This window comes from Nonomuraea sp. NPDC050328, assembly GCF_044459405.1.
GTDB lineage: Bacteria > Actinomycetota > Actinomycetes > Streptosporangiales > Streptosporangiaceae > Nonomuraea.
The window spans coordinates 396,888-451,178 of the sequence record NZ_JBITIW010000008.1; the positions used below are offsets into that span (position 1 = coordinate 396,888).

The 54,291-nt window shown below is 72.4% G+C and carries 56 protein-coding genes and 3 tRNA genes (2 of these 59 running past the window's edge); 20 read left to right on the plus strand and 39 right to left on the minus strand.

Going from position 1 to position 54,291, the window contains the following annotated elements; genetic code table 11:
- Nucleotides 1–876, plus strand: the 3' portion of a protein-coding gene (locus ACIBG7_RS29350) for a BTAD domain-containing putative transcriptional regulator (protein WP_397338321.1). It extends 2,304 nt beyond the left edge of the window; the window shows 876 of its 3,180 coding nt (coding positions 2,305–3,180); its start codon lies beyond the left edge, outside the window; the stop codon is at nt 874–876.
- Nucleotides 877–1,334: 458 nt separating this feature from the next.
- Nucleotides 1,335–2,861, plus strand: coding sequence for an ATP-dependent DNA ligase (locus ACIBG7_RS29355; protein WP_397338322.1), 1,527 nt, complete (start codon nt 1,335–1,337; stop codon nt 2,859–2,861).
- Between the two features lie 52 nt (nt 2,862–2,913).
- Here the strand turns inward: ACIBG7_RS29355 and ACIBG7_RS29360 are convergent, their stop codons facing one another.
- Nucleotides 2,914–3,786: an LLM class flavin-dependent oxidoreductase gene (locus ACIBG7_RS29360; protein WP_397338323.1), complete on the minus strand. Its 873-nt coding sequence runs from the start codon at nt 3,784–3,786 to the stop codon at nt 2,914–2,916.
- Nucleotides 3,787–3,995: 209 nt separating this feature from the next.
- Between ACIBG7_RS29360 and ACIBG7_RS29365 the strand changes: the two genes are divergently transcribed.
- Nucleotides 3,996–4,205, plus strand: a complete 210-nt coding sequence (locus ACIBG7_RS29365) for a hypothetical protein (RefSeq protein ID WP_397338324.1) — start codon at nt 3,996–3,998, stop codon at nt 4,203–4,205.
- Between the two features lie 37 nt (nt 4,206–4,242).
- Here ACIBG7_RS29365 and ACIBG7_RS29370 read toward each other — a convergent pair whose 3' ends face one another.
- Nucleotides 4,243–4,710 (minus strand): MarR family winged helix-turn-helix transcriptional regulator, encoded by a 468-nt coding sequence (locus ACIBG7_RS29370; protein ID WP_397338325.1) that lies wholly within the window; start codon nt 4,708–4,710, stop codon nt 4,243–4,245.
- Nucleotides 4,711–5,367: 657 nt separating this feature from the next.
- Here ACIBG7_RS29370 and ACIBG7_RS29375 point away from each other — a divergent pair.
- On the plus strand, nt 5,368–6,159 hold the full coding sequence (locus ACIBG7_RS29375) for a septal ring lytic transglycosylase RlpA family protein (protein ID WP_397338326.1): 792 nt from the start codon (nt 5,368–5,370) through the stop codon (nt 6,157–6,159).
- Nucleotides 6,160–6,628: 469 nt separating this feature from the next.
- Here ACIBG7_RS29375 and ACIBG7_RS29380 read toward each other — a convergent pair whose 3' ends face one another.
- A complete protein-coding gene (locus tag ACIBG7_RS29380; RefSeq protein WP_397338327.1) occupies nt 6,629–7,231 on the minus strand; it encodes a DUF1707 and DUF4870 domain-containing protein in 603 nt (200 codons plus the stop codon).
- A 133-nt stretch (nt 7,232–7,364) separates the two neighbouring features.
- On the opposite strand from ACIBG7_RS29380, the gene ACIBG7_RS29385 reads away from it, so the two are divergent.
- Nucleotides 7,365–7,703: a hypothetical protein gene (locus ACIBG7_RS29385; protein ID WP_397338328.1), complete on the plus strand. Its 339-nt coding sequence runs from the start codon at nt 7,365–7,367 to the stop codon at nt 7,701–7,703.
- Between the two features lie 323 nt (nt 7,704–8,026).
- Here ACIBG7_RS29385 and ACIBG7_RS29390 read toward each other — a convergent pair whose 3' ends face one another.
- The 6 genes from ACIBG7_RS29390 to ACIBG7_RS29415 form a co-directional block, all read right to left on the minus strand.
- On the minus strand, nt 8,027–9,217 hold the full coding sequence (locus ACIBG7_RS29390) for a DUF4192 domain-containing protein (protein WP_397338329.1): 1,191 nt from the start codon (nt 9,215–9,217) through the stop codon (nt 8,027–8,029).
- 952 nt (nt 9,218–10,169) lie between these two features.
- Nucleotides 10,170–11,021: an EI24 domain-containing protein gene (locus ACIBG7_RS29395; RefSeq protein ID WP_397338330.1), complete on the minus strand. Its 852-nt coding sequence runs from the start codon at nt 11,019–11,021 to the stop codon at nt 10,170–10,172.
- 10 nt (nt 11,022–11,031) lie between these two features.
- Complete coding sequence (locus ACIBG7_RS29400; RefSeq protein ID WP_357934217.1) at nt 11,032–11,613, minus strand: nucleoside triphosphate pyrophosphatase; 582 nt, start codon at nt 11,611–11,613, stop codon at nt 11,032–11,034.
- Nucleotides 11,614–11,660: 47 nt separating this feature from the next.
- Complete coding sequence (locus ACIBG7_RS29405) at nt 11,661–12,326, minus strand: DUF937 domain-containing protein (protein WP_397338331.1); 666 nt, start codon at nt 12,324–12,326, stop codon at nt 11,661–11,663.
- 53 nt (nt 12,327–12,379) lie between these two features.
- Entirely contained in the window at nt 12,380–14,329 is a 1,950-nt protein-coding gene (gene ftsH, locus ACIBG7_RS29410; RefSeq protein ID WP_357934212.1) for an ATP-dependent zinc metalloprotease FtsH, read from the minus strand.
- A gap of 25 nt (nt 14,330–14,354) precedes the next feature.
- Complete coding sequence (locus tag ACIBG7_RS29415; RefSeq protein ID WP_397338332.1) at nt 14,355–15,176, minus strand: hypothetical protein; 822 nt, start codon at nt 15,174–15,176, stop codon at nt 14,355–14,357.
- Nucleotides 15,177–15,266: 90 nt separating this feature from the next.
- On the opposite strand from ACIBG7_RS29415, the gene ACIBG7_RS29420 reads away from it, so the two are divergent.
- Nucleotides 15,267–16,226, plus strand: coding sequence for a DUF3616 domain-containing protein (locus ACIBG7_RS29420; RefSeq protein ID WP_357934206.1), 960 nt, complete (start codon nt 15,267–15,269; stop codon nt 16,224–16,226).
- 58 nt (nt 16,227–16,284) lie between these two features.
- Here ACIBG7_RS29420 and ACIBG7_RS29425 read toward each other — a convergent pair whose 3' ends face one another.
- Nucleotides 16,285–16,911, minus strand: a complete 627-nt coding sequence (locus ACIBG7_RS29425; RefSeq protein ID WP_357934291.1) for a peptidyl-tRNA hydrolase — start codon at nt 16,909–16,911, stop codon at nt 16,285–16,287.
- Nucleotides 16,856–18,154 carry an MFS transporter gene (locus ACIBG7_RS29430; protein ID WP_397338333.1) on the minus strand — a complete coding sequence of 433 codons (1,299 nt, stop codon included), beginning with the start codon at nt 18,152–18,154 and terminating at the stop codon, nt 16,856–16,858. Before ACIBG7_RS29430 ends, ACIBG7_RS29425 begins: the two co-directional genes overlap by 56 nt.
- Before the next feature lie 63 nt (nt 18,155–18,217).
- Here ACIBG7_RS29430 and ACIBG7_RS29435 point away from each other — a divergent pair, with 63 nt between their 5' ends.
- Nucleotides 18,218–19,168: a helix-turn-helix domain-containing protein gene (locus ACIBG7_RS29435; RefSeq protein WP_357934200.1), complete on the plus strand. Its 951-nt coding sequence runs from the start codon at nt 18,218–18,220 to the stop codon at nt 19,166–19,168.
- 34 nt (nt 19,169–19,202) lie between these two features.
- Here the strand turns inward: ACIBG7_RS29435 and ACIBG7_RS29440 are convergent, their stop codons facing one another.
- Nucleotides 19,203–20,525: a serine hydrolase domain-containing protein gene (locus ACIBG7_RS29440; protein ID WP_357934197.1), complete on the minus strand. Its 1,323-nt coding sequence runs from the start codon at nt 20,523–20,525 to the stop codon at nt 19,203–19,205.
- 155 nt (nt 20,526–20,680) lie between these two features.
- Nucleotides 20,681–20,753: transfer RNA gene (locus tag ACIBG7_RS29445), tRNA-Ala, on the minus strand.
- A gap of 85 nt (nt 20,754–20,838) precedes the next feature.
- Between ACIBG7_RS29445 and ACIBG7_RS29450 the strand changes: the two genes are divergently transcribed.
- Entirely contained in the window at nt 20,839–21,531 is a 693-nt protein-coding gene (locus ACIBG7_RS29450; protein ID WP_397338334.1) for a tRNA-dependent cyclodipeptide synthase, read from the plus strand.
- 1 nt (nt 21,532) lies between these two features.
- The gene (locus ACIBG7_RS29455) at nt 21,533–22,060 is read left to right on the plus strand and encodes an EF-hand domain-containing protein (RefSeq protein ID WP_357934192.1); all 528 of its coding nucleotides are present in this window, start codon (nt 21,533–21,535) and stop codon (nt 22,058–22,060) included.
- A 1-nt stretch (nt 22,061) separates the two neighbouring features.
- Here ACIBG7_RS29455 and ACIBG7_RS29460 read toward each other — a convergent pair whose 3' ends face one another.
- Nucleotides 22,062–23,546, minus strand: a complete 1,485-nt coding sequence (locus ACIBG7_RS29460) for a von Willebrand factor type A domain-containing protein (RefSeq protein WP_357934189.1) — start codon at nt 23,544–23,546, stop codon at nt 22,062–22,064.
- A gap of 131 nt (nt 23,547–23,677) precedes the next feature.
- On the opposite strand from ACIBG7_RS29460, the gene ACIBG7_RS29465 reads away from it, so the two are divergent.
- On the plus strand, nt 23,678–25,426 hold the full coding sequence (locus ACIBG7_RS29465) for an asparagine synthase-related protein (RefSeq protein ID WP_397338335.1): 1,749 nt from the start codon (nt 23,678–23,680) through the stop codon (nt 25,424–25,426).
- Nucleotides 25,427–25,451: 25 nt separating this feature from the next.
- Nucleotides 25,452–26,420, plus strand: coding sequence for a helix-turn-helix domain-containing protein (locus tag ACIBG7_RS29470; RefSeq protein WP_397338336.1), 969 nt, complete (start codon nt 25,452–25,454; stop codon nt 26,418–26,420).
- 9 nt (nt 26,421–26,429) lie between these two features.
- On the opposite strand, the gene ACIBG7_RS29475 is transcribed toward ACIBG7_RS29470, so the two are convergent.
- The 14 genes from ACIBG7_RS29475 to ACIBG7_RS29540 all read right to left on the minus strand — a co-directional run bounded on the left by ACIBG7_RS29475 (nt 26,430) and on the right by ACIBG7_RS29540 (nt 36,920).
- Entirely contained in the window at nt 26,430–27,902 is a 1,473-nt protein-coding gene (locus ACIBG7_RS29475; RefSeq protein ID WP_357934180.1) for an FAD-binding oxidoreductase, read from the minus strand.
- 55 nt (nt 27,903–27,957) lie between these two features.
- On the minus strand, nt 27,958–28,353 hold the full coding sequence (locus tag ACIBG7_RS29480) for a DUF3224 domain-containing protein (RefSeq protein WP_397338337.1): 396 nt from the start codon (nt 28,351–28,353) through the stop codon (nt 27,958–27,960).
- A gap of 36 nt (nt 28,354–28,389) precedes the next feature.
- Nucleotides 28,390–29,160 (minus strand): LLM class flavin-dependent oxidoreductase, encoded by a 771-nt coding sequence (locus ACIBG7_RS29485; RefSeq protein WP_397338338.1) that lies wholly within the window; start codon nt 29,158–29,160, stop codon nt 28,390–28,392.
- Between the two features lie 121 nt (nt 29,161–29,281).
- Complete coding sequence (locus ACIBG7_RS29490; RefSeq protein WP_357934173.1) at nt 29,282–30,148, minus strand: exodeoxyribonuclease III; 867 nt, start codon at nt 30,146–30,148, stop codon at nt 29,282–29,284.
- Between the two features lie 10 nt (nt 30,149–30,158).
- The gene (locus ACIBG7_RS29495; RefSeq protein WP_397338339.1) at nt 30,159–30,497 is read right to left on the minus strand and encodes a carboxylesterase family protein; all 339 of its coding nucleotides are present in this window, start codon (nt 30,495–30,497) and stop codon (nt 30,159–30,161) included.
- Nucleotides 30,498–30,955: 458 nt separating this feature from the next.
- The gene (locus ACIBG7_RS29500) at nt 30,956–32,290 is read right to left on the minus strand and encodes a WD40 repeat domain-containing protein (protein ID WP_397338340.1); all 1,335 of its coding nucleotides are present in this window, start codon (nt 32,288–32,290) and stop codon (nt 30,956–30,958) included.
- Nucleotides 32,291–32,391: 101 nt separating this feature from the next.
- A tRNA-Ala gene (locus tag ACIBG7_RS29505) sits at nt 32,392–32,464 on the minus strand.
- A 72-nt stretch (nt 32,465–32,536) separates the two neighbouring features.
- Entirely contained in the window at nt 32,537–33,064 is a 528-nt protein-coding gene (locus tag ACIBG7_RS29510; RefSeq protein ID WP_397338341.1) for a Clp protease N-terminal domain-containing protein, read from the minus strand.
- Between the two features lie 4 nt (nt 33,065–33,068).
- Nucleotides 33,069–33,275 (minus strand): helix-turn-helix domain-containing protein, encoded by a 207-nt coding sequence (locus ACIBG7_RS29515; protein WP_397338342.1) that lies wholly within the window; start codon nt 33,273–33,275, stop codon nt 33,069–33,071.
- 100 nt (nt 33,276–33,375) lie between these two features.
- Nucleotides 33,376–34,209, minus strand: coding sequence for a metal-dependent hydrolase (locus ACIBG7_RS29520; protein WP_397338343.1), 834 nt, complete (start codon nt 34,207–34,209; stop codon nt 33,376–33,378).
- Nucleotides 34,206–35,414, minus strand: a complete 1,209-nt coding sequence (locus ACIBG7_RS29525) for a CynX/NimT family MFS transporter (protein ID WP_397338344.1) — start codon at nt 35,412–35,414, stop codon at nt 34,206–34,208. Before ACIBG7_RS29525 ends, ACIBG7_RS29520 begins: the two co-directional genes overlap by 4 nt.
- A 133-nt stretch (nt 35,415–35,547) precedes the next feature.
- Nucleotides 35,548–36,156, minus strand: a complete 609-nt coding sequence (locus ACIBG7_RS29530; protein WP_357934156.1) for an SRPBCC family protein — start codon at nt 36,154–36,156, stop codon at nt 35,548–35,550.
- A 30-nt stretch (nt 36,157–36,186) separates the two neighbouring features.
- Complete coding sequence (locus tag ACIBG7_RS29535; RefSeq protein ID WP_357934154.1) at nt 36,187–36,564, minus strand: hypothetical protein; 378 nt, start codon at nt 36,562–36,564, stop codon at nt 36,187–36,189.
- Nucleotides 36,561–36,920, minus strand: a complete 360-nt coding sequence (locus ACIBG7_RS29540; RefSeq protein ID WP_357934151.1) for a hypothetical protein — start codon at nt 36,918–36,920, stop codon at nt 36,561–36,563. The genes ACIBG7_RS29535 and ACIBG7_RS29540 overlap by 4 nt, the downstream gene beginning before the upstream one ends.
- A gap of 33 nt (nt 36,921–36,953) precedes the next feature.
- Between ACIBG7_RS29540 and ACIBG7_RS29545 the strand changes: the two genes are divergently transcribed.
- The gene (locus ACIBG7_RS29545; RefSeq protein WP_397338345.1) at nt 36,954–37,442 is read left to right on the plus strand and encodes a DUF523 domain-containing protein; all 489 of its coding nucleotides are present in this window, start codon (nt 36,954–36,956) and stop codon (nt 37,440–37,442) included.
- Here the strand turns inward: ACIBG7_RS29545 and ACIBG7_RS29550 are convergent.
- A complete protein-coding gene (locus tag ACIBG7_RS29550; protein WP_397338346.1) occupies nt 37,424–37,804 on the minus strand; it encodes a hypothetical protein in 381 nt (126 codons plus the stop codon). The two genes, ACIBG7_RS29545 and ACIBG7_RS29550, sit on opposite strands and share 19 nt — an antisense overlap.
- A gap of 155 nt (nt 37,805–37,959) precedes the next feature.
- On the opposite strand from ACIBG7_RS29550, the gene ACIBG7_RS29555 reads away from it, so the two are divergent.
- Both ACIBG7_RS29555 and ACIBG7_RS29560 read left to right on the plus strand, forming a co-directional pair.
- A complete protein-coding gene (locus tag ACIBG7_RS29555; protein WP_357934142.1) occupies nt 37,960–39,351 on the plus strand; it encodes a hypothetical protein in 1,392 nt (463 codons plus the stop codon).
- A 62-nt stretch (nt 39,352–39,413) separates the two neighbouring features.
- A complete protein-coding gene (locus ACIBG7_RS29560; protein WP_357934139.1) occupies nt 39,414–39,671 on the plus strand; it encodes a hypothetical protein in 258 nt (85 codons plus the stop codon).
- Nucleotides 39,672–39,686: 15 nt separating this feature from the next.
- On the opposite strand, the gene ACIBG7_RS29565 is transcribed toward ACIBG7_RS29560, so the two are convergent.
- Nucleotides 39,687–40,139 (minus strand): hypothetical protein, encoded by a 453-nt coding sequence (locus ACIBG7_RS29565; RefSeq protein ID WP_357934137.1) that lies wholly within the window; start codon nt 40,137–40,139, stop codon nt 39,687–39,689.
- 44 nt (nt 40,140–40,183) lie between these two features.
- Here ACIBG7_RS29565 and ACIBG7_RS29570 point away from each other — a divergent pair, with 44 nt between their 5' ends.
- Nucleotides 40,184–41,203 (plus strand): helix-turn-helix transcriptional regulator, encoded by a 1,020-nt coding sequence (locus ACIBG7_RS29570; protein WP_397338347.1) that lies wholly within the window; start codon nt 40,184–40,186, stop codon nt 41,201–41,203.
- Here the strand turns inward: ACIBG7_RS29570 and ACIBG7_RS29575 are convergent.
- Nucleotides 41,163–42,131 (minus strand): GNAT family N-acetyltransferase, encoded by a 969-nt coding sequence (locus ACIBG7_RS29575; RefSeq protein WP_357934131.1) that lies wholly within the window; start codon nt 42,129–42,131, stop codon nt 41,163–41,165. The two genes, ACIBG7_RS29570 and ACIBG7_RS29575, sit on opposite strands and share 41 nt — an antisense overlap.
- A gap of 81 nt (nt 42,132–42,212) precedes the next feature.
- Between ACIBG7_RS29575 and ACIBG7_RS29580 the strand changes: the two genes are divergently transcribed.
- Complete coding sequence (locus ACIBG7_RS29580; RefSeq protein WP_357934127.1) at nt 42,213–43,076, plus strand: bile acid:sodium symporter family protein; 864 nt, start codon at nt 42,213–42,215, stop codon at nt 43,074–43,076.
- On the opposite strand, the gene ACIBG7_RS29585 is transcribed toward ACIBG7_RS29580, so the two are convergent.
- Together ACIBG7_RS29585 and ACIBG7_RS29590 are read right to left on the minus strand one after the other, a co-directional pair.
- Complete coding sequence (locus ACIBG7_RS29585) at nt 43,055–44,173, minus strand: ARPP-2 domain-containing protein (RefSeq protein WP_357934124.1); 1,119 nt, start codon at nt 44,171–44,173, stop codon at nt 43,055–43,057. The genes ACIBG7_RS29580 and ACIBG7_RS29585 overlap by 22 nt on opposite strands.
- The gene (locus ACIBG7_RS29590; RefSeq protein ID WP_357934121.1) at nt 44,170–45,519 is read right to left on the minus strand and encodes a hypothetical protein; all 1,350 of its coding nucleotides are present in this window, start codon (nt 45,517–45,519) and stop codon (nt 44,170–44,172) included. Before ACIBG7_RS29590 ends, ACIBG7_RS29585 begins: the two co-directional genes overlap by 4 nt.
- A gap of 213 nt (nt 45,520–45,732) precedes the next feature.
- On the opposite strand from ACIBG7_RS29590, the gene ACIBG7_RS29595 reads away from it, so the two are divergent.
- Complete coding sequence (locus tag ACIBG7_RS29595; RefSeq protein WP_397338348.1) at nt 45,733–47,073, plus strand: hypothetical protein; 1,341 nt, start codon at nt 45,733–45,735, stop codon at nt 47,071–47,073.
- 16 nt (nt 47,074–47,089) lie between these two features.
- Here ACIBG7_RS29595 and ACIBG7_RS29600 read toward each other — a convergent pair whose 3' ends face one another.
- Complete coding sequence (locus ACIBG7_RS29600; protein ID WP_357934117.1) at nt 47,090–48,313, minus strand: oxygenase MpaB family protein; 1,224 nt, start codon at nt 48,311–48,313, stop codon at nt 47,090–47,092.
- A 161-nt stretch (nt 48,314–48,474) separates the two neighbouring features.
- Here ACIBG7_RS29600 and ACIBG7_RS29605 point away from each other — a divergent pair, with 161 nt between their 5' ends.
- On the plus strand, nt 48,475–49,167 hold the full coding sequence (locus ACIBG7_RS29605) for a TetR/AcrR family transcriptional regulator (protein ID WP_397338349.1): 693 nt from the start codon (nt 48,475–48,477) through the stop codon (nt 49,165–49,167).
- 24 nt (nt 49,168–49,191) lie between these two features.
- Here the strand turns inward: ACIBG7_RS29605 and ACIBG7_RS29610 are convergent.
- The 4 genes from ACIBG7_RS29610 to nadD form a co-directional block, all read right to left on the minus strand.
- Nucleotides 49,192–49,264: transfer RNA gene (locus ACIBG7_RS29610), tRNA-Ala, on the minus strand.
- A gap of 66 nt (nt 49,265–49,330) precedes the next feature.
- On the minus strand, nt 49,331–49,963 hold the full coding sequence (locus tag ACIBG7_RS29615) for a histidine phosphatase family protein (protein ID WP_357934111.1): 633 nt from the start codon (nt 49,961–49,963) through the stop codon (nt 49,331–49,333).
- Nucleotides 49,960–50,355 (minus strand): ribosome silencing factor, encoded by a 396-nt coding sequence (rsfS, locus tag ACIBG7_RS29620; RefSeq protein ID WP_357934109.1) that lies wholly within the window; start codon nt 50,353–50,355, stop codon nt 49,960–49,962. The genes ACIBG7_RS29615 and rsfS overlap by 4 nt, the downstream gene beginning before the upstream one ends.
- Nucleotides 50,356–50,434: 79 nt before the next feature.
- On the minus strand, nt 50,435–51,046 hold the full coding sequence (nadD, locus tag ACIBG7_RS29625; RefSeq protein WP_357934106.1) for a nicotinate-nucleotide adenylyltransferase: 612 nt from the start codon (nt 51,044–51,046) through the stop codon (nt 50,435–50,437).
- A gap of 94 nt (nt 51,047–51,140) precedes the next feature.
- Between nadD and ACIBG7_RS29630 the strand changes: the two genes are divergently transcribed.
- Together ACIBG7_RS29630 and ACIBG7_RS29635 are read left to right on the plus strand one after the other, a co-directional pair.
- Nucleotides 51,141–52,166, plus strand: coding sequence for a M48 family metallopeptidase (locus ACIBG7_RS29630; RefSeq protein WP_357934104.1), 1,026 nt, complete (start codon nt 51,141–51,143; stop codon nt 52,164–52,166).
- Between the two features lie 87 nt (nt 52,167–52,253).
- Nucleotides 52,254–53,009: a hypothetical protein gene (locus ACIBG7_RS29635; RefSeq protein ID WP_397338350.1), complete on the plus strand. Its 756-nt coding sequence runs from the start codon at nt 52,254–52,256 to the stop codon at nt 53,007–53,009.
- Here the strand turns inward: ACIBG7_RS29635 and ACIBG7_RS29640 are convergent.
- A protein-coding gene (locus ACIBG7_RS29640; protein ID WP_397338352.1) for a protein kinase crosses the window boundary here: on the minus strand, nt 53,006–54,291 show its 3' portion. Its footprint extends 646 nt past the window's final position; the window shows 1,286 of its 1,932 coding nt (coding positions 647–1,932); its start codon lies beyond the right edge, outside the window; the stop codon is at nt 53,006–53,008. The genes ACIBG7_RS29635 and ACIBG7_RS29640 overlap by 4 nt on opposite strands.

The following is a 54,291-nucleotide window of genomic DNA, read 5'->3' on the forward strand; positions in this document are numbered from 1 at the left end:
ACCGCCCGCCGTACCCTCGCCGCCTTCACCGCGACCGCCGACCGGTGGGGCACCGCGGCGGTCCTGTCCACCATGGCCAGGCAGGCGATGCTACGCGGCGATCTAGTACGGCTCGCGCAGTACGGCGAGCAGAGCCGCGCCCTGTTCGAGGAGCTCGGCGACCGCTGGGGCCTGCTGTACGCCCTGTCCTCGCTCGGCTCGCACGCGGAGATCACCGGCGACTACGTCCGGGCCGAGCGGATGCACCGCGAGGCCCTGCGCCTGGCCGAGGAGCTCGCCCTGGGCTCCGAGGCCGCCAACCAGCTCGCCTACCTGGGACGCATCGCCCTGCTCACCGGCGACCACGCCAAGGCCGACGACCTACATGGCCGGGCCTCGCGCCTGGCCGCCGAGCAGGGGTACGTCCTCGGCGAGGAGTTCGCCGACCTCGGGCTCGCGCTCAGCGCCCGCCGCCAGGGACGGCTCGACGAGGCCGAGGCGTACCTGCTGCGCTGGCTCGGCTGGGACCGCCGGCTGGGCTCCGACGCGGCGCTGTCGTTGATCCTGGCCGAGCTCGGCTTCGTGGCCGAGCAACGCGGCGAGCTCGACCGGGCCGCGGCCTGGCACGAGGAGGGGCTCGCCGCCGCGCGCAAGACCGGCGACCCGCGGGCGCTCGCGCTCGCCCTGGAGGGGCTGGCCGGGGTCCGCCTGGCCGCCGGCGATCCCGCCGAGGCCGCCCGCCTCCTCGGCACCGCCGCCGCCCACCGCGCCTCCGTCGGCGCTCCCCTGCCCGAGGGGGAACGCTTCGACGTCTCCCGCATCACCGCCGCCGCCGTGGCCGCCCTGGGCGAGTCCCGCTTCACCACCGAACAAGCCACCCCACCCCACACCCTCTGACCCCCTGGGGGAGCCACGGAACCCCACCGGACTCCCCTCTTCTACGAAAACCCACCGCCTCCCCTCGACTCCGGCGACCACCGGCTCGCCCTTGACCACCGGTCGGTTCCCCTTCTCCCTGGAGCGCCCGCGCGTTCCCCCGGGGCGCCCGCGCGCGTTCCCCGGGGCGCCCGCCCGCGCGTTCCCCGGGGCGCCCGCCCGCGCGTTCCCGGGGCGCCCGCCCGCGCGTTCCCGGGGCGCCCGCGCGCGCTTCCCTCCTCCCGGGGGAAACCCATGTGGCTCCCCTTCCCTCCCACAGAACCCGCCGGCTCCCCTCCTCCCGGGGAACCCACGTGCTCCTGGGAAACCTGTGCGGCTCCCCCTTCCTCCCGCAGAACCCCGCCCAACTCCCCCACCTCCCCCGGAAACCCGCTGGTCGGCGCGGGACATTTGTCAGTGCGATAAGGCACGATTGACCTGTGCTCCTCATCGATGTCGTACGAGTTTCGGAGGCAGTGGCAAGGACCTCCGCCCGCCTGGGCAAGATCGGTCACCTCGCCGAACTGCTCGGCCGGGTAGGTCCCGACGAGGCGGAGATCGCCATCTCCTACCTCTCCGGCGAACTGCCGCAACGCCAGATCGGCGTAGGCTGGCGCACCCTCCAGGACCTGCCCCAGCCCAAGCTGGTCGCCACCGCCACCCTCACCGACATCGACGCCCTCCTCACCCGCATCAAGGCCGTCTCCGGCCAAGGCTCCCAGGCCGCCCGCAAGGCCCTGGTCCACGAGCTGTTCGCCGGAGTGACCAGCCAGGAGCAGTCCTTCCTCATCCGCCTGCTCAGCGGCGAGCTCCGCCAGGGCGCCCTCGACGGCGTGATGATCGAGGCCGTCGCCAAGGCCTCCGGCGCCCCTTCGGCCGACGTCCGCCGCGCCCTCACCCTGCGCGGCTGGCTCCCCGCTGTGGGCGCCGCCGCGCTGTCCGGGGGCGTCGAGGCGCTCCACGCCTTCAAGCTGGAGGTCGGCCGCGGCATCTCCCCCATGCTCGCCGGCAGCGCTCCCAACGTCGCCGCCGCCCTGGAGAAGATCGGCGGCCCGGCGTCCCTGGAGTGGAAGCTCGACGGCATCCGCGTCCAGGCGCACCGCGACGGCCAGGAGGTCCGGGTCTTCACCCGGACCCTCGACGACATCACCCCGCAGGTGCCCGAGCTCGTCGAGGCCGTCCTCGATCTGCCCGCGACCGATCTCGTCCTCGACGGCGAGGTCATCGCCCTGCGTCCGGACGGCCGGCCGCACCCGTTCCAGGTCACCGGCTCCCGGGTCAGCAGCAAGATCGACGTCGCCCGGCTGCGTGAGGCCACCCCGCTCAGCGTCTACTTCTTCGACCTGCTCCGCCTCGACGGCCAGGACCTGCTCGACCTGCCGTACTCCGAGCGCCAGAAGGCCCTGGCCCGTCTGGCACCCGCCGAGCTCATCACCCCGCGGATCGTCACCGACGACGTCGCCGCCGCCACCGACTGGTTCACCGAGGTCGTGCGCGCCGGCCACGAGGGGCTGGTCGTCAAGTCCCCGTCGTCCGTCTACGCCGCCGGCCGCCGGGGCGCCGGCTGGATCAAGGTCAAGCCGCGGCACACCCTCGACCTCGTCGTCCTCGCCGTCGAGTGGGGCCACGGCCGGCGCGAGGGCAAGCTCTCCAACCTCCACCTCGGCGCCCGCGACCCGGAGACCGGCGACTTCGTCATGCTCGGCAAGACCTTCAAGGGCCTCACCGACGAGCTCCTGGCCTGGCAGACCGAACGTTTCCTGTCCCTCGCCGAGGGCCCGACCGACCAGCTGGTGGTCACCGTACGGCCCGAGGTCGTCGTCGAGATCGCCTTCGACGGCGTCCAGCGCTCCCCCCGCTACCCGGGCGGCATGGCCCTCCGCTTCGCCCGCGTCCTGCGCTACCGCCCCGACAAGCGCGCCGAGGAAGCCGACACCGTCGAAACCGTCCGCGCCCTCCTCCTCTAACCCCAGAAGCCGAAGCTGCGCCGTCCCCGCTGTAGCGACTCCGCCGCCCGAATCAGCCGACGGCGGCACGCAGCTCCGGAACCACCTCTCCAGCCAGCCGTTCAACCTGCTCCGGCCCGTCCACCATGAAGTTGAACGCGCTGAACCCCAGCCCCACGAACCCCAGCAACGTCTCCGTCACGAGCCCAGCCGCCCCCCTGACCTGCCCGTCCCGCGGCTCGGCCCGCTCATCCACCCGCACCACCACGTTGTACGCGCACGTGATCTCCCCCGGATCCCGCCCAGCCCCCTCGGCGGCCCGGAGCATCCGCTCCCGCATCCCCTTGACCCGCTCCGGCCCGGCGACCCCCAGCGACGGAATCCACCCGTCCGCCAGCCGCCCCGTCACCTCCAGCGCCCGCGGCCCGAACGTCCCCAGCCACAGCGGGATCCGCCGCTCCGGCTTGGGCTCCAGCGGCGCCTCGACCGTCTGGTGATACCGCCCGGCAAAGCTGAACTCCCGCTCCGCCCACAACCCCCGCGTGATCCGGATCGCCTCCTCCAGCCCGTCCACCTTCTCCCGAGCCGTCGGGACCCGCATGCCGTACGCCCTGAACTCCTCGTCCGAATACCCCCCACCCAGCCCCAGGATCAACCGCCCGCCCGACAGCCGATCGAACGTCTCCGCCATCTTCGCCACCAGGGCCGGATTCCGGTACGGCACGCCCAGCACCCTGGTCGCGACGTGGATCCGCTCCGTCCTGGCCGCGATCCACGCCAGCATCGTCCACGTCTCGAAGCTCGCCTCCGCCGTCGCCGGATGATCAGCCGCCGAAACGAAGTCAAACCCCGCCTCCTCCGCCCGCACAGCCTCCCCGACCGGGTCGGCTCCCGCGCTCGCAGAGGTCGCGATGTTCAGTCCGAGCAAAAGCTGTTTTGTTGACATGTCACCAACTCTAAGCCCGCATGAAGCCCCTTGAAAGAGGCTTGAAGGGGATTTCCAGCGGCTCGCCGGAATCTGAGATCACCGAGGCCGACCGGGCCTCGCGAACCCAGCACCACCAGCCTGCTCCACCGAGCTCTGGGCGAGTACGGCGAAGCCGTCGCGCTCAGTTCGCAGCTCTCGACCCCTTCCGGGCCGTCGGCGACCCGCACATGGCCGAGGCGCACTTCCTGGAGTCGATCGCCATCTCCGACGAGCTGGCTACGCCACTGCCCGCCGCCCGCACCAAGCGCGACCTCGCCACTGTCCTCACCTCCCGCGGCGACTCCTCCGCCGCCGCGGCCCTCATCGACCAGGCGCTCACCGTCTTCGCCGCCCACGACGCCCGCGAACTCCACGAGCTCCGCGAAGCCGCCGGCTGATCCTGCCGCCACCGGGTCCTGCAGCCCTGCGGATCGCTCAGTCGGATTCGGTCTCGAGGAGGTGATCGACGACGTGCCAGGAAAGCTCGGCGAAAGCGGCGACCTGTTCCGGCGTGAGGAGGTCGATGAAGTGCCTCCGCACCGACGCCACGTGCGGCGGGGCGGCCTGCTGGATGATGGACACCCCGGTCGTGGTGAGCGCGATGGTGGAGCCACGGGCGTCCGTGGGAACGTCCCGACGGGTCACGAGGCCACGCTGCTCCATGCGCGTGAGGTGATGAGAGAGCCGGCTCTTGGACCAGCGCATGTGCCGGGCGAGTTCGGTCAGGCGCATCTCCGACCCTGGCGACTCCGACAGGGCGGAGAGGACGTCGTAGTCGGCCTCGGATAGGCCGGAGTCGCGCGCTAGATCGCGGGCGATCTGCCGGTTGAGCAGGAGAAACAGACGACGGTAGCCGCGCCAGGCACGGGCTTCCTCTTCGGTGAGCCACCGCGGGTCAGGCATAGGCCAGCAGTGTAGTTGACGCGTCATCAACGCTCCCGCAACGCGCTCGCAACGCGCTCGCCCGAAGCCGCCCAGCGCCCGAGCGCGTCCGTCGCCCCGGGCCGTCAGGCACGAGCGCCGCTGCACAAGCCCCGCCCGCTCGGAGGTTCCGCCCGCTCGGAGGTTCCGCCCGCTCGGAGGTTCCGCCCGCTCGGAGGTTCCGTCCGCTGGGCCGCAAGGCCCAGCGGAGGCGCCCTGACCCGCTGGATCCCGAACCGCGCGCGGGCGAAGGCGCGGGTCGACCTCGGCCCACGCCCCTCGCCAAACCCGCCGCCAACCCGTCGGCAGCGGCCGAAACCCACGCCCGAGCCGTCCCATACCCCCTGCCACATCCGCCCCGCGACACGCTCCAGCGGCAAGCCCTCATCCCAAACCCGTTGGTTCTCGATCGCCGAAAACGCCAGATATCCCAAGATCCACCGCCTAGGGTCTGGGATTCAGCGACCAACGCTTGGTGAGATATATCACCATCTGTCCCATTAATTTGCCTTTGTCGGTTGCTCTTCACATAAGTTCAACCCCGTCGCGGGCTTCACTTGACCCGCATTTGGGACAAGGCCGACGCACCCTTCCGGCCAGGTCCCCGCCCCTGTCCCCTATCTAGGACCGTGGTTCCCCTTGGGCCAGCACAACGTCACCCCGTCCCGTACTTCCAGCAAGCGCCGCTGGACCGCCATCGCCACCGGCGCCGCCGTCCTCGCGATCGCCGGAACGGCCACCTGGGCCGCCGTCGCGGACGACGCGAACTCCTCGATGACGATGAGCGCCTCTCACGCCATGAACAGCCCGGCCCTGGCGACGAGCACCCCCAACCCCTCGTCCGCCCCCGCCGCCGGCTCGGCCCTCGGCACTTCCCCGAGCGCCAACCCCGCCGCCACCGGCGCCCCGTCCAACGCCGCCTCCGGCAAGCCGACGAACGGCACGACCGGCGACTCCGCTACCGGGACCAAGTCCGACGCCGCCAAGTCCACCGACTCAACCGGCTCGACTGGCTCAACCGGTTCGACCGGCTCCACGGGCTCTACCGGGTCGAATGGCTCGTCGGGTGACAAGCCCACCGCATCCAAGTCCGCCACCCCCAAGCCGGTGACGCCGAAGAAGCCCCGCTACCAGGTCATCTCCTCCGGCAGTTGCGGTGCTTCCTTCTACGGCGAGCCGCAGATGACCGCCAGCGGTGAGCGGTTCAACCCCTCCGCCATGACCGCCGCGCACAAGACCCTCCCGCTCGGCAGCAAGGTCCGGGTCACCAACCCCAACTCCGGCGCCTCGGTGATCGTCCGCATCAACGACCGCGGCCCGTACGTCGGCGGCCGGTGCCTTGACCTGTCCGAGGCCGCTTTCGACGCCATCGGCAACACCAACGCCGGGGTCATGCACGTCAGGTACGAGGTCCTTTCCTCGCGCTCCTGATCCTCTTTCGGAGCTTCCGACCCCAGCCCTAGATCCCAACCCTCCGACCCTAGGCTTCGGCCCCTCGACCCCTCGGTCCCGACCTCTCGATCCCGGCCCTTCGGCCCCTCGGTCCCGATGTATCGATGCCGACCGCACGCTTTGGGCATCACAGCCCGATCCCCCTCGGGCCCCGACCGCTTGCCCTGAGCTCTCAGTCGCGAGTGCCTGCTCTTGGCGCTAGCCCCTGGATCTTCGGTCACACCCCCGTCCCGGTATCCGGCGCTCGGGCACCCCCACCAACAACCTGCTGCTTAGCGCGAGCTCCCCCAGCGGCCCCGCGCCGGCTTCCAGATTGCGCGCCCCGTAGCTGCCCAAGCCCCGCGCCTGGATCAGGCTCGGCCAAGGCTCGGCGGCCGACACGAAGCCCCCGCCGCCCACCGCCCGCGATGAGACCCGGCGAGGCCGAGTTCAGTCTGCGGTCGGACGGCTACTTCACCAGGCGCAAGGTCATCGGGTAGCGGAAAGGCCCCTCGGAGAGAGCCGAGATGCTTCCCGCGATGGCCAGGACGAAGGCTGCGACCCAGATCACCGGGATCAGGATCACGCCGACGACGGTGAACGGCAGCAGGAAGGTCGCGCCGATCACGGTGAGGTGGAAGTTCAGCGACTCCAGAGCGTGATGCCGGATGTAGGGCGAGGTCTTGCCCGCGGTCAGCAGGAGGAGCAGCGGGCCGACGATGGGCAGGCCGACGACGGCCAGGCCGTGGGCGGCTGCGGCCCCGAGGCGTTCGTTGCTTTCGGGCGCGCGGTCGAAGGTCACCGGTGCGGGAGCAGGGCGGGCAGCGGGGACCGGGCGCAACGGTGCTCGGGTGCCGGCCTGCGTGCCGTACAGCTCGGACATGATGGGCATGAGGTCGGCGTGCGTACGGGCGGTCATGGCCCGCTCAAGGCGCTCGTCGAACTCGAACTTGTCGAAGCGGCCCTCGGCGTACGCGGCCTTGACGTGATCGACTACGTTCTCGCGGTCCTGGTTGGTGACGCGCAGGTGCTCACGCGGCACCGGTCCGGTCATCGATGGTGTGCCTGCCATGCCTGTCCCCTCCAGATGGATCGATCTGCCTTCATCCTGACGAACGGAGCCAAGGATCGGTATCGGGGCCAACCCGGAGGTGTCCCGGAGAAGCCCCCGACGCCGACGGGCGCGGAAAGGTATAAAAGGAGCTATGAGATGGCGAGACCGCTATGGGCTCCGGCGGCTGCGCGGGCCCAAGGTGGCCAAGTTCGACCGCGAGGCGACCGATGCGGACATCGAGGCGCTTATCGCGTTCGCCAAGTCGCGGCGTGGGGTCGAGTTCTATGTCGAGCCTGAGACGTTTGCGACGGATACCACCGCGGTTGCGGTCGCCGATGACGGAGAGTGGACCCGGCGGCGGGTCGGGGCTCCTGCTGTGATCAAAAAGGTGGCTCATGGGCTTGGGCTGCCGGTCTATGACGTGAACCTTACGGGGTATCCGGCTCGGATGCGGGCTTACAACGAGCGGCGGCGACAGGAAGAGGCCTGAGGGCCGAGCGCCCCACGACTGAGGGGCGGAAGGCCGGGGGCTGAGGGCCGGAGGCCGGGCTGAGGGGCGGAAAGCTGAGGGGCGGAAAGCTGAGGGGCGGAGGCCGGGCTGAGGGCCGAGCGCCCGAGCGGAGGCCCCGGACGGGAACCCAAACCTGAGGGCTGCCCACCGACGGGGCCGGCGCCCGGGCTCGAAGGCAGGGGCGTTGGGGTTGAGATTCCTCGTGGCTCCGGGAATCCAGCTGCGCTGGACGTCGGGTGTCGTCTGCGTCGTGGCGCCGCGGGGTAGCGGCTAGCCGCTGAACCAGAGGGCGGGGTGGGTTGTCACGAGGTGGCGTCCTCGCTGGTGAGGAGGGCGAGCATGGGGGTCATCCACAGACGGTTTGGTGGGCCCATGGAACGGTCCAGGTCGGCTGGGGTGGGCATGCGGTCGCGCAGGGCTGACGGGGACATCATGTGGACCAGTGCGTGGCGGATGAGGCCGGCCATGGAGTAGTACGGGTTGATCGTCAGGGCGCGTTCGACGGCCAGGGAGGCTAGAACGCAGTCGCCTGAGCGCCACGCCGCCATGGCCAGGAGTGAGGCCGCTGGGGGGACGAAGCGGGGTTCCAGGCGGCGGGTGAGGTCTCGCCAGAGGGGGAGGTGGGCCTGGACGTCCATGGCGGTCCAGGCTTCGTCTCGGACTCGGATGATGGCGAGGTCGAAGCCCAACTGGGCGGCTTCGTGGTCGGTCAGGCGGGGGCCTGTGGTGGCGGAGGCCATGGCTTTGCGGATGCGGGATAGCGCCTCGGCGACGTAGGTGGCGGCGAAGGCGTCGGTGACCTCGAGCTCGGTACCTGGGGCCGGAGCCGGCGCGGCCGCTTGGGTGGTCGGAGGGCTGGCGGGCTTGGGCTTCGTGGAGGGTGAGTTGGGGGGATCGGTTGGTGGGGTGGAGGCTGGCGCGCCCGCAGTTATGCGGGTGGTGAGGGTGGTTGCGGCGTCGGTGGTTGCGGTGCGCATGGCTAGGCGGAGGGGGCCGTCGTAAGGGGCCAGGGTGCGTTGGAGGGTGGCGCGGTCGGGGTGCGCGACGAGGCCCTGGACGGTGGCTTCGGCGGCTACCTGGGCGGCTTTCGGGTCGTACGGCGAGCCGTCCGGTGGGCAGCAGGTGGTGAGGTCGCACAGGTATGACCAGTAGCGACCATCTTCTACGCGGAGGGCCTCGGCGACGGGGAGGCCGGTTTGGGTGGACAGGGTGCGGAGGGTGTCGATGGCCGGCGTGACCAGCGGGCCGGGGCCGTAGCCGACTGCGAGGAGGTGGGTGAGGGCTTCGCGGTCGGTGGCTGGGATGAGGGGGTCGAGGGCGTGGGGTGGGAGGGGGAGGTCCCAGCGGGCTGCTATGCGGAGTTCGGTGCCGGAGATCCCTAGGGCTACCAGGCTTTTGGCGGGGTGGAAGCCGAAGAGGTACGGCACGGCGGCCAGGAGGTCGGTGGGGTTGGTGAGGATGAGGGAGGGGGTGGGGGAAGGTTCGGCGGTCATGGGGGTTGAGGGTGCCGCAGGTGCCCCCAATGGCGGAGGGCATCGAACGGCGTTCTGTGGATGGGGTGCGGTGACGGGTGCTTCTGTGGACAGGGGGCTGTCCCATTTGGGGCGGACGCAGGGGCATGGAGGGTGCCGTGGTCCGAGGCGCGGGGTCTCGGGGACGCTGCGCCTGGGAAGGCGGCTCCGCGGGGAGGGTGGCCTGGGGGGAAGGCACCACCCGGGGAAGGTGACCTGGAGGAAGGCGGCCGGGGACTGGCCTCGGGGGCGGCGTGGCTGGGGGTGGCGTGGCTGGGGAGCTGGGGGCCGCCCAAGGTGCTGGAGTCTGAAGCGCCGCGATCTCGAGGGCAACTCTCCGGCGCGGCGGGGCTCGGGTGGCGGGGGTCCTGGGGCGGTCATTTGGGGGTGAAAGAAGAGGGGGCGGAGGAGGCGGGCGGGGGTTGGGCTGGGGTGGTATCAAGGCACGGTGGTAATCGAACGGGTCAAAACGCTGCTGGCCGTGGTGATCCTGGTCGCGGTGGGTGCACCGGCCGAGTATGTGAAGTTCGAGTCCGCCTGGCGCATGGTTGATGGCATGGCGGCGTCGCATGCCTCCCACGGGGAGCTGGGGTCGGCGACCGTTGTCCGGTGGGCGGGGTATCGGAGCAAATACTGCCTGGCTCGCTTCGGCCGGACCGGGGCTGAGGTGGTCGTTCACCTGACTGGTGAGTGCGTGCGGGGGGCGGTGCACCAGGTACGGGTGGTTAGGACACGTAATACCGACATCAGCTTCATCGGGCCCGCCGAGGCTGATCAGGCGTATGAGGCGGGGAGTCTTGATTGGCTCATGTACCTGTTGCCGGTGGTGTTGATCGGGTTGTTGGCGTTGCTCACGTTGGGCGGGGCGGTTGGGGGTGTTGTCGGGCTTGTGAGGGGGCGAGCGTGGGCGCGGCGAGGGTGGGTTGAGCGGAGGTTAGCGCCTCGGGCCAGGGGTGGGGCCGGACGGGCCGTCGGGGCCCTTGGTTCCTGGGGTGGCGGGGCCGCTGAGGCCGGTGGTTCCGGGGGTGGCGGGGCCCTTGAGGCCGGGGGTGGGCGGGCCGGGGGTGGTGGGGGTGAGGCGGTGGCGGACGAGGAGGGCGGCGCCGGCGACGGCGGCGGGCATGGCGAGGACGGCCACGAAGGGCACGAGGAAGAGCAGGAAGATGGGGACGCCGAAGCCCAGGGCAAGGCCGAGGTTGCCGCGGAGGAGGGCGAAGCGGGCGCGACGGGCGAGGCCGCGGCGTTCCATGGCCAGGGAGGTGAGCTCCACTGTCAGGAAAAATCCGGACACGGCGGCGCCTAGCACCGGCACAACCGTCTGTCCGATGACAGGGATGAAGCCCAGGAAGAAGAGCGGAATGGTGAACATGAGCACGTAAAGCAAGGTCACCAGGCTGTCCCGGATGGACCGCGGGACACTACGCCACCAAGGCTCCTCCTGGTACCCGGGCAGCGGATCCGCCTCCCCCGACAACCGCTCGTAGAACGGCTCCCCCACAGCCAGCGTCAACGCCGCGAAGGTGATGACCGCCAGCGCCAGCCCGCCAAGGAAGATCACCACCCCCAGCCCCATCCGGAACCCGTCCCGCCAGCTCCACGAGTCGGCGAAGGGCGTGAGGAACTCGGCGACGTCCGAGGCGTACATCCCCAGGAACACCAGCGCGACGACGTACACAGCGAAGGCGATCAACGCCGGGATCAGCCCGAAGGCCCACCAACGGCCGTTCCGTCCGGCCCAGCCGACGCCCTGGAAGAAGAATCCGACACCGGTGAAGAAGTCGCGCATGCCGAGAAACCTAGCGCCAGAAGTCGGTCACCGCGTAGCCGAGTTCGCCGAGGAGCGCACGGACGAGCGGGAGCGAGATCCCCAGCACGTTCCCGTGGTCGCCCTCGATGCCCTCGACGAACCAGCCGCCGTACCCGTCGAGGGAGAAGGCGCCGGCCAGCCCCAGGGGCTCGCCGGTGGCGACGTAGGCGGCGATCTCCTCGTCGGAGGGCTGCGCGAAGTGCACGACGGTGGACCCGACGCGGGCCGCCTCACGTCCGGTCGCGGCCTCGATCAGGCAGTGGCCGGTGACCAGCCGCCCGGTGCGCCCGCGCATCAGCCGCCAGCGCTCCAGCGCCACCTCGGGCGTGCCCGGCTTGCCGTACGGCCGGCCGTCCAGTTCGAGGACGGAGTCGCAGCCGATGACGACGCCCTCGGTCAGGTCGGCGGCGACGGTGCGGGCCTTCTCCTGCGCCAGGCGGAGGGCGAGCTGAGCGGGCGTGGGCGCGCTGATCGCGTCCTCGTCGACGCCGCTGACGATCACCTTGGGGTCGAGGCCCGCGCTGCGCAGGAGGGCGAGACGGGCGGAGGAGGCAGAGGCCAGGACGATCACAGGCACCAGTTTACCGGCCTGGCCAGGCACGGATCGTGCCTCCCGCGTCACCAGTCCGGGTTGGTGCCCCCGCCGCTGCCGCCGCCCTGGGCGGACTGAGGCTGCCGAGGTTCCGCCGGTTGCTGAGGAGGTTGCTGAGAAGACTGCTGAGGAGCGCCGGAGTCGCCGAGCAGCCCGCCGAGGAGCCCGCCGAGCCCGCCACCGCCCGCGCCGCCGAGGACCGCGTTCAGCAGATCCCCCAAACCCCCGCCCGACATCTCCGACTTCTCGTTGTTGAGGTCCTGGGCCACCGCCCCGGCGTCCATGCCCCGCTGATTGGCCCGCCCGGCCAGCAACGACATGATCATCGGCGCGAGCAGCGGAAGCAGCTTCAGCACCGTGTTCATGTTGATCCCGGCGAACTGCGAGATCCCCGCCGCCGCGTGCTCGGTCCCCTGCTCGCCCAGCACGTGCCCGAGGATGCCGTGCCCGTCCCGGGTCACCGAGGACAGGTCGGAGTTGAACGGGTCGGCCGAGACGTGCTCGTCCAGCGCGGTGCGCAGGGCGTCCGCGCCCTCGGGGCGTTCGGCGTTCTGGGCCAGCCCGCCGACGATGGTCCCGGTGGCCGCCTCGACCGCCTGGCGCGCGGTGGCCACGTCGGTCCCGAGGAGCCCGGCGATCTGCTGGAGGCCGCTGCTGCCCAGTTGCTCGAGAAGTTCATCGTTGAGACTCACGACGACGAACTGCCCAGCGCTCGTTCCCGGTAAGTGCGGGGTTGGGCAAAGATCTAGCCGCTGGACTCGCTGGTCGGCAGCTCGGGCGTCTCGGTCTTGCGGGGCAGTCCCGCGGCCCGGTAGGCGTCCGCCTCGTCGAGGGTCTCGTGCTCCAGCAGGGCGGTCACGATCGCGTCGAGCCGCTCGCGGTTCTCGCCCAGCAGCCGAATGGCCTGCTCGTAGCACTCGTCCACGATCCGCCGGACCTCGTCGTCGACCGCGGCCAAGGTGGCCGGGGCCGCCTGGGGCTGGCCGTCGCTCGGCAGGATGGTCAGCGGGCCGATCTTCTCCGACATGCCCCAGCGCCCGACCATGCCCCGGGCGATCATGGTGACCTGCTCCAGGTCGTTCTCGGCGCCGGTGGTGATCACGTCGTAGACGACGCGCTCGGCCGCCATGCCGCCCAGCGCCCCGATGATCCGCCCGCGCAGGTAGTGGTAGTCGTAGGCGTAGCGGTCGGAGTCGGGCGTCGAGAGGGTGACGCCGAGCGCCCGCCCGCGCGGGATGATCGAGATCTTGCGCACCGGGTCGGCGCCGGGCTGGAGCATGCCGAGCAACGCGTGCCCGGCCTCGTGGTAGGCCGTGCGGGTGCGCTCCTCCTCCGGCATGACGATGCTGCGGGCCGTACCGAGCTGGAGCTTCTCCAGGGCGTCGCCGAAGTCGGGGGTGGTGACCTTCTCCTTGCCCCGCTTGGCCGCCAGCAGGGCCGCCTCGTTGACCAGGTTGGCCAGGTCGGCGCCGGTCATGCCGGGAGTGGTCTTGGCCAGGCGCTCCAGGCTCACCTCGCCGTCGAGCGGGACGCCGCGTGTGTGCACGCGCAGGATCTCGACGCGGCCCTTGGCGTCGGGCGGGGCGACGACGACCGTGCGGTCGAAGCGGCCGGGGCGCAGCAGGGCGGGGTCGAGCACCTCGGGGCGGTTGGTGGCGCCGATGACGATGACGCCCTCGCCGCCGGTGAAGCCGTCCATCTCGGTGAGGATCTGGTTGAGCGTCTGCTCGCGCTCGTCGTGGCCGCCGAGGCCGGAGGCGCCGCCGCGGGCGCGGCCGATGGCGTCGATCTCGTCGATGAAGACGATCGACGGGGCGACCTTGCGGGCCTCCTCGAACAGGTCACGCACGCGGGAGGCGCCGACGCCGACGATCATCTCGATGAACTCGGAGGCGCTGGCGGAGAAGAACGGCACGTTCGCCTCACCGGCCACCGCGCGGGCCAGCAGCGTCTTGCCGGTGCCGGGCGGGCCGGCCAGGAGCACGCCCTTGGGCAGCTTCGCGCCGAGGCGGCGGTACTTGCCCGGGTCCTTGAGGTAGTCGACGATCTCGACCAGCTCGTTCTCGACCTCGTCGATGCCGGCGACGTCGTCGAAGTTGACGCGGACCTTGCCCGCCTCGACCGGCTTGGCCGCCTTCGACTTGCCCAGCCCGCCGAGGCCGCCACCGCCGCCCATCATGCCCGCGCCCCTGCGCATGATCCACACCCAGAGGCCGACCAGCAGCAGCACCGGCAGCAGGGAGAGCAACAGGTTCCAGAACAGGCCGCGGCTCTGCACCGGCGACTCGGCGCTGATCTTCGCTCCCTTGCTGGTCAGCGTGGCGTAGAGCTGGTCCATGTTCGCGAAGACCGGGATCTCGGTGACGAACTTGGTGTAGCTCTTGTTCTCGGTGTCGGGGTCCTTAGCCGTGGCCTTGAGCGAGCCCTCGATCGAGTAGCCGGTGGCGTAGACCTCCTTCACGTTGCCCGCGTCGAGCTGGCTGGTGAACTGCGTGTAGGAGATGGTCTCCGGCTGATCGGAGTCGAAGAAGGACGAGATGAGGAAGAAGGCGGCGTAGACCACCAAGAGGGTGAGGACGAAGCGCCACCAGTTGATCTTCGGGCGGCCGCCGGGCGTGCCGGGCAACCCTTCGGCGCGCCAGGGCTTCTGCTTACCTTTGTCCTGGTCCTGGGCCGGTGGTCCGGAGCGTTCCACGGTGATCTCCCCCCTCGATCACGATCTAGCCTAGGGCACGCACCCCCGCGGCCACGCGGGCGACCTGTCCCCATTGCCGCTTACGCGTATCGGGGACGGAGATGAAGGCGAGGCCGGGCTTGCTCGCGCCGCCCTTCGCGACGACCACGGCCGCCAGGGCGGATCGCTTGCCGTACCGCACCTTGTAGACCAGCATCCAGCCGTCGCGGATCGGCCGGGAGTCGATCCAGGTGAGGCGGGCGCCCTTGGGGTGGCGGCTGAGCGTCCAGCGGGCGGCGAGCAGGGCGGTGTCACGGTGCTCGCGCTGCACCTTGATCGGCACGGGGGCGGTGACGAACAGGGCGCGGGTGCCCTTGATGATCTGCCGGGTGGCGTACGGGCCGGAGCCGTAGGTGCGCCACGGCCTGGGCAGCCTGGGGACGGCGAGGCCGGAGAAGCGGTCCTTGATGGCCGGCCGGTAGCCGCGCACGGCCTTGGCGCGCAGCCGCGCGGGCAGCTTGGGGACGCGCGGGTCGGCGTAGAGGGCCTCCATCGCGGTGTACCCGGGCGCGATCGAGGGGGCCGCGGTCGGGCTGGGCGTGGGGGTGGGGGTGGGGGCGACGAAGGCGGGCGAGACCTCCGGGGAGGGCGTGACCGGGGCCGGTCCGGACGAGGACGGCACCGCCGATGGCGCGGCGACCGGCCGTGCCGCATCCTCGCCCGGACCGGACGGAAGCGCCCAGACGACCACGGCGCCCAGCGCCGCGACCACTGCCAGCCCCCGGTAGATCACCCTCATCGGCAGATCGCCGATCAGGGAACGCTTGGGCGGGTTCGGGCGGCGCGGAGAGACGACATCGGACCCCACGGTCCCACGATCCCCAGCAAGCACGATCGGGAGCGTACGACATATCGGGCCAGCGCGCCCAGGTCGTGTCCGAAGTGTCATCATGGCCCAATGACCCGCGTAGAGCTCCGCTTCGACCAGTCGTCGCGCGAGAGCCGGACGCACACGAACCTGTCCGCGATCCTGGTGGACGAGACGGGTCTGTGGGTCGCCGGGGACGAGACGGCGACCGTCGAACACCTCACCTGGACCGGCACGCTCTTCGACCGCCAGCGCGGCTTCCGCCTGGCCGACTACGTGGATCTGCCCGCCGGCCCGGAGGACGAGGCGGACATCGAGGGCCTGGCCCGGCAGGACGGTCACCTGTGGGCGGTCGGCTCGCACAGCTTGAAGCGCCGCCGCGTCAAGACGAAGAATCCGGACAAAGGGGTGCGGCGACTGGCCACCGTCGTCCGCGAGGAGAACCGTTTCATTCTGGTACGGCTCCCGCTGGACCCCGAGACCAACGCGCCCGCCAAGGGCGCGATCCTGTCCGGCCGGGGCGAGAACCTCGCCGACCGGCTGCACGACGACCCCCACCTCGCGCCCTTCCTGGCCCTGCCGGGCAAGGACAACGGGCTTGACATCGAGGGCCTCGCGGTGGACGGCGACCGGGTCTACGTGGGCCTGCGCGGGCCGGTGCTGCGGGGCTGGGCGGTCGTCCTTGAGGTGCGGCCGGTCGCCGACGGCCCCCGCCTGCGGCTGCGTGAGCCGTACCGCAAGCACTTCCTCGACCTGGAGGGCCTCGGCGTGCGGGACATCTGCCCGCTCGGCGACGGCGACCTGCTGCTGCTCACCGGCCCGACGATGAGCCTGGACGGCCCGGTGCGCCTGGTCCGCTGGTCGCCGCGGCGGCAGCCGGAGCTCGCCGACGACCTGGAGATCGTCGCGGAACTGTCCTACGGCCGCGGCTGCGACCACCCGGAGGGCATCAGCCTGCTCCCGGACGGCCGGCTGCTGGTCGCCTACGACAGCCCGGGGCTCGACCGGCTGACCGAACACGGCGTCTACGCCGACATCGTCACGCTCTAGGTCCAGGCATCGTCACGTTCTAAGTCCAGGCATCGGCACGAACCGAGCCCAGGCATCGTCACGATCTGAGCCAGGGCGCTTCGGCGACGAAGGTGGCCGAACCGGGCGCGATCTCCGTGTACCCCGCGTCGCGCACCACCGGCAGCCCGGCCGCGGCCAGCTCGGCGAACCGCTCCGGAGCAGCGGTCCGTACGGCCACCGCCAGCCCCGCCGCCCGCCACGCGTCCCGCTCGGCGGCCGAGGAGGCCCACCAGGCGAGCTGCGCGCAGTGCCCGGCCTGCGCCATGGCCTTGCCCGCGGTCATCTCCAGCACCGGGTTCTCCCACAACACGATCCCCGAGGCCGCGGCCGGCTCGGCGGTGTCCTCCAGCGTGGTCCCGGACACCTGCAGCTTCGCCAGGTCACGCGGCCAGTCGTCGAGCGGCACCGGCGGATGCACCCGCACCTCGGCGCTGCGGTGCTGGATGGTACGGCCCGGCAGCGCGAGCGCCCGCGCCCACTCCGCGCCCCGAGCCCGGCGCACCACCTTGCGGATCTTCCCGCTGGCCTGCCAGGCCGCGACCTCACCGGCCCACTCCCCCGGCTCGTCGAGCAGCCCGAGCACGGCCGTCGCCGCCGCCTCCAGCGCGTCAGTGCGTTGGGGCGGACTCGCTCGTTCGATCCGGACGACCAGCGGCAGAACCATCCTCACGCCGCTTTCCAACGGTTCTGACCGCCAGGGACATTCCCGCCGCGAGCAGGCACAGCGCGCCCGCGGCGTACCACGCGACGGTGTAGGCCCCGAACTGGTCGCGGGCCAGGCCGGCGCCGACCGCGGCGACGGCCGCGCCGATCTGGTGGGAGGCGAAGACCCACCCGAAGACCACCGCCCCGTCCGCGCCGTAGATCCGCCGGCACAACGCCACCGTCGGCGGCACGGTCGCCACCCAGTCGAGCCCGTAGAAGATGACGAACACCAGCATGCTCGGCTCGGTGGTCGCCGCGAACAGCGACGGCAGCACCATCAGGCTGAGCCCGCGCAACGCGTAGTAGGCGCCGAGCAGCACCCGCGGGTCGACGCGGTCGCTCAGCCAGCCGGAGGCGACCGTCCCGGCGATGTCGAAGATCCCGATCAGCGCCAGCAGGCCGGCGGCGACCGTCTGCGGCATGCCGTGGTCGTGCGCGGCCGGGATGAAGTGGGTGCCGACCAGGCCGTTCGTGCTCATCCCGCAGATCGCGAAGCCGCCGGCGAGATACCAGAACGGCTTGGTCCGCGCTGCGTCGCGCAGCACCCGCAGCGCGCGGGTGGCCGCGCCGGGCAGCGGCTCGGGCCGCGCGACCGCCTCGCCGCCCAGCGGGGTGGTGCCGACGTCGGCCGGGTGGTCGCGCAGCAGCAGCCACACCAGGGGCACGACGGCCAGCGCGGCTCCGGCCACCGACAGCGACGCGACCCGCCAGCCGGGACCGTCGGCCAGGTGGGCCAGCACCGGCAGGAAGATCAGTTGCCCGGTGGCCCCGGCGGCGGTGAGGATCCCGGTCACCAGGCCCCGGTGCCGCACGAACCACCGGTCGGTCACCGTCGCGACGAAGACCAGCGCCATCGACCCGGTGCCCAGCCCGACCAGCACGCCCCACAGCAGCAGGAGCTGCCAGCTCGCCGTCATCAGCACGGTCAGCCCGCTGCCCGCGGCGACCAGGAGCAGGGCGAGGGTGACGACGCGGCGCATGCCGAAGCGGTCCATCAGCGCGGCGGCGAAGGGCGCGGTCAGCCCGTACAGCATGAGGTTGATCGAGACGGCGAGCGAGATCGTCCCCTTGGACCAGCCGAACTCGTTCTCCAGCGGGGTGATCAGCACGCCGGGGGTGGCGCGGAAGCCGGCCGCGCCCAGGATCGCGACGAACGCCACGGCGGCCACGAACCAGGCGCGATGGATTCTCATGCGCCCCATCGTGGCTGCCCCGGCCAAGCCCGCAGAAGTGGCCTGAAAGCCAATATGTGCAAGAATCCGGCCATGGTGCATCGTGTCGCGCTGGTCGTCCTGGACGACGTGGCCACCCTCGACCTCGGCGCGCCCGGCCAGATCTTCTGGGCCGCGCGCGACCCCGCCGGCGAGCACCTGTACGAGGTGGTGACCTGCTCGGTCGACGGCGGCCCGGTGCGCACCTCCTCGGGCTACCGCGTCGTGCCCGACCACGGGCTGGAGGTGCTCGACAGCGCCGGCACCGTGCTCGTGCCCGGCATCCACAGCGGCCCGGCGCTGAGCGACGGAGTGGTCCCCGGCGAGCTCGCCCGCGCGCTCCGGGGCCGCGAGCGGGTCATGTCCATCTGCACCGGCGCCTTCGTGCTGGCCGCCGCCGGGCTGCTCGACGGCCGGCCCGCCACCACCCACTGGGCGCACGCCCGCCGCTTCCGGCGGCTCTTCCCGCAGGTCAAACTGGACCCGGAGGTGTTGTTCATCGACGACGGCGACGTGCTCACCTCGGCGGGCGTGGCCGCCGGGCTCGACCTGTGCCTGCACGTCGTGCGCCGCGACCACGGCAGCGAGGTGGCCAACCGCACCGCGCGCCGCTGCGTCATGCCGCCCTTCCGCGAGGGCGGCCAGGCCCAGTACATCGAACGCCCGCTGCCGCCCGCCGACGGCGCGAGCACCGCCGGCACCCGGGCCTGGATGCTCAGCCACCTCGACCAGCCGCTCGACCTCGCCGCGCTGGCCGCGCACGCCCGGATGAGCGTGCGCACCTTCACCCGCCGCTTCCGCCAGGAGAGCGGGCTGAGCCCGGCGCAGTGGCTCATCCGCCAGCGCGTCGAGCACGCCCGGCACCTGCTGGAGAGCACCGACCTGCCGGTCGACCAGGTGGCCCGCCGCTGCGGCTTCGCCACCGCGGTCTCGCTCCGCCAGCACCTGCACGCCGCCGTCGGCGTCTCTCCCCTGGCCTACCGCCAGACCTTCCGTGTCACCTGAGCTCAGCGTCACCTGAGCTCCGTGTCACCTGAGCTCAGGAGGTACGGCGCGCGGCCCGGCCGGCCAGGTGCAGGAAGGTGATCCGGCCGGCGTCGTCGCGCAGGAACCGTCCGACCACCCGCGACGGTTCCGCCGCCATGACCACGTCGTCGCTCCCCTCCACCAGCGCCAGCGCCATGCCCGGCAGCCCGGCCACGCCCTCGGCCACCAGCTCCGGCCGCAACACCATCTCCACGTTCAGCGCCTCGTCCACCTCGAACGTCCACTGCCCCGCGTCGTAGCTGCCCGCGCACTCCGGCTCCGGATCCCGCAGCCTCGGCCGGGCCCGCTCGATCTCGACCCCGAGCAGGTGCTCCAGGCACCAGTCCGTCACCTGCTGCCCCAGCCCCCGCCCGGCCCCGGAGTTGGTCAGCGTCGTCACCGCGAACCGCCGCTCCGGCACCAGCACGAACGTCGAGATCTGCACGTTGCCGATGTTGCCGCCGTGCGTCACCAGCTCGAGCCCGCCCTGCTCCTCCAGCAGCCACGGCAGGCCGATGCCGCGCCACGGCACGCCCATCGCCACGTGCTCGCGCCGCATGAGCTCGCGTGTCGCCGCGCCCACCGGCCGCTCGCCGCCCTCGCCCAGGTGGAAGGCCGCGTACCGCAACTGGTCACGCGCCGACGACAGCAGCCCGCCCTCGGGCATCCCGTCGCGGAACAGCCCCCACGTGTGCGCCACCCGGGCCCCGTCCTCCTCGACCGCGTGGCCGACCGCGTGCGAGCGGGTCGCCGCCTCCCAGGGGAAGAAGAAGCTCTGCTCCATGCCGAGCGGGTCGAGCACGACCTTCCTGACCACGCTCTCGTACGGCTCGCCGTACACCACCTCGGCCAGCCGGCCGAGCAGCCGGAAGGCGGCGTTGTTGTAGGAGGCCAGCGTCCCCGGCGGGAAGAGCTGCGGCAGCCGGTCGTAGCCGTCGATCGACCGGCCGAGCGCGGCGGTGTCCCAGCTCGTGCCGTCGTCGATGTCGCCCATGAATCCCGCGGTGTGGGTGAGCAGGTGCCGCACGGTCAGTGCCGCCGCGGCCTGCTCGTCGGCCAGCCGCAGGTCCGGCAGGTGCCGCCGCACCGGATCGTCCAGCCCGACCCGGCCCTCCTCGACCAGGTGCATCACCACGGTCGCGGTGACCGTCTTGGTCGTCGACCCGATCTGGAACAGCGTCTCCCCCGTCACCGGGGCCGGTGAGTCGAGGCTGGTGACGCCGGTGGTGAGCACGTGGTCGGCGCCGTCGATCCGGACGCCCACCGCCGCGCCGGGAACGTGCCGGGAACGCGCCTCGCTGTCGAGCAGGCGCTGCAGGTCGTTGAGGTCAGCCATGGGCCCATCCTGCGGCCCGCGAGCCCGCGCGGCATTGTGCGCGCGCACGATATCGGCCGCTCGCTTTGTCCCCGCACGATCACGCGGAACACGAAAGAGGCCCGGCCCCGCCTCCGGAAATCCGGGTCGGACGGGATCGAGCCTCAGGTGTCGGGTGGAGCTATGGGGATTCGAACCCCAGACCTCTTCCATGCCATGGAAGCGCGCTACCAACTGCGCCATAGCCCCGCTGTCGTTGCGAGAAAAGCATATCGGACTCCGGGAGTGCGAGAGACGGTCAACCAAGAGCAACAGACTTGCTACCTTCCGTCACATGACCATTGTGGACGCGCGGCCGCTCACCCAGCGCTGCGCGAAGATCTACGCCGCCGGGGAGCACGCGCTGCTCGGGGTGAGCGCGCTGAACGGCTTCTTCTCGGTGCCCAACCTGACCGGGCTGCTGGGCTGGGCGGTGGGGCGGTTCGGGCGGGTGGACGTGCTGGTGCCGGGCATCGAGCTGGCCGGCACGCTGGTGGCACGCGGCTACGAGCGGCCGCGGGCGCGCAAGAAGGCCCGGGAGGAGATCAACAACACCCGCAACCGGGTGGCCCGGGCCCTGGAGGCACTCGGCCGGCCGCCGGTCGGGGTCTTCTCCTGGACCGACCTGTACGGCGAGCCGGCCTACGAGCGGGCCCGCCGGGAGATCGGCGAGTGCTACGAGGCCGACCAGTCCTTCAGGAGCCGGTGCCGCCAGGCGCTGGAGCCGATCCTGCACCAGGGTGAGCAGGCGGCCGAGCAGGTGGCCGAGGCGCTGCCGTTCCTGCTGGCCGAGCTGCCGCTGGTGCTGGACAGCCCGGCGGTGCTCGGGGTGCCCACCTCGTCGTTCTGCTACCCCCGGCTCATGCCGATGGCCGAGTGGCTTTTCTCCGGGTCGATGGGCATATCGCCGAGCGCGGGACAGGCAATTCTGACCACTCGATTGACACCCGTTGTCGCAGGTGAGGACCATTGTCGTGGGGTGGGATGAGATGAAGTCTCAGGTCCGCAACGCGGGACACGCGTTCGACAGCAGCGACATGGACGGCGACGGCTACCTGGATCACCGGGACATGGAAGTGGTGGCCGTCTCGGTGAGCGACCGGCTCGGCCTGGCCGAGGACTCGGCCCGGCGCGAGGCGGTGATCACCGCCTACGCCTACGCGTGGCGGAACGCGGTCGAGCTGATCGGCACCGACGAGCGCGGCCGGATCAGCCGGGAGGCCTACATCCGGCACGTGACCTCCCGGGTGCTCGACCGCATCGACTTCACCGCGCGCATCGTCTGGCCGATCGGCGACGCGCTGTGGGACGCGCTCGACACCGACGGCGACGAACAGCTCACCAGAGCCGAGTACCTCCGGCTCTGGGGCGCCTACGACGTCGCCGGGCGGGCGGCGCGGGCGGCGTTCGAGCGCCTGGACTCCAACCGGGACGGCCGGCTGTCCAAGGACGAGTTCGCCCAGGCGATCTACGACTTCTACTTCGGCGCCGCCGCCGACGTGCCCATCTTCGGCTGACCTAGACCGCGCGGGCCTTGCCGATGAGCTGGGCGAGCTCGGTCACCGCCGGGTCCTCGACCTTGGCCGCCAGCCGCTCGGCCTGGTCCAGGAGCGCGGTCAGGTCGAGCCCGAGGGCTTCGCCGTCCCGCATGAACAGGGCGAACGCCGCGGCGACCACGTCCACCTGGAGCCGCGCGGGCGCCTGCCACAGGTCCTGGCCGAGCTGGCCGGTCTCGATCGACTTGGCGGACTCGGCGGGCTCGCGGGTGTCGGGGTGCTGCCAGCGCACGGTGGCCGTGGCGAGCTGGCCGGAGGCGCCGGGCTTGAGGGTGACCACGTAGAGCGCCGTCACCGCGTGACCGGGGCCGATCTCGCCGCCGTCGCGGGAGTCGTCCCTGAACTCCTCGGTGGCCAGTTGCCGGTTCTCGTAGCCGATGAGCCGGTAGGACTCCACGACCGAGGGGTTGAAGACGACCTGCGCCTTCGCGTCGCGGGCGCGCAGCTCGATGGTGGTGGCCAGGTGGGTGGCGAAGGCCTTGTCGGCCTCCTCCTGGCTGCTGACGTAGATCGCGTGCCCGTCGCCGTTGTCGGCGAGCTGCTCCATGAGCTCGTCGCCGTAGTCGCGGCCGACGCCCACGGTGAGCAGCGTGATCTGCCGGCCCGCGTGCTCCTTGACCTGGTCGAGGATGCCCTGCCAGGTGACCTCGCCCTCGTTGGCCAGGCCGTCGGAGAGCACGATCACCCGGTTGGTCGCGGCCGGGCGGAAGCCCTGCGCGGCCACCTCGTAGCCCTTGACCAGTCCGGCGGCCAGGTTGGTGCCGCCGCCGATGTCCAGTCCGTTGATCGCGTCCGCCAGGTCGTCCCGGTCGACCAGCGGGGTCATCCCGGCCAGCACGGTGGCCGACTCGGCGAAGGCGACCACGGCCACCTGGTCCCCGGGCGCGAGCTGGTCCAGGAGCGTGCGCAGCGAGTTCTTGACCAGGTCGAGGCGGCCCGGCTCGGCCATGGAGCCGGAGACGTCCACGACGAAGGTGAGGTTGGCCGGCCGCCGCTCGGCCGCCTCGGCGGCGCGGGTCTGCAGCCCGACCCGGATCACGCCCTGGTCACGCTCGCCCGGCACGAGCGCGCCGTCCACGTGCACGGTGAAGCCCTCCCCGTCGGGCTGGGCGTAGTCCTGGCGGAAGGAGTTCACGAACTCCTCCGGCCGGATCTTCGCCGGCTCGGGCCAGCGGCCCTCCCCGAGGGTACGGCGGGCATAGCCGTAGGAAGCGGTGTCCACGTCGAGGGCGAAGGTCGAGATCTGGGCCTGTCTGGTGTCCTTCTCCTGGCCCTCCTCCGGCTTCGCCTCCTTGGGCGACTCGGCCTGCGTGGCCGCCTCGGGAGCGCGGTCGCGAGAGGCGACCTGGCCGCCTTCCGGCCCGCTCGTGGTGCCGCTGCCGCCGCAACCGGCCAGGACGAGCAGGGCGGCCAACCCCGCGATCAACGCGATCAGACGAAACTTCATGTCATGCACCTCCACGCCCTACGACGGCGCGCGAAGCCGCCTGGCCGGGCCCGTTATGCAAACGACAACAAACCGTGGCGGACCGCGGATCAGTTGTGATGAACCCGTGCGATCCGGTAGGCATGAGCCTCATGCGCGTCTATTTGGGAGTGGCCGCGAAGCAGGCGGAGATTCCGGAACGTGTCCTGGACCGGGTCCGTTCCGTGATCGAATCCGCCTTTCCGGTCCCCCCGGAGGTCATCCGCGGCGAGGAGTGGCACGGCCGCGGCGTCTCGCTGTTCGGCTGGAGCAACGAGCCCGACGACAGCCGCGAACCGGGACTGCTGCACCGGACCGGCGACCGGGTGGTCGGCGTCAACGGCCACCTCGCCGATCCCAAGGACGTCACCCGGCTGCCCGATGACACCGTGGGCGGCTGCCTGTCGGCCTGGGTGGCGCGCGACGGCGAGCTGACCGCGGCGACCGCGATCAACCGCGTCTGCCCGGTGTTCTACGCCGAGACGCCCGAGCTGCACGTCGTCGGCAGCCGGGCGCTGCTGGTGCATCTGGTGGCGAGCGAGCGGCCGGCCTTCGACGTGCTGGCGCTGCAGTCGATGGCGCGGCAGGGGTTCTTCCTGTCCGACGAGACGCCCTATCTCGGGGTGTCGGCGCTGCGGCCCTCGTCGCGGCTGAGTGTGCGCGGCGGGAGCCGTACGATCTCGGAGACCCCGCTGCCGGAGGCGGCGCCGCCGCCCGCGTCGGGGCGCGCCAAGCGGGCGGCGATCTCGGAGCTCGCCGAGGCGCTGCTGGCGACGGTGGAGCCGCTGCGGGCGGCGGGCGAGCCGGTGAACCTGGCGCTGACCGGCGGGCGGGACACGCGCATCCTCGCCGCGCTGCTCCACGCGGCCAAGGTGCCGTTCCGGGTGACCACCAACGGGCTCGACACCCACCCGGACGTGATGCTGGCCCGGCAGATCGCCGCGCGGCTCGGCGTGGAGCACACCGTCATCCCGCCGGCGCAGACCGCGCAGAAGGACGCGGTGCTGGTCGAGCACCCGCTGGCGCGCGCCTACGAGACGCTGCGCACCTGCGAGGGCATGACCTCTGCCTACGAGACGATCGTGAGCTACCTGCCCTATGCCGACAAGCCCACCATGTCCGGGCAGAGCGGCGAGACCCTGCGCGCGGGCTCGCTCAACCTGCTGCAGACCGACCTGAGCGACAAGGCGCTGCTGCGCCGGGTGAACACCACCTTCTTCAAGGACGAGAAGCTGTTCAGCGCCGACGCCAACGAGCACGCGCGTGAGCTGGCCAAGCCCTGGCAGGCGCGGAAGAACCGGCTGGAGGCGCTCGACCACATCTACATCTGGTACAAGGTCGGCCGCTGGCAGGCCAGCGCGCGGGCCGGCTCACTGCGCCGCGGCGACCCGGTGCGGCCCTTCCTCGACAACCGGGTGGCGCGGGCGGCGCTCGGCCTCGACCAGGGCTGGCGGCTGTCGGAGGAAGTGATCTACCGGCTCATCCTGCGCTTCGCCCCGGCGCTGCGCGACGTGCCGATCGAGGGCAAGCCGTGGCGCTTCGCCGGTGACCTGCGCAAGCGCTGGCCGTGGGAGCACGTGCCGCCGCCGTCGATGCCGACGGTCTCGACCGGCGGCGGCTGGTCGTGGCGGACCAGCCCGGGACCCGCGCTGTCGGCGATCCTGCGCGAGCAGGTGATCGGCCATCTCGACGTGCTGGAGCCGATCGTCAACCCGGACGAGGTGCGGGCGCTGTTCGCCGGGCCGGTGGTCACCAAGCCGGGGCAGGCGTGGCACCTGTACACGGTCAGCACCCTGCTCACCGGGCTGTATCCCGGCAAGGAGCCGGAAGGCCTCGAACCGGTGCCCGTGTCCCGGCCCTGACCCGCGGGCCGGGTACCATCCGGACATGCTGCTCCCCCTGCCGTCCAGGCTGCCCACGGTCGCCGTGCTGGCCTACGAGGGCATGGCCCCCTTCGAACTGGGCTGCGTGGTGGAGGTCTTCGGCCTGTCCCGGCCCGAGCTGGACGTGCCCTGGTACGACCTGCGGGTCTGCGCCGAGACGACCGAGCCGATGCGGGCGGTGGGCGGCTTCACCGTGCGCGCCGAGCACGGCCTCGACACCCTCGCCCAGGCCGAGACGGTGATCGTCCCCGGCGTCGCCGACGTGCACGGCGAGACCTCCCCCGGACTCGTCGAGGCGCTGCTGGCCGCGCACCGCAACGGCGCGCGGCTGGTGTCGATCTGCTCGGGCGCCTTCGCGCTGGCCGCGACCGGGCTGCTCGACGGCCGGCCCGCCACCACGCACTGGCGCTACGCCGAGCTGCTGCAGCGGCGCTTCCCGCAGGTGGAGGTCCACCCGGACGTGCTCTACGTCGATCACGGCGACGTGCTGACCAGCGCGGGCAGCGCAGCCGGGCTCGACCTGCTGATCCACCTGGTGCGCAAGGACCACGGCGCGACGGTGGCCAACGCGGTGGCCCGCCGCCTGGTCGTGCCGCCGCACCGCGAGGGCGGGCAGGCGCAGTTCATCCAGGCGGCGGTGACCCCGATAGCCGCCGACGACGGGGTGGCGCGGGCGATGGCCTGGGCGCTGGAGCACCTGACGACGACCATCACCGTCGCCGAGCTGGCGCGGAAGGCGCACATGGCGGAGCGGACCTTCCTGCGCCGCTTCAAGCAGCAGACCGGCACCTCGCCGCTGCGCTGGGTCGTCTCGCAGCGCGTCGCCGCGGCCCTGCCGCTCCTGGAGCGCGGCGGCGTCCCGGTCGAGGAGGTCGGCGCGGCAGTCGGCTTCGACAGCCCGGTGACCTTCCGCCACCATTTCGGCCGGTTGATGCGCACCTCCCCCTCGGCCTACCGCCGCGCCTTCGGCTGAGGCTCGGCGCTACACGAGCACGCCCGGGTTGAGGATCCCCGCCGGGTCGAGCGCCGCCTTGGCCGCCCGCAGCGCCAGCGCGAACGGCTCGGGCCGCTGCCGGTCGTACCAGAAGCGGTGGTCGCGCCCGACCGCGTGATGGTGGGTGATCGTCCCGCCGTTGAGCAGGATCGCCTCGGAGACGCGGGCCTTGATCGAGTCCCAGTCCCCGCCCGGCGCCATGATCGTGTAGTACGGGGCGGGCCCGTCGGGGTAGACGAAGGCGAGCCGGCAGGTGATCCGGCCCAGCCCCATGACCTCCTCGTGCAGGCGCTCGAACCGGTCCCAGGTGACCGCCGTCTCGACCGTCTCCACCAGCACGTCCAGCCCCGGATAGGCATTCCTCAGGTACGGCATGCGGGTGAAGGAGCCCTTCCACTCGCGGTCCTGCCGGGTGGCGCCCGGCTCGCCGCCGTGCCGCCTGGCCAGCTCCAGCGCCGCCGCCAGCAGCGCCTCGACCGGCCCCGACTCGAAGCCCAGCAGCAGCACCGGCCCGTGCCCGTCGCCGCGCGCGGCCAGCGCCGCCTCCCCGGCGTCGAGCAGGCGGCAGTTGGACGGGTTCAGGCCGGCCTGCACGATCTCGTGCACCGCCGCGACCGCCGCGTCCCACTCCTTGAACGTCACCGGCGCCGACACCTTGACCTCCGGGCGCTGCTGCAGCCGCACCCACGCCTGCGTGATCACCCCGAGCGCGCCCTCGGAGCCGAGCAGCCACCGGTCCGGCGACGGCCCGGCGCCGCTGCCCGGCACCCGGCGCGACTCCCACACCCCCGACGGGGTCAGCGCGCGCACCGACTCCACCAGGTCGTCGATGTGCGTGTGCCCGGTGGCGAAGTGCCCGCCGGCCCGGGTGGCGATCCAGCCGCCGAGCGTGGAGAACTCGTAGGACTGCGGGAAGAAGCGCAGTTGCAGCCCGGCCGGGAGTTGCGCGTTCAGCGCCGGGCCGGTCGCGCCCGCCTGGACCAGCGCGGCCCGCGAGTACTCGTCCACCTCCAGCACCCGGTCCATCCGGCCCAGGTCGAGGCAGAGCGCCGGGGCGTCGAAGCGGGCCTCGACGCCGCCGACCACGCTGGTGCCGCCGCCGTAGGGGATCACCGCGACGCCCACCGTCTGGGCCCACTCCAGGGCGCGGTCGATCTCCTCCTCGGTGCGCGGGCGGGCGACCAGGTCGGGGGCGTTGGCGAAGTCGCCGCGGTAGGCGCGGACCAGGTCGCGGTAGGCCTGGCCGTAGGTGTGCCGGGCCCGTTCGTACGGCTCCGCCGTACAGAAGCCGGACAGGTGCTCGGGCACCGGCACCCGGGGCGGCGGCAGCCGTACCTCGGGGAAGGGCACCGGCGGACGCCAGCGGGCGGGATCGCCCAGCCCGGTCACCGCGGCGATCAGGCGGGCGCTCTCGCGCAGTTCGTGCGGGTCCGGCTCGGGACCCCAGGCCCAGTGGCTCACGCTCCCGTCCTACAACAGCCGGGAGCGTGTGAAAAGGTCAAGCCGCCGGCTCCGGTTACCCGCACACCCAGTCGAACACGTAGGAGTGCGCCCCGGATTCGTCGACGTGGATCGTCATCTCGCCGCGCAGTCCGGTCAGCTCCTCCGTGCCCGAGTCGGCCACCACCGTGACCCGCAGCGACCGCTCGCCCCGGTCGCTGAAGGCGCTGTGCTGTAGCAGGAAACCGCCGGTCCGGCCGGCGAGCGTGCCGGTGACCCGCTCGACGGCCACGTACGAACGTGATGCCTCGACCGGGGTCGTCACCATGGTCATGTGGACGACGCCGCTGCCGGTCAGGTCGCCGTGGAAGGTCTTGCCGAGCGTCACCGGGGTGATCGTCACGCCGTCGTGGTCGGCGTACGGCTCGCCCTGGGTCCAGTCGTGCGTCTCAAAGGTGCCTTTGGCCATCATGGGCCTCACGCTAGGGCCCTTACCTGTCAGCTCCCGTCAGGTTCCGGCGAGCCGGGCGATGACCGGGGCGAACTGGGTCAGGAACTGCGCGTTCACCGAGACGTAGGAGATGCCCAGCTTGTCGCGCCGCCGCCGCAGCGTGTCGGCCATCTCGGTCACCGACCCCCGGAGCAGGCCCACGCCTTCGCGCACCGGCCCCAGCCAGGCGGGCACCTCGTCGCCGACCGCCGCCAGGTTCATGGCCAGCTCCAGCTCGCCGAACCGGTCGCCGGCCAGCTCGTACAGCTCGTCCACCTTGGCGGCGAGCTGCTCCTCGGTGGCGTGCGGAGGCACCGCGAGCGCGACGGTGTCGGCCTTGCCGGCCGCGAGGCGCAGGGCCGCCGGGCCGGAGGCGGCCAGCAGGATCGGGACGTCCTCGACCAGGTCGATCGTCTCGGCCACCCGTGCCAGCCGTTCGCCGGGCGTCCCGAACGGCACGCCGAGGCGGGCGGCGTCCTGCTCGCTGTCCGGCCGGCCCGCGCCCAGGCCGAGCTCGAAACGCCCGCCGGTCAGGGTGCGCAGGGTCGAGGTCTCCCAGGCCACGGCCGCGGGCGTGCGTAGCGGGCTCGCGAGCACGTAGGTGCCGACCTTGAGCGTCGTGGTGACCGTCGCCGCCACGGCCGCGGCGGCGAACGGCGAGAAGGTGCGGTGGGTGTCGGGCACCAGCAGCGTGTCGAAGCCCAGCTCCTCGCTGCGGCGGGCGATACCGGTCCAGGTCTGGGCGTCGGGGGCGAAACCGGCTACGGCGCCGAATCGGTAAGGTCTCATGCCCCTCACCTTCTCCGGCCCGCCCCGGTCCGCGCGTCGGCCCGGGGAGCCGGATCCGGCTACCCCCGCGGACGCACCGCCCGCCCGCCGCCCTACTTCTCTCGCGGTACGGCAGGCGCCCTCAGGACTGCGGAGCCTTGTCCTGCGGCAGGCGGCTCGTGCCCTTCCGGGCCGCCGGTGCGGAAGGCGGCGGCACCACCGGGCCGATGTCCCCGTCCGGCGCCTCGTCGAGGTCGACGATCACCGGGGCGTGGTCACTGGGCCCCGTCCCCTTGCGCGCCTGCCGGTCGATCCAGGCCGCCCGCACCCGCTCGGCCACCGGATCGGAGGCCAGCACGAGGTCGATCCGCATGCCCAGATCCTTGTGGAACATCCCGGCCCGGTAGTCCCAGTAGGAGAACACCCGCCGATCCGGCCACCGCTCCCGCACCACGTCCCGCAGCCCGAGCGCGGCCAGCGCCTCCCGCTCCGGCGCCGTCACATGCGTGGACCCCGCGAACGCCCCCGGATCGAACACGTCCTCGTCGGCCGGCGCGACGTTGACGTCACCGCAGACCAGCGCGTCGGCCGGCCCGGCCGCCACCACCGCCTTCAGCGCAGCCAGCCAGGCCAGCTTGTAGTGGTAGTGATCCGAGCCGGGCGTCCGCCCGTTCGGCACGTACACCGAGTGCACCCGGATCCCGCCACAGGTCGCGGCCACCGCACGCGCCTCCGGGTGTGGGAAGCCCGGCGCGTCGGCCAGCCCGGTGACCACGTCCTCCAGTCCCACCCGGGAGGCCAGCGCCACCCCGTTCCACTGCACCTCGCCGTGGAGCGCCAGCTCGTAGCCGCGGGCCTCGAACTCCTGGCCCAGCAACTCGGTGAAGGCGGCGTCGGCGAGCTTGGTCTCCTGCAGGCAGACCACGTCCGGCTGCCGCTCGTCGAGCCAGGGCAGCAGGCGCGGCACGCGTTGCTTGGCGGAGTTGACGTTCCACGTGGCGATACGCACGCGGTCCAGCCTAACCCGCGCCACCCTCCGGCTGCCGGTGCGCGCCCCAGAAGCCGCACCGGTGGGCGCGGCACAGGTCCACCGGGCCGATGCCGCGCGGGCCGGGCACCAGCCGCAGCACGGTGTCCCGTCCCGGCTCGGCCGGACGCCAGGCGGGCGCGCCGGGGCCGTTGGGGTCGCCGTGCCGGGCGAACCGGCTCCAGTAGCCGATCATCGTGTCGGACAGCCGGGCCTGGTCGGGCGCGAGCGTCCGGCCGGAGAAGTAGCTCGCCTCGAAGAGATGCTGCAGCTCGGAGGCGTGGAAGGCGCCGGTGGGAAGCTGGGCTTCACCGGCGTGCTGCTCGCCCACGGAGCCCGCCGGTCGGCGAACTCGTAGGCGTAGGTCGGCACCCACGCGGCCAGCAGCCGGTTGGTCCGCACCGCCGGGGCGGCCCAGAGATGGTCGGTCAGCAGATCCCGCAGGGCGTGCCCGGCGCGGCTCGTCCCCGGCGCCCCGTACCGTTCCAGGGGGTAGCGGGCCAGCACCTCCGCCGCGCGCTCGCCGAAGGCGGCCCGCACGGTCCGCTCGTACCCCTCGTCGGTCACCGGCGGCGCTCCGTGCCCCCACCCGCCGCCGCCCCGGCCGTGCCGGGCGTCAACGCCAGCCCGGCCGCCGCGGCGACCGCTCCCGCTAACTTGATCATGTGGTTCTCCCCGGTCCGCCCGCGCCGACGCGCGAGACCGGGTCCACCTTCACACCGCGGGGGCGCCGGTTCATTCCGGCCAGCCCCCCCAACCCGCCCTCCGGCCAGTCCTCCCCCTGCTCCGCTACTTCTCGCAGAACACGAAGTCGCCGTCGGTGTACGCCGCCCTCTCCTCACCCGCGTAGCGCGTCCACGACTCGGCCGGGATGACATCCGCCTCCGCCGTGGCCCGGCAGACCACGTCCAGCGGGTCGGGCTCCACCTGCGACAGGTCCCAGACCCTCGGCCCGGCCATCGGGCTGCCCAGCGCCGCCGTCCGCCCGTCCTCGCTCATGGCGACCGCCTCCGCGGACCGCCCACCGGTCCTCAGGGTGGCCAGCCGCACCGGATGGGAGGGCGTCGTGAGATCCCACAGGACCGCGCGCCCCCGGGCGTCGGCGATGAGCGCCAGTTCGCCGGCGCGGGCCAGGGCGACGGCGAACACGTCGCGGAACTCCCCGTCCAGCGACGCCAGCCGCACCGGCTTCGCGCGGTCGCTCAGGTCCCAGACGTCGGCGCCGCCGCCGGAGCCGATGCCCAGGAGGGCCCGCCGCCCGTCCGGGCTGAGCGCGACCGACTCCTCCCCGTGCCCCTCGGTCCGCAGCTCGGCGACCGCGACCGGCCGCGCCTGATCCGTGAGGTCCCAGACGACCGCCCCCGGTTCCCCGCCCCGGACCGCCACCGCCGTCCGCCCGTCGGCACTGAGCGCGAGGTCGTACAGGTGCGGGCCCCGGATCTTCAGCGTCGCCCGCCGGACCGGCTCGGACACGCTCCGCAGGTCCCACACCTCGACCGCCACGGCCTCGGGCTCGTCCAGCCCGTAGGAGACCAGCGCCGTCCTGCCGTCGCCGGACAGCACGAGCGGGCCGAAGTACTCCTCGACCGGCAGGAAGGCCGCCTTGACCGGCCGGGTCCGCTCGCCGAGCCGCCACACGCCGACGCCCTCGTAGGACTCGGCCGTCAAAACGATCTCCCCGTCCGCCGACATCGCCAGCTCGTCGACCGAGCCGCCGAAGTCGAGCGCGCCCGGCTCGCCCCGCCCGCGCGGCAGGTACCAGCGGCGCACCGTGCCGGAGCCGGACCTGCCCAGCAGGAAGGACCCGTCCGTCGTCATCGCCACGTCGTCCGAGCGGGGGGCCTCCACCAGATCGGTCAGCCCTTCGTTGGCCAGGGTGTCGGCCAGCGCCGTCCGCGTCTGATCGTCGTCGTGCAGGCTGACCGCCGCCGCGCCGAGCCGGCGGGCGGCCACAGCGTCGACCTCGCGCAACTCGGCGCCCTTGAGCGCCAGCGTCCGGGCCGCCGCCACCCGCTCCGCGTTCTGCCGCGCCTGCCCCTCGACCATGGAACCCAGCGCCGCCAGGGTCAGCACGACCACGAGCGCCCGGAACCACCGCGTCTGATCAGCGCGCTGCGACTGCACCGGTGCTCCCCTCGCGGGATGATCCACGCCGGGTCACATCATGGCGGCACCGTGGAAAAAGCGAAACCGCCGCGATGCGGCGGTTCGTCGTAAGTGAGAGGTGGAGCTATGGGGATTCGAACCCCAGACCTCTTCCATGCCATGGAAGCGCGCTACCAACTGCGCCATAGCCCCTCGCTTGCGGGAATAGTCTAGCGGATCCGGCGGGTGCCACGACCATGATCGTGGCACCCGCGGGGGCGGTGCTCAGGCGGCTCGGCGGACCGGGACGCCGGCCTGGGCGACCAGGGCGGCGAGGTCGACGCCGGCCGTACGAAGGGTGCGGGCGGCGCCGTTGCGGGCGTCGGCGAGCAGGCCCCACAGCAGGCGTTCGCCGGTGATCGGGCCGGGCTTCCACGCGGCGACCTCGACGACCTTGCGCAGGTGCAGGGTGAGCGGAAGGTCGCCGAGCGGGCCGCGGAGGGTGAGGCGGAGCAGGAGCCGGTCGAGGTGCCAGCGGGCCGGGTCGTCCACGCCGTGCCTGGTACGGCGGCGCACCTCGTCGAGGTCGATGCCGAGGGTGGCCAGCAGGTCGCGGCCCGGCGTGGCGGCCAGCGGGACGGCGTCCGGGGTCAGGGTGAAGGCGGCCACGGGGCCGGCGAACGGGCGCTGCTCGGCGAGGGCGAGCAGGAGCGCGTCCGTGCCGAAGCGGCCGCCCTCGGGCCGGGCGTCGTGGGCGAGGATGCCGGCGCGGACGAACGCCCTGCGGGCTTCGGGGGTGAACCTGTCGAGCACGGGACTACCTCCTGGCGTGTTTGCGGTGCGCGGTCTGCCGCCGGACGCCGAGCGCGGCGGCGATCTGCTCCCAGGACCAGCCCCGGTCGCGGGCGTTGGAGACGTGCACCGCCTCCAACTCCTCCAGGAGGGAGCGCAGGGCGGCGCAGGCGGCCAGCCCGGTGCCCGGATCGGGGCCGGCGGCCGCTTCGGCGAGCTCGGTGACTCTCATGATGTCAGCATAAGCTGACACAGCCGGAAGTGTCAGCTCTTGCTGACACTTTTGCCGGCAGACCGCACACCAAGGAAGCGCGCTTTCCGAATGCAGCCCGCTACGAGGAGCCCGCGTAGGTGCGCATGGTCAGCTCCGACTCACCGGGCTCCAACTCCACCCGCACCCCACCGAGCGCGGAGGTGCGGTGCACGTGCGTGCCGCCGCACGGGATCCACCCCTCCCCCTCGGGCAACGCGCAGTGCCAGGTACGCCGAGCGGTCAGCGTCCCGTCCGGCGCGTCGATCCACACCGGCGCGTCCGCGGCCACCCACCCGGCGAGGATCCCGTTGACCCGCCCCGCGACCTCGGCCCAGTCGAGCCCGTCGGCGGAGAAGCCCTTCTTGCGCAGCGACTTGCCCAGCCGGTACACGTCCACGCTGCCGTTCTCGACGATGGTCGAGGAGGTGATGGCGTGCTGGTCGAAGTTCGGCTGCCCGAGCGAGTCCGCCCCGGTCTCCTTGCGCCAGTGCCCGGCCAGGGCGGCGTTGAGCGCGAGGGCGGCCAGGTGGCAGGCGGTGTGCCCGGCCGACAGGGCCGCACGGTAGCCGGCGTCGGCCTCCAGCGTGACCTCCGCCCCGGCTTCGACGGCCGCCGCCGGCTCGACGAGGTGGACGACCAGCCACTGCCAGGCCGGGTCGCCCCGCCGTACCGGGATGTGGGCGCCGAGCAGGACCTGCCCGTCGCCGGCGGTGGCCCCGGTGACGCAGCCGAGAAGGGGGTGCCCGGCCAGCAGGCCGCGGTCGGCGGGCTGGTCGGGCCAGGTGTGGTCGAGCGGATGGAAGGGCGTCTCGGCGACGATCACGCCGAGCGCGTCACCGGCCTGGACGGTTCCGACGACCTCGGAGCGGCCGGACACCTGCCCGTCAGGGAAGGTGACGATAGTGGACTTCATCCGGAAATCTTCGCAGGCTCATCCTCGAGGAAGCGGTTGCGACCCGCGTAAAGCCCGGTCAGGAGCTGCACGGCCAGCACGAAGAAGATCAGCGTGTACGGCAGAGCCCACCCCCCGGTCGCCTCGTGCAGCACGCCCACGACCAGCGGCCCGGCGCCCGCGATGAGGTACCCGGCGCTCTGCCCGAAGGCCGACAGCGCGGCGGTGTGGTCGGCGGTGCGGGTCCGCAGGGCCAGCATCATCAGCGCGAGCGGGAAGGAGCCCATGCCGACGCCGATGAAGACCGTCCAGACCCAGGACGGCGAGATCCACATGCCGGCGAACCCGACGACGTAGAAGGCGACCAGGGCGACGACCACGGGCCGCTGGTCGCGGAAGCGCGTGGCCAGCACCGGGATGATCAGCGAGATCGGGATGCTCAGCGCGGTGAACACGCCGAGGACCAGGCCGGCCTGGCTGGTGGTGTAACCGGCGTCGGTGAGGATCTTGGCGAGCCAGCCGAACATGATGTAGGCGATCATCGACTGCGTGCCGAAGTAGACCGCGACCGACCAGGCCAGCTTGCTGCGGACCAGGCGGCCGGGCCCGGCCTCGGTACGGCCGGTGTCGCGCTGCGGCTCGCTGCGCAGCAGCGCCAGCCAGGGCAGCGCGGCGACGACCGCGAGCGCGGCCCAGACGCCGAGCGCCACGTGCCAGTCGCCGCCCGCGGCGCGCTCGATCGGCACGGTCGCGGCGGCGGCCATCATGGTGCCGACGGCCAGGGCGGTGGTGTAGACGGTGGTCATCACGCCCACGCGGCCCGGGAAGTGCCGCTTGATCAGGGTGGGGATGAGCACGTTGCCGATCGCGCCGCCGGACAGCGCCACGGCGCTGCTCAGCAGGAAGACGGGGGCGCTGTCGACCAGGGCCCGGGTGGCGAGGCCGACGCCGAGCAGGCCGAGCGCGACCAGGAGCAGCCGGTGCTCGCCGACCTTGCGCGCCATCGCGGGGGTGACCGCGCCGACGGTGGCGAAGGCCAGGACCGGCAGGGTGGTCAGCAGGCCGGTGCCGACGCTCGTCATCCCGAGGCCCGCGGAGAGCTGGTCGAGCAGCGGGCCGACGCTGGTCACCGCGGTGCGGAGGTTGAGCGCGGCCAGGACGATGCCCAGGACCAGCAGCCATACCAGCGAGCCGCTCTTGCTCCTGCTCTCGGTGAGCACGCTCATGCCGGCACAGCCTCCATTCGTGGAATCATGGGACGAATAATGCTAACAGGTCCGAAATGTTGGTTTATTCCTGACCATAGGAAGAGGCCCCCTTCCCGGAGAGGTGGGAAGAGGGCCTCGGCGTCCCGTCAGGTCAGATGACCGGGCGCATGGGCGGCGGCGGGTCCTCCGGCCGCAGCGGGCCGGGTCCGGGCGCCGGCAGGTCGGGCGAGGGCGGGTAAGGATCGCCGCCGATGGTGCCAGGAGGCATCGGCTGGTCGCCCGTGCCGTAGGTGGACCCGCTCTGGTGCGGGCCGGGCACGTCGCCGCGCCACTCGCCGGTCTCGCTCCCACGGGACTCGATGAAGCGCTTGAAACGCTCCATGTCGTTGCGGACGCGCATCCGGACCAGTTGCAGCCAGTCGCCCGCGGTCTCGATGAAGCCCTTGGGGTCGTACTCCATCTGCAGGGTGACCCGCGTGGTGGAGTCGTCGAGCCGGTGGAAGGTCACCACACCGGCCTGGTGCGGCTGCTCCACCGTGCGCCAGGCGACCCGCTCGTCCGGGTGCTGTTCGGTGATCTCCGCCTCGAACTCACGACGGACTCCCGCGATCTCGGCCACCCAAGCGGTGCGGGTGTCGGTGAGCTGCTTGACCGACTCCACGCCTTCCATGAACTCGGGGAAGCTCTCGAACTGCGTCCACTGGTTGTAGGCCGTCCGCACTGGGACATTGACATCTACGGAGTGCTCGATCGTGCTCATGTAACGCCCCCTGCCCGCTTCGCCGGAGCGCTAACGCCTCCGCCGCAACCAGAACAGGCCCACCAGCGGCAGGATCAGCGGGATGAACAGGTATCCCTTCCCATAAACCGACCAGACCGTCTCGTCGGGGAAGGCCGCCGGATCGATGACACTCGCCGTCCCGATGACCAGGACTCCGGCCAGTTCGATGCCCAGCGCCCACAACGCGAGCGTGCGCCGCCCGGTCGCCAGCGCGACCGCGAGCACCACGTAGACCGCCGCCGCGAAGGCGGACAGCGCGTAGGCCAGCGGCGCCTCGTCGAACCGGGTGGCGATCTGCACGGCCGCCCGCGCGCCGGCCGCCAGCGCGAACAGCCCGTAGAGCGCCAGCAGCGCGCGGCCCGGCCCGGTGCCGATCGGGGTGCTCACTGCCCGGCCCAGATCTGCAGCAGCCGCCCGGTCATCACCGCGACCGCGAACCCGGCCACGACCAGGATCGCCGCGCCCCACCGCGACCGTTCGGCCAGCGCCAGGAAGACGCCCGCGGGCGCGATCAGCGCCACGCCGGCCGTGTAGCCGTAGAGCGTCGCCTGCTCGGCCGGCCCCTCGCCGCCCACCGCCGCCGCGACGGTGATCCCGGCCTGGACCAGCACCGCGAGCTCCAGCACCGCGAAGCCGACGAGCAGGACGACCCCCATCGCCCGGTTGCGGATGGCGACGACGAGACTGGCCACCGCCAGGACGAGCGCGCCCACGATGATGCCGGTGGCGAGGGTCTGGGACATGGCGAGAAGGCTACCGCTCCTACCATGGGGTCCATGGACCGGATCCTGGTGAGCGCCTGCCTGATGGGCCGCCGCGTGCGCTACGACGGCGGCGCCAAGACCAGCGCCTCGGCGATCCTGGCCGGCTGGCGGGAGGAGGGGCGGCTGGTGCCGTTCTGCCCGGAGGTCGAGGGCGGGCTGCCGATCCCCCGCCCCGCCGCCGAGATCGAGCCGGGCGGCTCGGGCGCCGACGTGCTGGCCGGCCGCGCCCGCGTCCTGGCCGCCGACGGGAGCGACGTCACCGCCGCCTTCCTGTCCGGCGCGCGGCAGGCGCTCGACCTGGCCCTCAGCTCCGGCGTACGGCTGGCCGTCCTGAAGGAGGGCAGCCCGTCCTGCGGTTCCCTCGCGGTCTACGACGGCACCTTCACCGGCGGCCGGGTCCCCGGGCCGGGCGTCACCACCGCGCTGCTGGAGCAGCACGGCATCCCGGTCTTCGGCGAGGACCGCCTGACCGAGGCCGACGCCTACCTGCGCGCCCGGTAGAGCTGCGCGCCGAGCCCGGCGATCAGCACCGTCGCGACGGTGCCGTGATACCAGGTGTTGAGCACCGTCGCCTCGCCCCGGCCGAGCGCCAGCGCGAGGGTGCCGACCAAAACTCCCGCCAGCGCGACCGTGTAGCCCGCCCGCAGTCCCCGCCACGCCCACGCCCGGCCGCCCAGCGCGCCCCACGCCGCGGCCAGCAGCGCCAGCCCGCACACCGTCTCGGCGATGGTCGCCGGGACGATGACCGGCTCGCGCAGCGGCCCCAGCGGCACGCCGGTGTGCAGCAGCGCGCCGAGCACGAAGATGAGTGCGATGCCGGCCGCCACCGCGCCGAGCACGATCCGGAGAGCTCTGTCGTCCATCCCCTCACCCTGGCACCGCCGGTGGGCCGGCGGATCCCCCGGCGGAAGGCGGCTCGGATACCGCCCGGGTCGTACCAACTTTTCGCCCGTGCCCTGAGTCTCATCCTGCGGGGCCCGGAGAACCACGACACCTCACGGGGAAAGGACTCGACACCATGCCTGTCGACCTCGCCAACGCACGACCCCTGGCCTGGGACTCGCCCACGCTCGACGCCGACACCAAGGAGATGCTCGCCAATCTCCAGCCCAACATCCTGCGCGCGCACGTCCGCGAGCACCTGACCGTGCTCTTCCTGCGCTTCAACGACGTCGCCGAGGGCCGCGCCTACCTGCGCCGCGTCGCCCGCACCAGGATGAAGTCGGCGCGGCAGCACCTGGAGGAGGTGCGGGAGTTCGCCAGGAGCGGTCGGGGCGGCTCGCCGTACGTGGGGCTGGGCATCAGCCGCGCCGGCTACCGCGACCTGGGGCACAGCGTCGCCGACATCCGCCGATTCGGGGACGCCGCCTTCCGCGACGGCATGAAGAAGCGGATCACCGAGGTCAACGACCCGCCCGTGGCCGAGTGGGAGCGCGCCTACCAGCGGGAGATCCACGCCGTGCTGCTCATCGGGGACGCCGAGCCCGGCCCGGTCGAGGCGCTGCGCGAGGAGCTGGTGCGCGACCTGCCGGCCTCGGCGCGGGTGCTCGGCGAGGAGACCGGGCGCGGCCTGCGCAACCCGGCCGGGGACGGCATCGAGCATTTCGGGTACGTGGACGGCCGCAGCCAGCCGCTCTTCCTGGCCGACGAGGTCGAGCGCGAGCCGCGCGAGCACTGGGACCCGTTCTTCCCGCTCGGCAACGTGCTGGTCGCCGACCCGCTGGCGGCCGATCCGCGCCGGCACTTCGGCAGCTACTTCGTCTTCCGCAAGCTGGAGCAGAACGTGCGGGCCTTCCAGCAGATCGAGGAGGACCTGGCCGACGCGCTCGGCCTGGTCGGCGACGACCGGGCCCGCGCCGGAGCCATGCTGGTCGGCCGCTTCCGTGACGGCACGCCGCTGACCGGCAAGAGCAAGGCGGCCGGCGGTCCGGTCGGCAACGACTTCACCTTCGACCGCGACGGCGAGGGCAACCGCTGCCCGTTCAGCGGGCACGTGCGCAAGACCAACCCTCGCTCCTTCGGGCGCGAGGTGATCATGGCCAGGCGCGGCCAGACGTACGGCGAGCGCGCCGACCGGCCGTGGGACGAGCTCCCGCCCGAGGAGCGGCCCGGCGGGGGCGTCGGCCTGCTGTTCATGGCGTTCAACTCCCGGGTCGCCGACGGGCCCGAGGGCATCGGCCAGTTCGAGTTCACCCAGCGGAGCTGGGCCAACGAGCCGTCCTTCGAGCGGGAGGGCACTGGCCACGACCCCGTCATCGGCCAGGGCCCCCGCGAGCTCAAGGTCACCTTCCCCAAGGTCTGGGACCAGCCCGGCCGCACGGTCGCGGTCAAGCAGGTCGAGCAGACCGTGACCATGCTCGGCGGGGAGTACTTCTTCATGCCTTCCTTGGCATATTTGCGCGCTATGTGAAGAATCCGGCCGGTACGGCACGCCGTACCGGCCGCTCTTCGCGCGATATATTGGGAAAAGTCATGAGCGAAGAGCACGACCGCACGGTCCAGCGCCGGATCCCCACGCCCGGCCAGCCGGTCCAGCCGGTCCCCCCGCCCGAGCAGCCGCACCCGGAGACGGTGCGCCTGCCGTACACGCCGGACCTGTTTCCCGACGTGCCGGTGATCGAGGCGAAGCCGCCGCGCTCGGCCTGGTGGTGGGTGGTCGTGGCGAGCGCGGCGCTCCTGGTCGTGGCCGCCATCGCCTTCGGCATCGTGCTCTTCGCCACGCGCGCCTGAGCCTGGCGCCTCCGGCTAGGCGCGGGTGAAGTCCGCCACCCAGTTGACCTCCCACGTCTTGCCCTGATCGGTGGAGAAGGCCTGCTCCCAGGAGCAGTGGTCGGCGTCCTGGACGGTCCAGACGAAGCGGCAGATGATCGGCGTGCCCTCGTGGAACTCGTCGGCGTAGAACTCGCCGCGGTCGCCCTCGAACCGGCCCACCGCGGGCACGGTGTCGAGCACGCCGGTCTTGCTGCTGGCCCAGTAGATCGACCAGAGCTCGGTCTCGGGGTTGTAGAGGCGCAGGGTCAGCCCGGACGTGCCGCGCTCGGGGAAGTACACCTCGTCCACGCAGGCCGCGCCGCCGAAATGCCGGGTCGCGACCGTGGTGCCGGTGAACTCCTCCCATTCGTCACAGCCGGCGAGCCGCTTCTTGAGATAACGCTGCTTGGAGGTCCACTTGCCCTCCAGGAAGTCGAAGTCGTTCATGGCCGGACGGTAAACCGTCATCGCTGCCATCTATTGTCAGTGTCATGCGCGCTTCCCGGCTGCTGTCCATCCTCCTGCTGCTGCAGACGCGCGGCCGGATGACCGCCCGCGAGCTCGCCGAGCGGCTGGAGGTGTCGGTGCGCACGATCTACCGCGACGTCGAGTCCCTGCACGCCGCGGGCGTGCCGCTGTACGGCGACGCGGGGCCGTCGGGCGGCTACCAGTTGCTGGAGGGCTACCGCACCAGGCTCACCGGGCTGACCGCCGACGAGGCGGAGTCGATGTTCCTCGCCGGGCTGCCCGGCCCGGCCGCCGAGCTCGGGCTGGGCTCGGTGGTGGCCGCCGCGCAGCTCAAGCTCAAGGCCGCGCTGCCGGTCGAGCTGCGCGACCGCGCCGAGCGGGTCCAGGAGCGCTTCCACCTCGACGCGCCGAGCTGGTACCGCGAGCGCGACGAGCTGCCCTTCCTGCCCGCCGTGGCCGACGCGGTCTGGAACCAGCGCGTCATCGAGGTCCGTTACCGGCGCTGGGAGGCGCCGCATCTGGTCACGCGGCGGCTGGAGCCGTACGGGCTGGTGGTCAAGGCGGGGCGGTGGTACGTCGTGGCGGGCAGCGGCGGGCAGGTGCGCACCTACCGGGTCTGGATGATCCAGGACCTCCACCCGCTGGACGAGCACTTCACCCGCCCGGCGGACTTCGACCTGGCCGGCTACTGGCGCGGATACCTCACCGCCTTCGCCGCCCGCCTGCACCAGGGCGAGGCGGTGGTACGGCTGTCGCCGCGCGGCCTGGAGCGGCTCGGCTCGCTGATCACGCCCGGCATGGAGACGGCGGCCCGGGAGAGCGCGGGCGAGCCCGACGCCGACGGCTGGGTCACCGCGGTCGTGCCGATCGAGGGCGTCGACGTCGCCCTGGGCGAGTTCCTGCGGCTGGGCGGCGAGGTCGAGGTGGTGCGGCCGGTCGAGCTGCGCCGCCGGCTCGCCGAGGTGGCCGCCGCGCTGACCCGCTTCTACGGGGAGGAACGGGTCAGCGCGACGTCCAGCGCATCAGGTGGTAGGTTCGGGTGATCGAGAAGCCCGCGCCCAGGTAGAGCCGGGCGGCCGGGCTGTCCTCGCCGGTCCACAGGAACCAGGCCCCGTGCAGCCCCTCGGCCCGCATCCGGGCCAGCGTGCGGTGCAGCAGGATCTTGCCGAGCCCGGTCCCGCGTTCGGCCGGGTCCACCCCGAAGGGGCCGAACCGCTCGGCCGGGCCCTGGTAGGCGCCGTAGGCGGTGAACCCGGCGATCCGCCCGTCCTTGCGCACGACCAGCAGGCGCTCGTTGTCCGGGAACCTCCTGATCGCCTCGGCCCAGTCCGGGTTGAAGCCCGTCCCGGCGAAGCGCACCAGCTCCGGCAGCTCCCCGTCGGCCGGGCACCCCACCTCGTAGCCCTCCGCGAGCCGCTTGGCCGCCAGTTCCAGCACCTCGGACGGCGGCGCGTACCCCACCAGCGACCGGTCCATGGCCAGCGCGGTGGTCACCACCCGGAAGCCCAGCTTCTCCAGCAGCCCCCGGGCCTGCGGATAGAGCTCCAGATCCAGCCCCGGAGCCACGTAGTTCGGCGTGTACCCGGCCACGTCCACCCGGTTGCGCCCCTCCCGGGCGAGGAAGTCCAGCGCCTCGCCCACCAGCCGCCGCCCCACCCCGCTCCCCCGGATCCCCGGCTCGACGAAGAAGAACGGGATCCACCCGGCCTCCGTCTCCGTCCCGGCCGCGTACGGCGACAGCGGCACCAGCCGGCGCACGGCGTAGGCGCACCCCACGACCCGCCCGTCCAGGACGGCCACCCGCAACCCGGCCGGGTCGAAGTTGGGGTCCAGCAGCACCCGGTCCCGCACCCACCGCCGCGTGGTCGGATCGGCGGGCAGGCTGAGGTTCCACGCCTCGACCAGCCCGGCCTCGTCACCGGCCTGGAAGCCGCGGTAGCCGACCACACCGGCCGGAAAAGTCGCTGTCATCCCGTTCCTCCGTTGACACGTGAGACCCGCTCATCAACCATCCAGGGACAAGAGCCCCACCCCCGAGAGGATCCCACCCCCATGGGCCTTGCCGCCGTCGCCCTCCCCTTCGCCCTGGCCGTCATCATGTTCGGCCTCGGGCTCAGCCTCACGGTGAGCGACTTCCGCCGCGTCGCCGCCTACCCCAAGGCCGCGATCATCGCCTTGACCTGCCAGATCCTGCTCCTGCCCGCGCTCTGCCTGGGCCTGATCCTGCTGTTCGACCTGCCGCCGGTCCTGGCGGTCGGCATGATGCTGCTGGCCGCCTCGCCCGGCGGCACCTCGGCCAACCTCTACAGCCACCTGTTCGGCGGCGACGTCGCCCTCAACATCTCGCTGACCGCGATCAACTCGGTGATCTCCGTGGTCACCCTGCCGCTGATCGCCAACCTGTCCGTCGGCTTCTTCGGCGCGCAGGCGAGCGGCCTGGGCCTCCAGCTCGACAAGACCCTCCAGGTCGTCGCCATCGTCCTGGTCCCGGTCGTGCTCGGCATGCTGGTCAAGGCCCGCCGCAACGCCTTCGCCGAGCGGATGGGCAAGCCGGTCAAGATCGCCTCGGCGGTGATCCTGGTGCTGGTCATCCTCGGCGCCGTCTGGCAGGAGCGGGCCAACATCGGCACCTACCTCGCCGAGGTCGGCCTGATCACCCTGCTGTTCAGCGTGCTGAGCCTCACCGTCGGCTACTGGGCGCCCCGGCTGGCCGGGGTGGAGCGCGAGCAGGCCATCGCCTCCTGCATGGAGATCGGCATCCACAACTCCACCCTGGCCATCACCGTGGCCAGCTACGTGCTGGTCAACACGCAGATGGCCATCCCGGCGGCCACCTACGGCATCCTCATGTTCTTCACCGCCGCGGTGGCGGGGTTCCTGCTGCGCGCCCGCGCTCAGCGGCCCGCCTTGCGGTAACCGTCCAGGACGTCCTGCCGCAGCAGGTGCCCGAAGCCCGCCCGCTCCAGCCGCACGCCGAGCTCGGCCACGCCGCACCCCAGCGCCGTGGCCGTGGCGGCTAGGTTCCAGTCGTGCGCGGCCAGGCGGGTCAGCAGGTAGCCGCGCCGGCGCTGCGGCTCCGACAGCCGGAAGGTCTTGAGATAGGCCAGCCGGCCGTCGTCCGTGGTGATCGTCTCGCCGAGGTGGCTCTCGGTGTCGCGCTCGAAGGAGGGCAGGAAGCGGCGCAGCGTGAAGCGGCCCATCCGGTAGATCTCGTCCCAGTGCGAGGCGTGCAGGCCGCCGGCCATGACGGTGGCGTGGAAGGCGGCCCACTCCTCGGCCTGGCGCAGCGCCTCTGACCTCAGGTCGGCCACGGAGGCGATGCGGCTCTCGTCGAGGGTGACCGGGAAGTCGCGCACCGCCGGGTGGTACCACGCGTAGTCGTGGATCAGCTCGCCGTACAGGTCGCGGACGAGCGTCGGGTGCAGCGCGCGGTAGTCCTCCTGGTGCGGGACGACGAAGGCGGCGGCCAGGGCGTCGGAGACGTAGACCGCCACGCCGCACTGGCCGGGGTGGATCTCGAACACGCGCAGCGCGTCGTCCAGGCCCCGCACCTGCGCGCCGGTGTAGGCCTCCTCGCCGCGCGGCGACAGCCCGTGCCGCAGGGCGCGCTGCGACCACTCCGCCCATGCGATGGACGGGCCCTTGAAGTGCAGGGAGAGGAAGCCCTCCAGCGCCAGGTGCAGCGGGAGGAAGCGCAGCCGGTTCGGCTCGGTGCGCCGCGCCATCCCGCGCCGCTGCTGGACCGGGATGTGCTCGCGCGGCCCCGCCTCGCCGAGCTGCGTGCCGTACGCGGCGGCGGGGCTGCCGTCCTCGCTCCACGAGGCCACGAAGGCGTGCGGGACGTAGGCGACGTACGCGCTGCGATCCGGCAGCGCGACCACCGACAGCTCGTCGCCGTAGACCTTGGGGTGCAGGCGCAGGTCGACGATCGGCTCCGGCCGCACCAGCGGCACCAGCCGGACCCCGCCCCACGTCTGCGGGGCCTTCGCCACCAGCCCGGTGAACTCGATCATCGCCTCTCCAGATAGGCCAGCAGGTCGGCCACGTCGGTCCGCCCGGTCGCGAACTGCGCCAGCTCCACCAGCGCCGGCAGGTGCTCGGCGTCGCGGATGCCGACCGTCGGCACCAGCGGCGACAACGCGCGCACCTCGAACCGCTCGGCGTCGTAGACCGGGTTGACGTGCACGAGGCGCACCTCGCCGGCCCGGTCCAGCCGGTCTGACCACACGCGCAGCACCTCGGCGGCCAGGCCCGGCGGCGCGTTGTCCCAGCCGTCCGAGACGATCACCAGCCGCTCCGGCCGCTCCTCCAGCGCGTCGATCAGCCGCATGCCCAGCGGGCTCGGGCCGCTCGCGCGCACCAGCAGCGGATCGACCGTCCCGGACACCCAGTGCGCGCGGTACTGCCCGGCCAGCGCCGCCAGCAGGTGGTCGCAGGCCAGCGCCACGGCCAGCGGCCGGTTCCGCTTCACCGGCGAGCCGAAGGCCGAATAGCTGTCGTCCAGGACCGCCGCCACGCGGCCCCAGGTGCCGGCGCGCTTGCCCGCCACCCGCACCGCCGCCGCGCTCAGCGCGCCGGTCAGCTCCGCCCGGCGCGCCGCCCGCTCGGCGACCGGCAGCGACAACACGTAGGACGCCAGCCGGACCAGCGGCATGGCCGCCAGGTCGGCTCGCGTGTCCGTGCCCGCCCGGCCCGCCGACTCCAGCAGCCGCAACCGCTCCAGCCGGGTCAGCTTCGGGGCGATCCGCTCCAGGAAGACCTCCCGCTTGATCCCGCGCCGGGCCGCGAACCCCTCGGCCACCGTGTACGGCAGGCTGTACAGGGCCTCCTTGTCGAAGTGCGCGCGCCGCCAGGCCTCCAGGATGGGCGTCTCGTAGCGCTGGCGCGAGAACGGCGCGAACAGGAAGTCCGGCAGCTCGCCCTCCAGCTTCAGATGCGCGTGCCGCACCGCCGACTTCAGCCCGGCCCGGTACTTCACCGCGTCGAACGCCAGGTCCGGCCGCGCCCGCAGCCAGTCGCGCAGCACCGCGCGGGTCCGCCGGTTGTTCACCCCGGCGGCACGCAGCTCCCGGAAGAGCGCGTACACCCGCGGCGGCGACATCCGCGCCAGCCGCTGGGACACCAGCTCGCCGCCGCCCGAGGTCGCCAGCAGGTGCCGGATCACCCGGGCCGCGTTGTGGTCGTTCAGCTCCAGCGCCAGAACCGCCGCGTACACCTCCGGGTAGTTGCCCCGGATGTACTCGTGCAGGAAGTCCAGGGACAACGTCTGGCTCGCCTGCCCGGAGTGGAACTCGCGCTGCCCCGTCGCCGCCGTCGCCGCGTTCACGAACAGCAGCAGGTCCTCGTACCCGACGTCCATGCGCCCTCCCCGTCGTCCTGGCCGGCCGGGGAGTGGAGGTCCGAGCAGCGAAGCATCACTTCTAAGGTGGGTTCCGGAAGTCGGCACCGAAGTCCCGCGACCGGCCAGGAACGTGACGTTAGCAGGGGATTCCGGCGATTCGCGACGCGGCTTCCTCGGCGCGACCAACCTCGCAAAAATGCGCTCTCCCGACATTCCCGGCATCCTTGACGGGTGCTCGAGTCGAGGGCGGTCAAGCCCCTGCTGATCGCGGCCCAGGTGGCCGGCGCCTGGGTGGTGGGCGCGGTCGCCATGCCGCTGGCCCTGCAGATCCTGCTGATCGCCGCCTTCGCCGGAGGCACCTCGTTGCTCGTGGTCGCCGTGGCGGTGAGTCTCGCCGTGGTCATGGCCTACCTGATCGTGCTGGTCAAGGCCACCCACCAGGCCTCACCGCTGGGCGCCACGGCCTGGCGGCGGGCGGCGTGGGCCGGCCTGGTCCTCGGGGCCGGTACGGCAGGCTGGGCCCTCGGCTGGGCGGCGACCGACGCCGCCGGGCTGGGCGTGAGCGGCGACGCCCAGGCCACCCTGCTGCTCGGCGGCCTGCCGTACGCGCTGGTCGCCGGGATGTTGCTGCGCCCCTGGCCGTTCAGCGCCGCCGCCCTGGCGCTGAGCGTGGCCCTGACCGGCGCCGGCGTCGTGGCGCTCCGCCGCGAACCGCCCGACGACCTGGAACGGCGGCTCGCGATCGCCCACCTGCCCCGCGAGACCGCCTACGCGGTGGCCATCCCCGGTTACGTCCCCGGCGACGACCGTGATTACGGCGGGGGGCTCGGCGGCGGCGGCTTCCGCCCGGCCGATCCCGCGGCGGTGCCCGGTCCTCGCTACCTCACCACGACGGTCCACGAGGGTCTCCGGGCGGGCGAGCGGATGTGCGGCCAGCCCACCGCGACGGACTCCCGGCTGAGCTGGGGTTCCTGCCGGGTCGAGGCGGACGGCCTGGTGTACCGGCACAACGCGAACGAGCACGGCTACCAGGTCTCCGTGGGCCGCCGCTTCGTCACCGTCATCGCGAGCCCCGCGGTCAGCCACGACCTGGTGCGCGCCGCCGCCCGGACCGTGCGCCCGGCCACGGCCGGCGAGCTCGGCGACGGCCACGAGCAGACCGGCGCGTACTACGCCGTCACCGTCCCCGGCTACCGCGGCCGGCCTTCCGGCACCCCGCCGGGCATGGTGTACGAGCCGCTCGACCACGCCGCGGCCGGCCCGCACAGCGTGACGATCGCGCTCCACGTGACCTACGCCAATGACGACTCGCTCTGCTTCCTGGCCGTCGAGTGCACCAGGGACGCCGCCGGTCTCACCTACGCCCGCCACGACGACCGGCACAGCTTCACCGTCCGCCGCGGCGGCCTGGACGTCCGCGTCGAAGGCGGCCTCAAGGTCGCCGGAACACTGCTCCGGCAGGCTGCCCTCGACGCCCGCCCGGTCACCGACGCCGAGCTCCGCAGGATCTTGCCGCCGCTGAAGCCCGGCGACCACCTCGACCGCTTCCGGCGCTGGCTGCGCACCTTCTGAGCGCTTGCGGACGCGCTCAGCCGGGCCGGTTGCCGGTCGGGATCACGATCTTCGTCTGCGCGCCCCGGGTGAGGTAGTAGGTGGTCCACTTCTTGACCATCTCGTCCAGCAGCCAGGCCGCGCCCGGCACCAGCGGCAGCCCGATGACGCCCTCGCGGAACTTCACCAGCAGCGGCCAGGCGGTCCTGACCACCGGGTCCCACAGCGGCTCGCGGGGTATGCCGTTCCAGTCGGCCACCTGGTTGCCGGTGAGGTAGCGGCAGAAGGCGTTGACCAGCGGCTTGTCGATGCCGCCCGGGCTGGTCAGCTCGGCGAGCATCTGCCGCAGGATGGCGTTGAGCTCCACGCCCTCCCGCGTCGGCCCCATGTTGCGCGGCAGCACGATGTCCGACTGCGTGTAGGAGGTCTCCCACGTGGCCGGGAGGAACTCGTCGCGGATGCCGAGCATGTGCCCCATCACCTGCAGCGAGTGCAGGTACCCAGCCGACTCGGCGGAGGAGATGCGCACGTTCCAGTCGCGCAGGCCGCGCATGGAGTAGGTGGCCAGCGTGTGCCAGGTGACCAGCATGTCCTCCTGGCTGATCGGGATGGGCCCGGGCCAGTGCGGCGAGGACTTCAGCAGGTGCCGCACGGCCGCGTGCACCAGGCGGGTCTTCACCGCCTCGACCACCGCCGTGCCGCCGGCCGTCCAGGCGTTCCGCGGCCGGACCGCGTAGGCCAGGATGTTGGTCTTGGCGACCCGGTCCTTGAGGTCGGCGCCGCCCGCGGAGTAGTAGACCGCCTGCGCCTCCTTGGGGATGGCGGTGGCCAGCATGCCGGCGCCGACGATGGTCAGCACGACGATGTAGTTGCCCTTGAGCGCGTGGAAGCGGGCTCCGGCCTCCAGCTTGGCGTGGTCGACCCACGGCGGCAGCGCGCGCGCCTGCTCGATGAAGGCCCGCAGGTCATCGGGCAGCCCGGCGGGCAGCGGCTGGTCGTTGTGGTTCCAGTCGTACAGCAGCCGGTTGACCTCGGGGATGAGCCCGCGCTCGAACAGCGAGGCGAGGAGCGGGTCGGCCACCTCGTCCCACACCCAGCGGGGATCGGCGCCGCTGCCGGAACCGGCGATCGACCCGCTGGCCGGCCATTCCCAGCCGGCGGTGAGGGAGCTCGCCTGGGCCGGGGCGGTCATGCCCAGCGCGCCCAGCGCGCCCAGGGCGGTGCCCGAGATGAGTATCTCGCGCCTGCTCAGCTCTGCCATTGCTCTGCACTCCTTCGAGGTGGGGGGTCCCGCTCAGGACATGCCGTGGTGCCAGGGTGATACTGAGAAACAGATCATGAGTCCGTGTATCATCATCAGACCACAGTGTGACGGACATCACAAGGCCGCCCGTACGGCAGAATCCTCTGCAGGAGGTGATCGTGGAATCTGTGCTCTCCGGCTTCCTGGCGCCGGCGGACTCCGAGTCGCTGCTCGAACGCGCCTACGTCGACGCCGTCGAAGGCGTCGGCGACCCCGACGAGCTGCGGACCCGCATCCTGGACGCGGCCTACGAGCAGTTCTGCCGGATGGGCATCAGGCGCTCCACGATGGAGGACGTCGCCCGGCTGGCCAAGGTCTCCCGCATCACCGTCTACCGCCGCTTCGACACCAAGGACACGCTGGTCGAGCACGTGGTCCGCCGCGAGTTCCGGCGCTACTTCGACCAGTTCCTGATCGACATCGAGCAGGCCGGCACCGCGGCCGACCGGGTCGTGCTGGGCTTCGTGTCCTCACTGCGGGCCATCCGCGGCAACCCGCTGATCGGCGGGCTCATCGCGGCCGAGCCCGACCTGCTGGTGCCGTCCATGACCGCCGACGGCGGCCAGACGCTCGCCATCGTGCGGCAGTTCGTCGCCGGCCAGCTCCGCCACGAGCAACGCGCCGGCCACGTCGCGGCCGATCTGGACGTCGACCTGGTGGCCGAGATGATGGTGCGGATCTCGACGTCGTTCCTGACCATCCCCAGCGAGGTCGTCGACCTCGACGACGACACGCAGCTCGCCGCGGTCGCACGGCGCTTCCTGGTGCCGATGCTGCACGCCCCGGAAAACGCGGAAACCGCCGCTGACTGAGGTCAACGGCGGCTTCGATCGGGGTGGAGCTATGGGGATTCGAACCCCAGACCTCTTCCATGCCATGGAAGCGCGCTACCAACTGCGCCATAGCCCCTGGTCACCGCTTCGGGTCCGCCCGTTGCGGCGCTCGGAGAGCATATCCGCTTCCCCGCGAATTCACCTAATCGTCGGTCGCGGCCGGGCTGTCGTCGCTGTTGACCGGCTCCGGAAGGGTGCCCGCGTTGTGCTCCAGCAGCCGCCAGCCCTGCCGGCCCTCCTCCAGGACCGACCAGGAGCAGTTGCCCAGCCCGCCCATGGAGTGCCACAGCTCCTGCGGCAGCCCGAGCAGCTTGCAGATGCCGAGCCGCAGCGCGGCGCCGTGCGAGGCGATGACGAGCAGGCCCGAGTCGTCGAGCTGGGCGGCCCAGCGGCGCATCGCCGTCGAGACCCGCTCGGCCACGTCGGCGACGTCCTCACCTTCGGGCGCCTCCCAGTTGACGTACTCCTCCGGCCAGCGGGAGGCGATCTCCCGGCGGGTGAGGCCCTCCCACAGGCCGCCGCCCCGCTCGCGGAAGTCCTTGTCCACCGCGACCGGCAGGCCGACCAGGCGGCCGAGCGCGAGCGCGGTGTCGTTGGCCCGCTGGAGGTCGGAGGAGACGATCAGCGACGGGCGCAACGAGGCGAGCAGCGAGGCGGCGCGGGCCGCCTGCGCGTGACCGGTCTCGTCGAGCGGGATGTCGGAGTGCCCCTGGAAGCGGTGCTCGACGTTCCACAGGGTCTGCCCATGGCGGAGGCAGACGATTCTCCGGCTCAAGGGCGGGCCCGCTGGATGTTGGTCTGCCGGACGCTCTCCGGCAGGCCGATGGCCGGGCAGTCCTTCCACAGCCGCTCCAGGGCGTAGAAGGTGCGGTCCTCCTCGTGCTGCACGTGCACGACGATGTCGAGGAAGTCGAGCAGGACCCAGCGGCCCTCGCGCTCGCCCTCCCGGCGCACCGGCTTGGCGTCGGCCTCGATGCGCAGGCGGTCCTCGATCTCGTCGACGATCGCGCGGACCTGCCGGTCGTTGCTGGCGGAGCACAGCAGGAAGGCGTCAGTGATCACGAGCTGCTCACTGACGTCGTAGGCGAGGATGTCGTCGGCCAGCTTGTCGGCCGCCGCCTCGGCGGCGATCTTGACGAGCTGGACGGCTCTGTCGGATGCGGTCACGATGCGGGTCAGTCCTCCACGGTAAGCACTACTGCTTCCAGGTTACCCTTCCACGGCTCCGAGCCACCCCGCACGTGGATTAAGGCCGGTACAGGCCTCGTTTGCCGATGTACTGCACGATGCCGTCCGGCACGAGGTACCAGATCGGCTCGCCGCCCTCGACCCGCTCGCGGCACTCCGACGAGGAGATCGACAGCGCCGGCACCTCGATCAGGCTGACCTTCCCCTTGGGCAGCCCCGGATCGCGCAGCGTGTGCCCCGGCCGGGTGCAGCCCACGAAGTGCGCCAGCTCGAACAGCTCGTCCACGTCCCGCCAGCTCAGGATCGCCGCGAGCGCGTCCGCGCCGGTGATGAAGTAGATCTCGGTGTCCGGCCCGTAGTGCGCGGCGATGTCGCGCAGGGTGTCGATGGTGAACGTCGGGCCCGGCCGGTCCACGTCCACCCGCGAGACCGAGAAGCGCGGGTTCGACGCCGTGGCGATCACGGTCATCAGGTACCGGTCCTCGGGCGCCGACACCTGCTGGTCGTCCTTCTGGTACGGCCGGCCGGTCGGCACGAACACGACCTCGTCGAGGTCGAAATGATGGGCCACCTCGCTGGCCGCGACGAGGTGACCATGGTGGATCGGGTCGAAAGTGCCGCCCATGACCCCCAGGCGGCGCTTCCCCTCCCCACGTGGCGCGTTCATCATGCTTGGGAAGATACGCGCAAGCCGTACGAAGCTTTACGGCACCCCCTTCCCAAGGAATCGCGCACCACACCAATCGCGGACGTAGCATGCCCGCATGACGACCACCCCGGATCGCAGCCGCGTCCAACTGCCCGGCATCTCGTCCCGTGCCTACGAACACCCCGCAGACCGGTCCGCGCTGGTCGCTCTGCGCAAGCTCAGCGGGTTCGACACGGTGCTCAAGCAGATGTCCGGCCTGATCAGCGAACGACGGCTCCGCCTCATGTACCTGGCTTCGGCCGTACGGGTGAGCGAGACCCAGTTCCGCTCGCTCTACGACATGGGCCGCGACGCGGCCTACACCCTCGACCTGCACCGCGTGCCTGAGATCTACGTCCAGCAGGACCCGCGCGTCCAGGCCATGGCCATCGGCTTCGACGACCCGTTCATCGTCGTGACGACGGGTCTGCTGAACCTCATGAACGAGGAGGAGCAGCGTTTCGTCATCGGCCACGAGACCGCGCACATCCTGTCGGGCCACGCGGTCTACCGCACGATGCTCGACATCCTCACCCGCCTCGCCACCCGCGTCGCCTGGATCCCGCTGGGCTACATCGGCCTGCGCGCGATCGTCGCGGGCCTGGAGGAGTGGTACCGCAAGTCCGAGCTCTCCTGCGACCGCGGCGGCCTGCTCACCGGGCAGAACCCCGAGGCGGCCAAGCGGGCGCTGATGAAGCTCGCCGGCGGCGACTACACGCACGAGATGAACATCGAGGCCTTCCTCGCCCAGTACCAGGAGTACGACACGGCGGGAGACCTGCGTGACGGCTTCCTCAAGGTGCTCAATCTGCTCGGCACCACCCACCCGTTCGCGGTGGTCCGCGTCGCTGAGCTGGACAAGTGGCACCGGGGCGGCGACTACGAGCGGATCCTGGCCGGCGACTACCCCCGCCGCGAGGACGACGCCAACGCCCGCGTCTCCGAGGAGGTCAAGGCCGCGGCCGAGTCCTACCGCCGGTCCTGGTCGGAGTCGCAGGACCCGTTCATCGGCGTGCTGCGCGACGTCGCCGAGGGCGCGGTCAACGCCGGCGAGCGGATCTTCAACCGCTTCGCCCGCCGCGACGGCGGAAGCACGAGCTGACCACCCTGCTCACCTGGTAAAAGGTCTGGAAGAAAGTCATCTTCCAGACCTTTTCCACGCCTGCCGGGAGCCCCTACTGTCACATCCGTGAAATTCGCCCTCATCGCCGCGCTGTCCGTGCTCCCGCTCAGCGGCGCGGCCTACCCCGTCACGGATCCCGTGCTGACCAAGAACCCGCTCTACCGGGCGGGGCCGCTGCAGGACAGCACCTGCGCGGAGCAGGAGATCAGGCCGCGCAACCGCGCCGACGCCCGCGCCTACATCGACGCGGTCATCACCTGCCTGGAGCGCACCTGGCAGCAGCACCTCACCGCCGCCGGGCTGCCGTTCAAGCCGGTCAACGTCAAGTACCTGGCCAAGTTCCCGCGCAAATGGTGCGACATGGAGATCGGCGAGGGCGACTCCCAGTCCTGGTACTGCGGCAAGACCTCGACCATCGCCGTCCAGCTCGGCAACGAGTGGCTCAACGAGCCGGGCGACCTGTGGCTGTTCTCCAACACCGCGACCATGTACGCCATGCACGTCCAGCAGCTCGTCGGCATCGGGGCGGCCTATGACGCCGCGCCGTACAGGAACAAGGCCGAGCTGAGCGAGCAGATCCGCCGCTACTCCCTGCAGAACGACTGCCTGGCCGGGGCGTTCATGAAGAGCGTGTGGCCGCTGCCGGGCCGTACCGACGACGACTGGGACTACCTGCTCTCGCTGTTCCAGGGCGACGAGGCGGGCCGGCCGCGCGAGTGGGGCCAGGCCTCGACCATCAAGGCCTGGACCAAGCGCGGCTTCGCCCAGGCCGACCCGGGCGCCTGCAACACCTGGACCGCCCCGCCGTCGAAGATCGGCTAGAGCAGCAGGGCGATCGCGCGCACCGCGGCCGCGCACAGGGCGACGAACCCGCCCAGCACGGCCAGAGCGCGCAAGCCCTCGCGGCGCAGGTCGGGCAGGCGGGCGCCGATGCGCTCGATCTCGCGCCCGAGGATGCCGCCGCAGACCACCCCGAAGACCACGCCCGCCGCGGTCACCGGGGCCACCTGCTGCCACCAGTCGCCGCCGAGCTCGCCGCCGGCCACCGCCCACAACGTGAGCCCGGCCAGGGCGGCGGCCGGAACCCCCGGCCACACGGCGGCGGCCAGCGCCGCGCCCGCCGCGGCGAACGGGAAGCTCAGCACGCGCAGCGTGATGCGGATCCGGCGCGAGGTCCGGTTGCGCACCAGCCAGTGCCCGGCCCAGAGGGTCCGGGTGAGGATCACGAAGGCCGCGGTGATCCCGAAGGTCGCCACCGGCCAGATCACCGTCGCCACCACGCACGGCACGGCGAGGACGGCGAGCACCAGCAACGCCACGTTCCCGGCCGGCAGCGCGGTCGCCGGGGCCTCCGCCCCGGCCTCGGCCGTCCGGCGGGCCCGCCGCACCTTGGCCACCCCCGCGGTACGGCCGGCCGCCCCGGGCCGCGCCTCGGCGGCCACCCGGGCGACGACTCCCCCACGGGCCTCGCCCCGGCCCCGCCCGGGCAGCCGTCCACGCACGCGCTCACCGGTGCCGGGCCCGTCGTCCGAGGCAGCCCGCCCCCGCAGGAGCCGGCCCGGCGACTCCTCCGACGCCCGTCCCCTGGCCTCCTCCGCCGCCCGCCCGCGAGACTCCTCCGCCGCCCGGCCCCGGACGGAACGCGCCGCCCCGTCCCCACGGGACGACCGTGCGGCGCCGTCATCGGCGGCCCGGCCCCGGGCAGCCCGCCCCGTTCCCTCGTCCACCACGCGGCTCCGGCCCGGGCGAGCCGTCCCGTCCTCCGCGGCACGGCCACGCCCGGGACGAGCCGCTCCGTCGTCGGTGGCGCGGCGACCGGTCCGGGTCGTCCCGTCCTCCTCCGGCGCCGGCCGGGCGGCCCGGCCGCGCTCGCCGGCGCCCTGCCCCTCCTCCACGATCGTGCGCCCCCGCACCCGCCCGTCCGCAGGCGTGCGAGGCTTGGGCGGCTCGGCGTCGGAGGCGGCCTTGACCAGCCGGGAAAGCCGGTCGGCCAGCATCGCGGCGGTCGGCCGCTTGGCCGGCTCCCGGTTCAGCGAGGCCCGCACCAGCGGCAGCAGCCCGGCGGGCACCCCCTTGAGGTCGGCCTGCCCGTTCAGCACGTTGT

What these genes read in the sequence shown, in the direction of transcription:
- ACIBG7_RS29450 (WP_397338334.1), top strand. Translation starts at nt 20,839, where the DNA reads ATGACCATTGTGGACGCGCGGCCGCTCACCCAGCGCTGCGCGAAGATC.
- ACIBG7_RS29630 (WP_357934104.1), top strand. Translation starts at nt 51,141, where the DNA reads ATGACGACCACCCCGGATCGCAGCCGCGTCCAACTGCCCGGCATCTCG.
- ACIBG7_RS29380 (WP_397338327.1), bottom strand. Translation starts at nt 7,231, where the DNA reads ATGGCAGGCACACCATCGATGACCGGACCGGTGCCGCGTGAGCACCTG.
- ACIBG7_RS29365 (WP_397338324.1), top strand. Translation starts at nt 3,996, where the DNA reads ATGGCCGAGGCGCACTTCCTGGAGTCGATCGCCATCTCCGACGAGCTG.
- ACIBG7_RS29560 (WP_357934139.1), top strand. Translation starts at nt 39,414, where the DNA reads ATGAGCGAAGAGCACGACCGCACGGTCCAGCGCCGGATCCCCACGCCC.
- ACIBG7_RS29440 (WP_357934197.1), bottom strand. Translation starts at nt 20,525, where the DNA reads ATGGCTGACCTCAACGACCTGCAGCGCCTGCTCGACAGCGAGGCGCGT.
- ACIBG7_RS29550 (WP_397338346.1), bottom strand. Translation starts at nt 37,804, where the DNA reads ATGGACGACAGAGCTCTCCGGATCGTGCTCGGCGCGGTGGCGGCCGGC.
- ACIBG7_RS29525 (WP_397338344.1), bottom strand. Translation starts at nt 35,414, where the DNA reads ATGAGCGTGCTCACCGAGAGCAGGAGCAAGAGCGGCTCGCTGGTATGG.
- ACIBG7_RS29460 (WP_357934189.1), bottom strand. Translation starts at nt 23,546, where the DNA reads ATGAAGTTTCGTCTGATCGCGTTGATCGCGGGGTTGGCCGCCCTGCTC.
- ACIBG7_RS29540 (WP_357934151.1), bottom strand. Translation starts at nt 36,920, where the DNA reads ATGTCCCAGACCCTCGCCACCGGCATCATCGTGGGCGCGCTCGTCCTG.
- ACIBG7_RS29455 (WP_357934192.1), top strand. Translation starts at nt 21,533, where the DNA reads ATGAAGTCTCAGGTCCGCAACGCGGGACACGCGTTCGACAGCAGCGAC.
- ACIBG7_RS29420 (WP_357934206.1), top strand. Translation starts at nt 15,267, where the DNA reads ATGACCCGCGTAGAGCTCCGCTTCGACCAGTCGTCGCGCGAGAGCCGG.
- ACIBG7_RS29545 (WP_397338345.1), top strand. Translation starts at nt 36,954, where the DNA reads ATGGACCGGATCCTGGTGAGCGCCTGCCTGATGGGCCGCCGCGTGCGC.
- ACIBG7_RS29600 (WP_357934117.1), bottom strand. Translation starts at nt 48,313, where the DNA reads ATGGCAGAGCTGAGCAGGCGCGAGATACTCATCTCGGGCACCGCCCTG.
- ACIBG7_RS29360 (WP_397338323.1), bottom strand. Translation starts at nt 3,786, where the DNA reads ATGTCAACAAAACAGCTTTTGCTCGGACTGAACATCGCGACCTCTGCG.
- ACIBG7_RS29425 (WP_357934291.1), bottom strand. Translation starts at nt 16,911, where the DNA reads ATGGTTCTGCCGCTGGTCGTCCGGATCGAACGAGCGAGTCCGCCCCAA.
- ACIBG7_RS29555 (WP_357934142.1), top strand. Translation starts at nt 37,960, where the DNA reads ATGCCTGTCGACCTCGCCAACGCACGACCCCTGGCCTGGGACTCGCCC.
- ACIBG7_RS29530 (WP_357934156.1), bottom strand. Translation starts at nt 36,156, where the DNA reads ATGAGCACGATCGAGCACTCCGTAGATGTCAATGTCCCAGTGCGGACG.
- ACIBG7_RS29580 (WP_357934127.1), top strand. Translation starts at nt 42,213, where the DNA reads ATGGGCCTTGCCGCCGTCGCCCTCCCCTTCGCCCTGGCCGTCATCATG.
- ACIBG7_RS29470 (WP_397338336.1), top strand. Translation starts at nt 25,452, where the DNA reads ATGCTGCTCCCCCTGCCGTCCAGGCTGCCCACGGTCGCCGTGCTGGCC.
- ACIBG7_RS29565 (WP_357934137.1), bottom strand. Translation starts at nt 40,139, where the DNA reads ATGAACGACTTCGACTTCCTGGAGGGCAAGTGGACCTCCAAGCAGCGT.
- ACIBG7_RS29585 (WP_357934124.1), bottom strand. Translation starts at nt 44,173, where the DNA reads ATGATCGAGTTCACCGGGCTGGTGGCGAAGGCCCCGCAGACGTGGGGC.
- ACIBG7_RS29480 (WP_397338337.1), bottom strand. Translation starts at nt 28,353, where the DNA reads ATGATGGCCAAAGGCACCTTTGAGACGCACGACTGGACCCAGGGCGAG.
- ACIBG7_RS29435 (WP_357934200.1), top strand. Translation starts at nt 18,218, where the DNA reads ATGGTGCATCGTGTCGCGCTGGTCGTCCTGGACGACGTGGCCACCCTC.
- ACIBG7_RS29370 (WP_397338325.1), bottom strand. Translation starts at nt 4,710, where the DNA reads ATGCCTGACCCGCGGTGGCTCACCGAAGAGGAAGCCCGTGCCTGGCGC.
- ACIBG7_RS29385 (WP_397338328.1), top strand. Translation starts at nt 7,365, where the DNA reads ATGAGATGGCGAGACCGCTATGGGCTCCGGCGGCTGCGCGGGCCCAAG.
- ACIBG7_RS29465 (WP_397338335.1), top strand. Translation starts at nt 23,678, where the DNA reads ATGCGCGTCTATTTGGGAGTGGCCGCGAAGCAGGCGGAGATTCCGGAA.
- ACIBG7_RS29430 (WP_397338333.1), bottom strand. Translation starts at nt 18,154, where the DNA reads ATGGGGCGCATGAGAATCCATCGCGCCTGGTTCGTGGCCGCCGTGGCG.
- ACIBG7_RS29570 (WP_397338347.1), top strand. Translation starts at nt 40,184, where the DNA reads ATGCGCGCTTCCCGGCTGCTGTCCATCCTCCTGCTGCTGCAGACGCGC.
- ACIBG7_RS29485 (WP_397338338.1), bottom strand. Translation starts at nt 29,160, where the DNA reads ATGAGACCTTACCGATTCGGCGCCGTAGCCGGTTTCGCCCCCGACGCC.
- ACIBG7_RS29395 (WP_397338330.1), bottom strand. Translation starts at nt 11,021, where the DNA reads ATGCGCGACTTCTTCACCGGTGTCGGATTCTTCTTCCAGGGCGTCGGC.
- ACIBG7_RS29575 (WP_357934131.1), bottom strand. Translation starts at nt 42,131, where the DNA reads ATGACAGCGACTTTTCCGGCCGGTGTGGTCGGCTACCGCGGCTTCCAG.
- ACIBG7_RS29390 (WP_397338329.1), bottom strand. Translation starts at nt 9,217, where the DNA reads ATGACCGCCGAACCTTCCCCCACCCCCTCCCTCATCCTCACCAACCCC.
- ACIBG7_RS29590 (WP_357934121.1), bottom strand. Translation starts at nt 45,519, where the DNA reads ATGGACGTCGGGTACGAGGACCTGCTGCTGTTCGTGAACGCGGCGACG.
- ACIBG7_RS29515 (WP_397338342.1), bottom strand. Translation starts at nt 33,275, where the DNA reads ATGAGAGTCACCGAGCTCGCCGAAGCGGCCGCCGGCCCCGATCCGGGC.
- ACIBG7_RS29520 (WP_397338343.1), bottom strand. Translation starts at nt 34,209, where the DNA reads ATGAAGTCCACTATCGTCACCTTCCCTGACGGGCAGGTGTCCGGCCGC.
- nadD (WP_357934106.1), bottom strand. Translation starts at nt 51,046, where the DNA reads ATGATGAACGCGCCACGTGGGGAGGGGAAGCGCCGCCTGGGGGTCATG.